We start from the raw sequence: 57671 nt of genomic DNA, 5'->3' as shown, positions 1-57671 counted from the left end.
GCGCGGCGAGTGGGAACCGGCGCCGGGCGCGGGTAGGGTCCTCAGTCCTCAGTCCTCAGTCCTCATGCCGAGTCCCAGTACGCGCTGCCGGGCGGTGCCTCGGAGTCGCGCCGGTCCGTGGAGGGCGCCTCGGGGGCGTGTCGGCCGGAGTCGAGCGGTTCGGTGTCCCCGGGGTCCGGGTGTCCTGAGGCCTCTTCGCCGGAGTCCGAGGCCGGCGGTTCTGCGGAGCTCCGGTCCGGTGCGGGCCAGCCCGGGTGTCCCCGGCCGCCGTCCGGTGGATCGTCGGCGCTGCGGCCCCGCCGCCCCGGTCGGCTCCGCCTGCGCGGAGTGAGGTGGTCTCGCAGCCGGGACTTCGGCGGCGCACCATCGGCGCGCAGGGCCAGGAGCGCCGACCGGATGGCCTCCATGGCGTCGGCGAGCCGGCTCCGTGCTTCCGGAGTGATCCGTGCCAGGACGAGCACCAGCCGCTCCTCGCGCAGAAATCGCAGCCGATCGAGGTGCGCCCGCCCCTGCGGGGTGAGGCGCAGCTCCACCTCGCGCCGGCTGGCGGCGCTGGAGGATCTCCGTACGAAACCGATGGCTTCCAGCCGGTCGCACAGCCGGCTCACCGACGAAGGGGCCGCGGCAAGTTCCGCGCCGAGCTGCCGCAGGTTGATGCCGTCACGCTGCTCCAGTACGTACAGCACGCGCAGCTGCGGGGCGGACACCGAAGCCGCGAACGACGCGTCGGGAACGCGTGTCCAGTAGACCTCCAGCAGCTCGATGACCCCACGCATGGCCCGCGCCACGTCATGGAGCTTCCTGTCGTGGCCGGAGTGCTCTGTGCCCATGCTGGAACACCCTTGGTCGAACTCGGTCTGCTTGCAACGCTCCCGAACCGCGTCGCCTCGTCCAGCACGGCGGCGGCGCAGCTCAGAGCACGTCTTTTCCTAGCGTTCACGCAAATCGCGCTCCGAAACCCCCGACTTTCCTTCAGCCCTCGAACGGCCCTCGAAGGTCTGCACCCAGGTCCGCGCCTCCGGGGCGCGCGGGCATATCGAATTCCCGCGAAACGACCCAAAAAACACCCCACTTCCTGGACATACGCCGAGCAGGCCAGGGCACGAGGCTGTCAGCGGTTGCTCAGGGAAAGGGCAGCTCGCCGGGATCACAGGTCACCCTGCCCAGCACGTAGCGCCCGGTCATCCGGAATTCCGAATGGGGCACGGTGGAATGCGCGCCTTCGGAGGCGAGCGGGCCGCACATAACGTCATTTGTCATGTTTGCCAGGTAACGAACCGAACGAAGGAGCTTTCCATGAGCGAGAACCTGTGGGGCTACCAGCCGACTGCCGGCCACACCGTTGGCACCGACCTGATCGGTTACAAGGTCGAGGCGACGGACGGCAGCATCGGCAAGGTCGACAAGCACTCCGACGACGTCACGTCCTCGTACCTGGTGGTCGACACCGGCGTATGGATCTTCGGCAAGCACGTCCTGCTCCCGGCGGGCACGGTGAGCCGGATCGACGCCGAGGACCAGAAGGTCTACATCGACCTCACGAAGGACCAGATCAAGGACGCCCCGGAGTTCGACAAGGACAAGCACGTCGGCGACGCGGACTTCCACCGCACGACGGGTGAGTACTACGGCCGTCACCGTCGGGTCTGATCCGACGGCATAAGCCGCACGGGCGGGGCGGGACGCGAACATCGCGTCCCGCCCCGCCCGTTGTTGAGCCGATCGAGAGGCAACCAGGACGCACCGAAGGATTTCTTACGGCTCGCGTTCCCTGAACGACTCGGAGACACGAGACGAAACCCACGCGGAGCAGAGCCCCCATGTACTGAGGGCCGCCGACCCGCTCCGTCCGTCCCGCTGGGCCCGGCTGCGGCCTTGCTCCTCGCCCTGACGAACTCGTGCACCGGTTCCGTATCGGGGAAAACGCCGCGACGGCCCCGAGGTGCGGCGCGGCCGAAGGGGGCGACCGGCTGTTCCCGGCGCTGGGCGACGGCGGCTACGACATGGCGCGCTACGGCCTGACCCTGCATGGCGTGCCCGAGGCCAACTACCTGAAGGGCGCGGCTGTCATCACCGCACGGGCCACCCAGGACCTGAGCCGCTTCGACCTCGACCTCTCAGGGCTATGGGCAACGTGAGCTGTACCGGACGAACGCCGGCAGTCACGTCCGGCAGATCCAATGAGGCGACCCGCCCGGCCCCCGTGAGTATCTGGAGACGAGCGCCGAGGTGATCGTCTCCGGCGCCTAGGCTCCTTTTTCCTCACTCAAGGCATGGGCCGGGTATCAGGCGCCGCCAATCAGATATGAAATGACGCGACTTCTGGTCATGTAGGAAACTCGCCCGGCCAATCCCGTTCCAGAAGGGCAATCGGAAGGTATTCGGACTCCACCTCCACAGGGAAAGAGGCGTCGTATGCCAGACATGCCACGGCCAGAGGCGGAAGGGCAACCAGGCCGGTTGCCTGGAGAGCATTGTCCTCTGTGCTCCAGTAATCCTTGTGCCATTGGACGGCATCAGTCATGGCCCTGTTGAAGCCGACGCGATCTTCACGGACAAGGCGGTGAAACATTTCCATGGGCGGATAGAGGAGTTTTGCCACCGTCTCAGGGGCGCCGATGCTGTCCCTTCGGGGATCCGTGCCATCGATCGCTGCCACCAACGTGGCACCCAGGTCAGGGCCCCCGAGCCAGTATGTTTGCAGCGTTTCCACCCAGGAGTAGACGAATTCGTCGTAGGGCGCCCCGGACTCCCTGAGCAGGGACACCGGCACCTGGCACAGCGCAGTCAGTCGCTCCTTCTCCCTGCAGACCACCGAGAGGTAGAAGGCCGTCAGCCATGTGCCTGCGTGTGCATAGGCTTGTGGCCCCGTGGCTTGTAGCGCCCGGTCCTTCTCCGCGATGCGGCAGCTGACTTCGCCATCCGTCGCCGTCGCGGTGGCAAAAACTGCAGAGCCGACCTGCATGGCGTTCACCCACGCCTTCCAGGTGGACAGCTGGGATGCCTCGGTGTCCAAGAGGCAGTGTGACTTCGCGAGGGTGAGCGACAGTTGAAAAGCGTCGCCCAGCCGGGTGGAGTCAGCCTCCAGTCCCTCGATCAATGATTCCGAGCTGTTCTCAAGCACGGAGAGTCCCGCTGCTGCATTTTCTGTTGGAAAGGGGTGGCGGGAAATGGTGGCCGTCACGTGCTTCTCCTCAGAAGATCTTGAAATATTTCATCTGGGCCCCAGCATACTTGCCCGGGTTTTCTGAGGCTTGAACGAGAACGTACTGCAAGGTCTTATTCTTGATTGCTGTGCGTATCTCCTGGGCGTACTTGGCGTCGACCGGTGAAGTCAGGGCGCGCGACTCCATGTCGGCGACGATGGTACGGACGTATTCCAGGGTGCCCTGCCTCACCATGGTGCCACTGTCGAGATCGCCGTTTCCTCGGCGCCAGTCCAGGTCGCCCTTCGGGCCCTTCGCCTCGACGACGACCAGTTTGCCGTCTTCGGTCCGCCAGAGTTGGTCGAACCTCTTGGAGCCGTTGGGGGTGCTGGGAAGGTCGGTGACCTCCCGAGCCCCTGGGAACTCCTGGAGCATCATGTGGCGGCGGGCTGCCTCCTCGCCCAGGGCTTCCCCGAGCTTGCTGTTGTTCGGCACTCCTTCCCCGACCGTCGCATCGAACCTCGCCTGTGCGTCGGAGAGTTCACGGGCGTTGTCCACGGAGGTGTCGACCTTGTAGTTCTCCTTGGCGGCGGTGAGCTCCATGCCTGCCCGGCGCTTCGCCGAAACGTCGTCCAAGTGGTTGAGGTCGTCGCGACCGACGGTGTCACGTCCTCGGTGGGCGGGCTCCAGTCGGTAGCTCTCCGGATTGGCGTACGGCAGGTCGTCCGCTGCCATCCAGCCGCCCCCTTGCCGTCGGGCGAGCTTGGGCAGAAGCTGCCCGTCGACCTCCCGACGAGAATTCTCTCGACGGCCTATCTCGTCGTAGTTCGCCTTGAACCAAGATCCGCCTTCGTTCGCCAGTCGTACGTGCTCGCGAGTGATCGCCGCACGCTGCTCAGGAGTTCGCTCACCGGGAGGTACGTCACGAGCCGCCTCGAACTCCGCGATCGCCGCACTCTCCTCAGGAGTTCGGGCGGGGATGTCGCTGCTACGTGCACCGGTATCCGCTCCCACTGCGCCGGGGGCCCAGCCATCGGCTGTGGAGCTGTCCGGCGAGCCATGGCTGTGCTCTGTCGAGGGGACTTCCGACCGGCTGCCGCCGGTACCAGTACCGTCCGGGCGGGGTGAACCGGGCGTTCCGTTGTCCAGGTTGTTCGTCGGAAGATGGTCGCCCGGGCCGCGCGGGAAGCCGCCAGGTGTGCTGTGGTCCAGGCTGTTGGCCGGCAGGTTGTCCGGGGCCGATCCGCCCGGAAGGTGGTTGCCTTTTCCGCCCGGAGTCTTGTCCGCGCCCATGGTCTCCCCGCCCGTACGGCCCGCGTCGTCGCCGAGCCGTCCCGCGTCGGCGAAGTCGGAGCCCAGGCGGATGCTGTCCCCGCCGCCGGTGTGGGCGCCCGCACCGACCAGCGCCGACTCCTCGGCGGGCGTGCGGGGCAGCGGGGTGTCCGTGTCGGTCCTGACGGGGGCGCCGTCGGTCGGGGTCCCGTCGGGAGCGGCGGAGTGGTGCTGTTTGAGGGTGCCGTCTTCCTTGAGGATGTTGCCCTCGCGGTCGAGGTGGACGAGGTTGCCGTCCTGGTCGGTGCCGCGGAGGGTGCCTTCCGGCAGCGCGGTGGTGCCCTCGGGGAGTTTGAGGGCGCCCTCGGGGATCGGCAGGGAGCCTGCGGGCGGGGCCATGCCGTCGGGGAGGCGGACCACGCCGTCGCCCAGGTCGACCGCTCCGGCGGGGACGTCCATACCGGCGGGAAGTTTGACCGCGCCCTTCGGGACCTCGAACGCGCCGTCCGGGACCGCCGCGCCCTCGGGCAGGTGCAGGGTGCCGTCGGCCAGCTTGAAGCCGCCGTCCGGGAGCGTGATCGAGCCGGGCGGAAGGGTGGGGATCTCGATGTTGCCCATGCCCTTGAGGCCGGCCATCACATCGCTGATCTTCGTCAGGCCTGCGCCCGCGCCCTTGAAGAGGTACGTCATCGGGTCGATGACCCGGCCCGCCTTGCCCGCGAAGGAGAGGGCCTTCGCCGCGAGCGCCGCCTTGCCGCCGCCCGCGACAGCGCCGCCCGTGCCGCCGGTGAAGACGGTGGTCACCACGTTGAACGTGACCGCGCCCGCCGCGCGCGAGGGGTTCTCGCTCCACTGGTCCCAGGCCAGCAGCGCCTTGCCGGTCTCCTTCATCGCGGTGCGCGAGTCCCTCAGCCACGAGGGCAGCTTGTCCTCAGGCGTCAGCCAGAACGCCCCAGCCAGAGGGGTGCTGGAGATCAGGAGGCCTGTGCCCAGCTTGGCCAGGCCCGTCCAGGCCTGCTTCATGGCGTCCCAGCCGTCGGTGCCGACCAGGGTGCCCAGGCCCTTGATCGTGCCCCAGACGCCGTCGACGACGAGGCCCTTGCCGAAGTCCCAGAGATGTTCGTGGATGTGATACCAGGGCGTCGACTCCTTGACCGGGTCGCCCCAGGGCAGACCCTTGGCGTGCTTCAGGGCCTCGGCGTCGTAGCCGTACATGCCCTTGCCGCCGGAGCCGTCGTCCACCTTGAGCTGCGTGCCGCCCGGCACCAAGGAGACGATCTTGTTGTGACAGGCGCGCTCCACCGCCTGGAACGCCGCCCAGGTCTCGGCGATCTCCGCGCGGCGGTTGTTGTTCTCCTCGACCAGGTCACCGTCCTCGCGCCACTTGTCGTCCGCGTTCACCTTGACGAGGAAGGCGCCCGCGTCCCGCTTGAGCTGCTTCAGCTTCTCGACCAAGGGGTGGGCGTCGTCCGAATAGGTACTCAGGGCGCTGGTGATGGTGGCCAGGTCCGACTTGAGCGAGGCACCGCGGTCGGCGACCGGTTTCGTCGTCGCGAACAGCTGGTCGGCCTCGGGCGCCTGGTAGAAGGCCTGTAGGCCACCGAAGCTGCTGTGGACGTCGGCCGCCGCCGAGGAGATCTTCTCCCCGTCCCGGGCCAGCTCGGTCACTTTCGTGTCCAGCAGCGCGAGATTCCCGGTGAAGACCGGTATGCCCTCCAGGTTGACCGGTTGGTTCTCGCTCACTTGCCGGCCCTCATGTCCTTGAGCAGGTCCAGACGGACCGATCTCGCCGCGTCCTGCGCCTGCTTGGCCGTGTCGAGGTCACCCTCGACGTACTCGTTGGTTGCTGTCGCCGCCCCGAGCACCGCCGCCTGGATCCGCTCCGCCATCGACTTCAACTGACCCTGCCGCGCTTGCGCGTACTGCCCCAGAGCGGCCGCCACCGGGCCCATCGCGGCCTGGGACAACGGCGCCTGCCCCGGTGCCACCGGACCCTGCAGCGGTGCACTCGCCGCGGTGCCCGGCACCGCCGTCCCCGCAGCCTGCGCCGCCTCGGACAGGTCCGTCATGAACGCGTTGAGCGCCTTCTCCAGGTCACCGGCGTGCGTGCCGACGACCTTCAACTGACCCTGCACACCCTGCGGCTTGATATCCCACGCCGTCACCGACGCCCCACCCCCGTACTTCCTGGTTCCCTGGAACAGGCTCCGGACCACCCGTCACCGGCTCACACCGGCTCAGCGTCAGCCGATGCCGTCGACCGCCGCCTTCGCGCGCGCCAGCGTCTGCGAGGCGGTGCCGTCGTTCTTCTCCAGCGTCGTACGCAGCAGCTGGATGATGTTCTTGACCTCCTGCGAGGTCGCGTTCCACCGCAGTTCCTTGCCGTGGTACTCATCGGCCACGCCGTCGGCTGCGAAGTCATTCATCGCCGCCTTCACCTGCGTGTCACGTGCCGTGATCACCTGCTCCAGCTGGGCGATCACCAGCTGGATGTTGCCCTGGACCTCCGTCGAGGCGCCCGTGTCGTACGAACGCCGGTCCGTGCTGCCCATCAACCATCACTCCCCGTGGTGAAATCCGAAATTCTGTGGTCCGGCAGGCTCAACGGCCGCCGAAACGCGCCGCGTCGAAATTGGCCGAAGCCATCTGCGTCTTGGCGTTCTCGCCCTGCTCCTGGTCGCCCGAGCCGAACGCCGCGTCCATCCCGGCCTGGCCGCCCAGGATCCCGGACAGCGAGGCGTTGAGCGCCGCGGTGATCTCGTCGGAGCGGTTCTTGAAGTCGTCGAACGCGACCTTCCCCGCTCCGTTGAACTTGCCCTCCAGCGGCTCAGCCGCCGCGATGAGCTGCCGGATCAGCGTCCCCAGGTCCGTGCTCGCGCCCTGTGAATGCGAGATCAGCGTGGAAAGGACCGAGGTCCCCATGTCGAACTTCATCGTCTTCCCCCAACACCTCGAACGAACGCATGAGTGTTCGGATTCATGTCTATCAATCCTTGCGTCACGACTGCAATCTGCAATCGGCCAGAGTGGAGTTATGGCCAACCCATGACATCGAACACCTCGTCCTACGCACCCTTGAGGTGGCGCATCAGCCGTTCGTACTCCTGCCAGCCCGACAGGTCCGAAGGGTCGCCCGGCAGCGGGTAGTACAGCGCCGGCCGGGTCCTCGGGCCCAGCGTCACCGGCTGTTCGGCCAGCGGTGTGCGGCGGGCCCGGTCTCCCGGCAGCGTGCGGACCTCCTCCGCGCCGAGCACGAAGGCCAGCGGAACCCCGGGTCCCTCGAAGCGCGGCGGAACGGCCACATCGCGTCGCGCTTTGCGAAGCTGTACGAGCATCGACTGGAGGTGGTGGCGGGTGGCGAGCGCCTCGGCGGCGGCGGGCAGGGCGTCCAGGGGCAGTTCCTCGCCGGAGCCGGAGCCGTAGCCGAACGCGAGCGTGACGTGTTCCTCCACCCCCGCCTCCGTACGCGTGATCCGCACGGTGGCGATGCCCGGCCGGTCCCGGTTGCCGACGACGACGAACCAGGTCGGCTCCGGTGCCCGCTCGTGCGCCATATCGGTCAGCCGACGGGGCGACCACGGAAGGGTCGCCGGCTCCGACGTGCCCCAGCCGGCCGGCGGTGCGCCCGTCAGCTCCCGCCACACCGTCTCCAGCCCGCCGCCCAGCACCAGCCGGTCGTCCGCCGGGTGCACCATGCGGAAGGTCAGGGCGAGTTGGCGTTCGCCGGTGTCGTGGACCTCCTGGAAGGTGGCCGCCACCGGAGTGCGCGGGTCGTCCTCCGTCGCGTCGGGCGAGGCGACCGGGGCGAACATGCCGTCCTGCCAGCGGAGCACGGCGCCGGTGAGGCCGTCGTAGTAACCGTCCCGCTCGTCCCGCACGATCCAGCGCGACGGCCAGCCGCCCAGAGTGTCCTGTACGGCGGGGGAGAGCGTGGCACCCGCCGGGCTGACGATCTGGAGCCCGAGGCCCGCCTCGGCCGCCGCCCGGAACGCGTCGGAGAGCCATGCCGTCATCGCCACCACCGGGCGGTCCTGGATGACGACCGCGACCCGCTCGGTGAGGACGTCGATCGCGGGCTGCGCGGCGGCGGGCTCCGGCGCGACGCCCACGCCGTCCGTCCTGACCACGGCGAGCGAGCCGGCCGCGTCCGGAGGCCAGGCGGAGCCGCCCACCAGTGAGGCGAGCCGGGCCGCGAACGTGCCCGCGAGCGCTTCCGCCTCCGCGACGCCCGTGGTCGCCCGTGCCTCCGTCCACCAGTACGGGACCGGGGGCGCCGTGGTCCCGAGCAGCCGCTCGGCCTCGCCCTCGACAGAGACCAGCAGCGGCGCCTCCACGGAGACGAGCGGCCGGCCCTCGGGGTCGCAGAGCTGGATCACCGCGCCCTCCCCGCGGGCGCCCACCAGCTTGTCCGAGCCGCCGGAGAGCAGGCCCGCCAGTACGGCCCACGGGTCGGGCATCTTGGAGGTGAGGGCGATGACGTCCTTGGTCATGGGGTGGTCGTCCGGTCCTTCGTGGTTCTGGGTCGGTGGTGGGCGGTCGTGGTCCCGGCGGCGGGGCACGTCATCTCGGCGCGTACACCGTCTGGATCAGGCGATTGGGCTGCCCTCTGCGGACGAACACACCTCGGCCCGGAGCCTGTTGGGAGGCGTAGACGCCCGGGAACAGCTGCCCCTCGCTGCGGTCGCCCGTCATCAGCAGCGCCGAGGCGCCCGACTCCCGCAGCCCCTGCACCAGTGGCTCGTACATACCCCGTGACGCACCGGCGACCCGGCGCGTCAGGACGAAGTGGAGGCCGATGTCGACCGCCGAGGGGATGTACGGGAGGAACGCTGCCAGCGGGGACTGTCCGGCGGTCGTGAGGACGTCGTAGTCGTCGACCAGCACGACGATCCGCGGCCCCTTGCCCCAGTTGCCGGGCTCCAGGTCCTCCAGGCGGGCGTTCTCGTCGGGCAGCCGCTTCTCCAGCTCGGTGGCGATGCCCGTCGAAAGGCCCATGCACAGCTTGGGGTTGTAGGCATATCCCCCGTTGAACTCCTCCGGGACCACGCCGCGCAGCGAGCGCCGCGGGTCCATCACCGCGAACACCAACTCGTCCTCGCCGTAACGGTCGACGAGGCCGTGCGCCACGGTCCGCAGCAGGTTCGTCTTGCCGCATTCACTGTCCCCCAGCACCAACAGGTGCTGGTCGTGCTGGAACAGGTCGAGCGTTACGGGCGCGAGCGCCGACTGGTCGAGCCCGATCGGTACGCGGGTGGGCTCTGCTGCCGGGCCCGGCAGCGAGTGGGGCTCCAGAATGTGCGGCAACACCCTGACGGGCTGTGCCACTTCGCCGCTCCAAGTGGCCCGCACCGAGCGAGCCGTGCGTTCCAGAACCGCCCCGAGATCCGCCGTGTCCGCGACCCCGTCCGTACGCGGGAGGGCCACCTGGGCGAAGAGCTTGCCGTCGGTGAGGACGCGGCCGGGCTCGTCGGGCGACAGGGTCTCGGCGAGCTTGCGGTCGATGCTGGACTCGCTGGGGTCGTTCAGCCGGAGCTCGACGCGGGTGCCGAAGTTCGACTGGGTGGCGATCCGTACGTCGTTCCAGCGCAGCATGCCCGCGACCACGTGGACGCCGTAACCGCCACCGCGCTTGAGGATGTCGGCGATCGCGTCGTCCAGCTCGTCGAAGTCGTCGCGCAGCGCGCCGAATCCGTCGATGACGAGCAGGATCTCGGCCGACGCCAGCTCGGGCAGCCGGCCGGCCGCGTGCAGGGTGCGCAGCTGCTCGACCGAGTCGATGCCGTGCTCCCGGAAGAGGTCTTCGCGAAGCGCGAGCATGGTGCGGACCTCCTCGACGGTGCGGGCCGCCCGCTCCCGGTCTGCGCGGCCCGCGATGCCGCCGACGTGCGGGAGCCCCGAGAGCGCCTGGAGACCGCCGCCGACGAGGTCGAGGCCGTAGACGCCGACCTCGCGCGGGGTGTGGGTCAGGGCGAGGGAGAGGACGAGGGAGCGCAGGAGCGTCGTCTTCCCGGACTGCGGGCCGCCGATCACGGCCGCGTGGCCGCCCGCCACCGTGAGGTCCAGGAACCACTGGCCCTGCCACTGCCTGGCCGGGTCGTCGAGGAGGCCGACCGGGACGCGCAGGGGCCTGCCCGATGATCCGGCCCCCGCGAGCCGCATGCCGCGCGGGCCGATGTCCAGCGGTCCCGCGACGGTGTCCAGGGCGGTGGCGGTCGGCAGCGGGGGCAGCCAGATGCTTCGTACGGGCGGTGCGGTGCCGGTCAACTGGTCTACCATGACGCCGAGTTCCGTCGGGCCCGTCTCGCGGCGGCGCGAGGCCGGTTCCGCGGTGTGCCGCACCTCGTCCGGTCCGGCCAGGGTGTTGAACGCCTCGTACGGCAGCGCGAGCGGGCCGGTCTCCTCGGCCGCGGTCCTGCGCACCGGACCGCGGTAACCCCCGGACACGTAACCGGCCTTGAAGCGGGCGTAGTGGCTCGTGTCGACCTTCAGATAGCCGAAGCCGGGCAGCGGAGGGAGGTGGAAGGCGTCCGTGGTGTCCAGCACCGTACGTGACTCGTCGGCGGAGAAGGTCCGCAGCCCGAGCCGGTACGAGAGGTAAGTGTCCAGCCCCTTGAGCTTGCCGCCCTCGATGCGCTGGCTGGAGAGGAGGAGGTGGACGCCGATGGACCGGCCGATGCGGCCGACCGAGAGGAACAGGTCGATGAAGTCCGGCTTGGCGGTGAGCAGTTCACCGAACTCGTCGATCACCACGAACAGGTGCGGCAACGGGTCGAGGTCCGGCCGCTTCTCGGCCCGCAGGGCCGCGTAGTCCCCGATGTCGGCGACGTTCCCCGCGTCCTTCAACGCCTGCTGTCGGCGCTTGACCTCACCTGCGAGGGAGGAGTGGACCCGCTCGACGAGCCCCGCCTGGTTCTCCAGGTTGGTGATGACCCCCGCCACGTGCGGCAGGTCGGCGAACGGTGCGAACGTCGCCCCGCCCTTGTAGTCGACCAGCACCAGCGCCAGGTCCTCCGGCGGATGCGTGGTCACCAGGGCGAGGACCAGGGTGCGCAGCAGCTCCGACTTTCCCGAACCGGTCGCGCCGACACAGAGACCGTGCGGGCCCATCCCCAGCTCGGAGGATTCCTTGAGGTCCAGGAGCACCGGCTCGTGGGAGTCGCTGATGCCGATCGGGACACGGAGGAAGGCACGTTCACCACGGGGCGCCCACAGCCGGTCCAGATCGAGGCGGGCCACGTCGTCGATGCCGAGCATCGCCGCGAACTCCACCGGCCCGGAGAGCGGCGCGTCGGCCAGTGACTCGGCGGAGAGCCGCAGCGGCGCGAGCATCCTGGCCAGCCCCTCGGCGAACGGGATCCCTGCCTCGTCCACCGTGCCATGCGCCTCCAGCGGTTCCGGCGCTCTGAGGTCCTCGATGGCCACGTCGGTGCCGTCGACGGTGATCCGTACGCTCACCTGCCCCGGCTCCTGCACCCGCTGCTCCAGCAGGTGCAGCACGGTGACGCCCATCTCGCTCAGGCCGACGGCGTCGTCCGGGCGCGGCAGGTCGACGGCGTCGTCCCCGTGCCCGTCGGTGACGACGACCAGCCGGGAGTTCAGGGAGAGCGCGTCCCGCCCCGCCAGGCCGCGGCGGACCTCGGCCGCGTAGGAGGCCCGACGGCGCAGCTCCGGGCCGAGCTGCCGGGCAAGCTGAGGGGCCGACGGGGCGATCCGGCGGGCGGCGACCGGGCCGTCGGACTGCTCGGTGTCGAGCAGATGCGGCAGCCACTTCGCCCACTCCCAGTCGCCCATCCGGTCGCCGGGCGCCGCCAGGGCGATGGCCACATCATCGGGGGCGTGCAGCGCGGCGGTCTGGACGATCAGCGCGCGGGCCACCCGCAGGCAGTCCTCGCGGGGCCCGATCACGCTGACGTTGCCGATCCGGTCCAGCGGGACGGTGAGCGGCAGTTCGGTGCCGTTGCGGAACCGCTTCACCAGCGCCGATGCTTCGTTGAGCATGAACAGGTCGGGCGGCGTGAGCACCGACGACCCCGGTTCGGCTATCTGCAGATCACGTACGGGCATCTCGCCCGTGCCGACCCGCACCCGCAGGAAGTCGTCGTCGACCCGCCGCCGCTCCCAGAGGCGCGCGGGGTCGCGCACGATGTCGTACAGGGCGTACGGCGGCGGGTTCAGCACGTCCGCCCGCTCGCGTCGCTCCCGCTCCTCCGCCGACAACTCCTCGCGCAGATCCTCCACATAGGAGAGATAGGCCTCGCGCTGCGTACGCCGGGTGCGCTGGGCCTTGCCCCGCTGCGAGAAGAGCAGGGCCACGGAACCGATGACGGTGACCACGAGGATGAGCGCGCCCAGCGCGGCGAACTGGCTGTTGCGGACGACCGTCATCATCACGACGGACGACATGACCCCGGCGACCGGCAGCAGCGACATCGCGATGTTGCCCGCCTTCCCCTCGGGGAGGTTCGGCGGGGCCTCGATGGTGCGGGGCGTGGACGCGGCCGGGGGGCGGGTGGTCCGGGCGGGGCGGTGGATCAGGCGGGTGCTCATCGGCCTCGTCCGGCGTTCGCGGTCGGCACGTGGTTCGTAGCGCGGTTCACGACGTGGTTCCTCGACGGCATCGGGGTCACCGGCGTTTCTGGGAGAGCTGGAAGACCTCGGCGGCGAGCCGGGTGGCGGCCAGCCGCGTCGGCCGGGCGAGCAGTTCGGTCCGCAGGACGCCACCGGCGGCCAAGTGCCGGTCGTACGGCAGGACATGGACGCCCGCGCCGGTGGACCGGAGCTTCTCGGCGGCCGCCTCGACGTCGATCCCCGGGCGTGCGACCGTGCTGGAGAGCACGACGACCGTTCCGTCGATCATGTGGCGGGGGAGCCCCTGCATCCATTGCAGTACGGCGTACGTGCTCGTGACGCCGTCGAGGGTCGCCGGCGCGGCCAGCACCCGGGCCTGGGAGGCGGAGAGCGCGACCCGGGCGACCTCGGCGGGCAGCGTCTCGCAGTCGACGACCGTCACCCCGAAGTAGCGGCGCAGCGCCACCATGACCCGTTCGTACGCCGACGTGTCCAGCATCGCCCCGATCTGTCCCTGGCTTCCCGGCAGGAGCCAGGCGTTCTCGGGGAGCTGGACCAGGTAGCCGGTGACGTCGAGCAGCGACATCTGAGGCTCCACGATGTCCGCCAGATCGGCCGTGGTCCAGCGCAGCGTCTCGGCGCCCAGCCGCAGCGGCAGTGAACCGAGCGCCGGGTCGGCCTCGACCAGGAGGACCGGGTCCTGCCGGTAGTGCGCGTACGCCGTGCCGAGCAGGGCCGCCACCGTGGTCTTGCCCGCGCCGCCCCGGATGGAGGTGACGGCGATCTGCCGCCCGGTCGTGACCGGCTGCTGGAGCGTCCCGGCGGTCCGGGTCAGCTCGGCGACCTCGCGCGCCGCCGAGGAGGAAACGATCCGGCGCACCGCCCGGGTGGCCCGTACGGCGACCGGCTCACCCCGCTGCGGGCGGCGTGCCGTACCGCTCAGCATGCTGTCCACCACGGCTCGCGAATCGGGAGCCGAGGGGCGGCGGGGGCGAGGCGGTGCGGGTTTCCGCCGGAGCACGGGTGCCTGCTGGGGCGTGGAGGCCGGCGCGGGTATGCGTTCCGCTCCGGAGGCCTCCGCCGTGGGTGGAGCGGGTGGTACGGGCGCCGATGGGCCGCCGGGGCCCGCCGCGGGCGGCCCGGACGCGCCCCTCAGGTCGCGCAGTACATCGCCCTGCCAGTTGTCCCCGTTCGGCATGTCTGCCTTTCTCCTCCGCCGCGCTGCCCCGAACCGGAGCACGCGCGCACCCGTCTCAGAACTTGTCGAGCAACTGGCCGTACACGCCGAACACCCCGACCGCGAGCGGGAACAGCCCCACCATGCCGATGGACTCGACCAGATCGGCGGTGCGCCGCAGCCGCACCCGTACATGCTCGGGCGGCTCCACGGAAAGGGCCAGCAGGGGCAGCAGCGCCGCCACCCCGAGGACGACCACCGGCCCCGCGCCCCCGGCGGCCTGCTCCATCCACAGCATCACAAGCCGGACGACGAGGACCGCCGCAGCGGCGAACAGGGCCACCACCTCGGCCACCAGAGGGAACGCGCGGGCCCTCGACAGGAGGACCACCGCGACCACCGAGGGCAGCAGCACCGTCCACACGGTCGGCCGCGCGGACAGGGTGAGCAGCCAGCCCGCCGCGGTCGCCGAGACCGCGGTGACCACGGTCGCGAGGGCGAGACCGCGGTGCGTGGCGGCCAGTGCGTTGGAGACGTCGTGGCGGCTGACCGACACCCCGCCCGACCGCCGGTCGTCGAGCGCGGTGAGCCCGGACGCCATCAGCGCGAGCCGGGGCAGCAGGCCGAGCAGCGCCACGGAGAGGACGGCCATCACCGCGCCCAGCCGGGCAGGATCCGACTCCACCGCGGCGACGGCCTCCCACACGGCGGTGACAACGCCCGTGGCCCCGGCCCCGATGAGGCCGCCGCGGCCCAGCGGGGAGAAGAGCCCCAGCAACAACAGCGCCAGGGCCACCGAGGCCGCCACCGCCGCCAGTCGGGCCGGGCCCGACCAGCCAAAGGCGTCGGCGGCGGTCCAGGCCGTGAGAATGCCGAGGCCACCGGAGACGAACAGCAGCGCGGTCGCCAGCCCGCGGTTGCCCGTGCCGATCCGGGCGCAGAGCGCGCCCCCCACGACAAGGACGGCGGTGACGGCCGCCAGCGCACCGGCCAAGGTGTCCAGCGGGAACTCGCGCCGGGCCAGCAGCGCGGCGACCACCGAGAACGTCACGGTCGACGCCCCCGCGGCGACCCTGCGCGCGGCCGGCCGCCAGCGCCAGGCCTGCAGATCGAGGGTGTCCGCCACCTGGTCCGTGACGTCGTGCACCACCGGGGCGGGCGGAGCGGCGTGGATCCTGACCAGCCGGAGCACGGCGCCGTCGCTGATGCCCGCCGAGGCCAGGGTGCTCTCCTGCGGCAGGGCTGAGCCGTCGGAGGTGATCAACTGCCTGGTCAGCGGCCGCGAGGCGGCCCGGTCGTCCAGCAACTGCAGGATGTCCGGCAGTAGTTGGCCGATGGGAGTGTCCGACGGCAGCACGATGTCGGCCCGGCGCCGCTCACCGACCAGGGTCACGCGGCTCAGTTCCGAGCGGGACGTCATTGCTGTGCTCACCACTTACGGAAACCTATCATCGCGATTTTCCGAGCTTTCGGGCCAATTGACCAATAAGGCACTGTGCGCTCTTTCCTATCCCTGATAGGGAATGCGGTGCGGTGCTCGCCGAAGGATCTTCCGGGCACGCCCTAATGCGGCGTCTGGCCGTACTGCTGAGCCTGTCGCTGCTGCTGTTTCTGCTGCTCGGCCTTCTGCTTGTCCAGGGTGTGCTGGAGGAAGGACCACCCCACGCACCCCGCACAGAGCACGGCCGTGATCGCGATCCCCGCGAATACCTTGCCGAGCCGCTCGTCCGCCGTCCGCCGCGCGCGCTCCACGCCGAACAGCAGGGCGTCCCGCATCCGGCGCCGGCGTACCCCCACGGACTCCAGCAGCTGGCTGTCGTAATCCCTTGCCATGCGATCCCCCTTTGCCACTGCAACATAAGGCATGGCCGAGCGAGCCGTACACCTCAGGGCCCCTTTCGGTGCGGCCCGCCGCGCCGCTACTCCCGCCGCAGTGCGAACCACAACTCCGCCCGCACATCCATGTCGTTCAGGTCCATGTCCAGCAACTCCGCGCACCGCCCGATGCGCTGGCGGACCGTGTTGCGGTGGACGGCCAGGGCCACCGCCGTGCGGTCCCAGCTGCCGTGCAGGGAGAGCCAGCAGCGCAGGGTGTCGGCCAGGGGTGGGGTGAGGGGGGCCAGGAGGGTGCGGGCGTGGGCGGCGGCCTGGTCGGGTGGGATCAGGGCGGCCAGGCCGGTGACGGGGGTGTCCATCTTCAGGGGGGTGCGGGTCGCCTCCGCGTGGGACAGGGCGCGGGCCGCTCCGAGGTCGGCGGTGGTGAGGGCCGACGGTGGGGTGGGGGTGGAGATGCCCAGGGTCCAGCCCGGTTGTGGGGGCACGGCGGGGGGCCGCGGGGATGCCGGGGGCTCCTCGCGGGGGGCCTTGCCGCCGGCGGCCGGGTCCCGGGGGTTCTGGGGCCCCTTGCCGCCGCCCGGTTGCCGGGGCGTCTCCCGGGTGGTTGCCGGGAGCAGCACCCGTACCGTGTCGTCGTCCTCCCGGCCCGCGTCCACCAGCGCCGAGCCCAGCGACGCTCCCAGCGCCGCCGCCGTCAGGGCGTCCGCCTTCGTGCCGTCCGTGCGGCGGGCGTGGATCACCGTCCAGGGGGCGCCGGTCCCTGGAGTGCCGGCCGTGCCGCCTCCGTCCAGCAGGGGGGTCACCTCGGCAGGCGTCGCGCCGAGCAGCAGTCGTACCAGCGCCGCCGAGCGGTCCGCCGCGTCCGCGCCCTGGTGCGGGGCGGTGAGCAGGGAGAGCAGGACCACCGCGATGCCCGCCACCGTGTGGTCGCCCGCCGCCCGGTGTGAGGTCGCCAGAGCCAGGGCGAGGCCCTCGCCGCCGCCCAGTGCGTACGCCGACAGGTGTGTGTCGCCGTGGGTGTCCGTGGCCGACGCGGGGGAGCCGGGGCGTTCGCGGGCCACCACGCGGGCCAGGCGTGCCAGTGCTGCCGCCGTCTCCGGGGGCGGGCGGCGGCCCGCCGCGTGGACCTCCTCGCCCCGTGCCGTCAGCAGCACCGCTCGGCCGCTCAGCTGCGTGGCGAGCTGGTGGAGGACCGCCGGTACGGGGTCGGGGCGGGCCGCCGCCGTCGCCAGGGCCTGCTGGGCGCGGGTCACCCGGCGCAGCTCCCGGTGGCGGGCCTCCGCCATCAGCCGCCACACCGCCCGCGCGATCGTCATGAACGGGGTCTGAGGCGGCACCTCCAGCAACGGCAGCCCGTGCCGGTCGCACGCCACGATCAGCGCTTCCGGCACCGTCTCGTGCACCGGCCGCACCCCGAAGCCCAGCGCCGCCGCCCCCGCCTCCACCAGCCGGCCGACGTAGTGGTCCGGGTCCGTCAGCAGCACCCCGGCACTCAGCAGCAGCTCACCGCCGAGGAGGTACGGGTAGGGGTCGGCCATCTCCGAGGTGTGCACCCAGAGCAGCTCGGCATCGGCCGGGCCCGCGATCCGGCGCAGGCCCAGGTCCTTGCTAGCCAGGAGTTCGGCGAGGGGGATCGGCGGGGCGGGAGGGCCGGGGGAGTGCGCGGGAGGCGTCGGCATGGATGGTTCGTCCGTTCTCGGTGGTGAGAGTGGAGGAAACGTACACTTCAATGCCGCCTTTCGGCCACCTACCGTCTTCCTCGCACCTGCACCACCCGCACTGCACCTGTTGCGCGAGACGGAGGGAAGCCCATGGCTGTCGACTACGCCGTGATCGTCGTCTACCTGGCCGGCATGCTCGCCATGGGCTGGTGGGGCATGCGCCGCGCCAAGTCCAAGAGTGAATTCCTGGTCGCGGGCCGCCGTCTCGGGCCGGGGATGTACTCCGGCACCATGGCCGCCATCGTCCTCGGCGGCGCGTCCACCATCGGCGGCGTCGGGCTCGGCTACAAGTACGGCCTCTCCGGGGCCTGGATGGTCCTCACCATCGGCCTCGGGCTCCTCGCGCTCTCCGTCTTCTTCTCCGCCCGCATCGCCCGGCTGAAGGTCTACACCGTCTCCGAGATGCTCGACCTGCGCTACGGCGGACGGGCCGGGATCATCTCCGGCGTCGTCATGTGGGCGTACACCCTCATGCTCGCGGTCACCTCGACCATCGCCTACGCCACCATCTTCGACGTCCTCTTCGACGTGAACCGCACGGTGGCCATCGTCCTCGGCGGCACCATCGTCGTCGCGTACTCGACGCTCGGCGGCATGTGGTCGATCACGCTGACGGACATGGTCCAGTTCGTCGTCAAGACCATCGGGGTGCTGCTGCTCCTGCTGCCCATCGCGGTGGTCAAGGCGGGCGGCTTCAGCGAGATGAAGGCGCAACTGCCCACCGAATACTTCGACCCGCTCGGCATCGGCGGCGAGACGATCTTCACGTACGTGCTCATCTACACGTTCGGCATGCTCATCGGGCAGGACATCTGGCAGCGCGTGTTCACCGCGCGCAGCGACCGCACGGCGCGGTGGGGCGGGACGGTGGCGGGGACGTACTGCCTCGTGTACGCCATCGCCGGAGCGGTCATCGGCACCGCGGCCAAGGTGATGTACCCGGACCTGGCGAGCTCGGACGCCGCCTTCGCGACCATCGTCAAGGACGAGCTGCCGATGGGGGTGCGGGGGCTGGTGCTGGCCGCGGCCCTGGCCGCCGTGATGTCGACGTCGTCCGGTGCGCTGATCGCCTGCGCGACCGTCGCCAACAACGACATCTGGTCGCGGCTGCGGGGGGCCGTGGTGCGGAGCGGGGGCGGTGATGAGCCGCATGACGAGGTCAAGGGGAACCGGGCGTTCATCCTCATCATGGGGATCGCGGTCATCCTCATCGCCATCGCCCTGAACGATGTGGTGGAGGCGTTGACCGTCGCGTACAACCTGCTGGTCGGCGGGCTGCTCGTGCCGATCCTGGGCGGGTTGCTGTGGCGTCGCGGTACGGCGGCGGGGGCGCTGTCGGCGGTGTGCGTGGGGGGTCTCACGGTGGTCGGGCTGATGGCGTACCACGGGATCCTCGCCAACCAGCCGATCTACTACGGGCTGCTGTCGTCGCTGGCCGTGTACGTGGTCGTGTCGCTGGCCACGCCGCCTACGGACGCGGCTGTGCTGGCCGCCTGGCGCGAGCGGTTGGCGGGGCGCGGATCCAGCCCGTCCGGCGCCTCCACCACCAGCTCGTCCGGCGGTTGAGGGCGGAACCCCCGCTCCGGGGCCGGCGGGCGCAGAAGATGTCCTCGACCGCCGGACGGACCGGGTTCGCCCACCGGACCCCGCACACTTGACACGTACGAAACCGAAGGAAAGGCACACCCTCCATGAGCAGCACCGAATCGCCGCGCGGCCCCGTCGACTCCTCCCGCGTCCCGCGGTACGCCGGGCCCGCGACGTTCGCCCGGCTGCCCCGGCTCGACGAGGTCGGGCGGGCCGACGTCGCCGTCGTCGGCGTGCCCTTCGACAGCGGGGTCTCCTACCGGCCCGGCGCCCGCTTCGGCGGCAACGCCATCCGTGAGGCCTCCCGGCTGCTGCGCCCCTACAACCCGGCCCAGGACGCCTCCCCGTTCGCCCTCGCGCAGGTCGCGGACGCCGGGGACATCGCGGCCAACCCGTTCAACATCAACGAGGCCGTCGAGACCGTCGAGGCCGCCGCCGACGACCTGCTGAACACCGGCGCCCGCCTGATGACCCTCGGCGGCGACCACACCATCGCCCTGCCCCTCCTGCGCTCCGTCGCCAAGAAGCACGGGCCCGTCGCCCTGCTCCACTTCGACGCGCACCTGGACACCTGGGACACCTACTTCGGCGCCGAGTACACCCACGGCACCCCCTTCCGCCGGGCCGTCGAGGAGGGCATCCTCGACACCTCCGCCCTCTCCCACGTCGGCACCCGCGGCCCGCTCTACGGCAAGCAGGACCTGACCGACGACGAGAAGATGGGCTTCGGCATCGTCACCTCCGCCGACGTCATGCGGCGCGGCGTCGACGAGATCGCCGACCAGCTCCGCCGGCGCATCGGGGACCGGCCGCTCTACATCTCCATCGACATCGACGTCCTGGACCCGGCGCACGCCCCCGGCACCGGCACCCCCGAGGCCGGCGGCCTCACCTCCCGCGAGCTGCTGGAGATCCTGCGCGGCCTCTCCTCCTGCCGCCTGGTCTCCGCCGACCTGGTCGAGGTGGCGCCCGCGTACGACCACGCCGAGATCACCTCCGTGGCCGCCTCGCACACCGCGTACGAGCTGACGACGATCATGTCCCGCCAGATCGCGGCGGAGAAGCAGACCGAGGACGCCAAGTGAGCCACGACCACGACGACCGGCCGCAGCTCACCGCCGCGCAGGCCGCCGCCGTACTGAACCCGCCGGCCGGACGCAACGGCGGTGACCTCGTCGTCGAGTCCCTCCAGGGGCTCGGCGCGACCACCGTCTTCGGCCTGCCCGGCCAGCACGCGCTCGGCATGTTCGACGCGCTGCGCCGCTCCTCGCTGCGGTACGTCGGACTCCGCGTCGAGAACAACGCCGGGTTCGCCGCCGACGCGTACGGCCGGATCACGGGGGAGGTGGCGCCGCTGCTCCTCTCCACCGGGCCCGGGGCGCTCACCTCGCTCGCCGCGCTCCAGGAGGCGGCCGCCGCCTCCGCGCCCGTCCTCGCGATCTCCAGCCAGATCCCCACGGCGGGCCTCGGCGGCGGGCGCCACGGGTATCTGCACGAGCTGCGCGACCAGCAGGCATCCGTCCGGGACATCGTGAAGTCCGTGCACACCGTGCGCGCGGCCTCGCAGATTCCGTCCGCGATCGCCGCCGCCTGGGAGTCCGCGCTGACCGCCCCGCACGGGCCGGTCTGGGTGGAGATCCCGCAGGACGTACTGCTCGCGGAGACGACCCTTCCCGTCGTCAGCGCCATGGACGCCACCCCGCGCGAGCTCTACCCGCGCCCCGAGCTGACCATCGCCGCCGCCCATCTGCTGTCGAACGCCGAGCGGCCCGTGATCATCGCGGGCGGCGGAGTCGTCCGCTCCGACGCGTCCGGCAAGCTGCGGGCGCTGGCCGAGAAGATCGAGGCGCCGGTCGTCACCACCTTCGGCGGCAAGGGCGCCTTCCCCTGGGAGCACCCGCTCTCGCTGCGCTCCTGGCTGGAGGACCGGCACACCACCGACTTCCTGGAGGACGCGGACGTCCTGCTCGTCGTCGGCTCGGGGCTCGGCGAGCTCTCCTCGAACTACCACACCTTCCGCCCGCGCGGCCGGGTCATCCAGATCGAGGCGGACGCCGGGAAGCTGGAGTCCAACCACCCCGCGCTCGGCATCCACTCCGACGCCCGCGAGGCGCTGTCCGACCTGCTGGAGGCCGTGGAGCGGCGCCAGGACGCGGGGGCGGCGGAGCGCGTCGGCACGGTGCTGGAGAAGGTACGGGCCCGGATCGACGCCCAGGAGCTGACCCTGGAGCGGCAGGTCCTCGACGCCGTACGCGAGGCGCTGCCCGACGGGTCGCCCAGCTTCTGGGACATGACGATCCTGGCCTACTGGGCCTGGTCCGCGTTCGACGCGCGGCGCCCCAACACCATGCACTCCGCCCAGGGCGCGGGCGGCCTCGGCTACGGCTTCCCGGCGGCCATCGGCGCCGCCTCCGCCGACCCGACGACGCCGGTGCTCGCGGTATCCGGGGACGGCGGCGCGATGTACTCCATCGCGGAGCTGGCCACCGCGCGCCAGTACGACCTGCCGCTGACGTGGCTGATCGTCGACGACGGGGGCTACGGCATCCTGCGCGAGTACATGACGGGCGCCTTCGGCGAGACGACCGGCACCGAGCTGTCCCGCCCGGACTTCGTCGCCCTGGCCGAGTCCTTCGGCGTACCGGCCCTCCGTACGACACCGGAGTCGCTCGCCGCGGACCTGGGCAAGGCGCTGGCGGCCCCGGGGCCGTCGGTCGTCGTGCTCCCGGCCCTGCTGCGGATGTTCGAGCCGACGCATCTGTAGGCCGCGCACCCGTGGGCCCGCGCATCGGCAGGCCGCGGGTCCGTGGGGGCCGGGGACGGACCCCCCGGCCGCGGGCGCGGCTGCCTCACCCCGTGGCCGCCGTCCTCTCCGCGCCCGCGTCCGCCCCGGGGGCGGACGCGGGCTCCGTGGCGGCGTCCTCCGGTGCGGTTCCGTCGAGGTCGGTGAACGTCGCGCGGATGCTGCTCCCGAACAGTTCCATCCGGAACACCGCGTCCATGGCACGGGCGAGCCGTGCCGGCAGCGGCGGGGTGGGAACCGTACCGCCGAGCTCCAGCTTCGAGAGCTGCGGCTGTGTCATACCGGCGCGCCGGGCCGGCTCGGTCTGCGAGAGGCCGAGGGCGACCCGCCGGTCGTGCACGGCCTGTCCGAGGTCGAACGCGAAGGAGACCTCCTCGCGCCGCCGCTCCACCTCGGGATCCTCGGCGATCCCCTGGGCGACCTCTTCGTCGCGGGCGGGCTTCCAGCGTGCGTGGCTGACCATTACCGCTTCTCCTTATCCTCGTCGGCTGTGCGGGTGTACGCATCGTGAGCCGGTGCGTGCTCGGTCTGGCAGACCACCTCGGCGCGCTTGGCACGGGCGACCTCGGCCGTCTCCCGCCGCCGGGTCTTGCGGAAGACGGTGAGCAGAACGATTCGGCGATCCGGTGCGAGCCAGTAGGGAATCCGGGTCGCGACTCCCCTCGGCGGTTGTCGTGGGTTCCGGGGGCGCCCCGTTTGTTGCGGAGGGATGAAATCCGCCTCCCGCCGTGTTGGTGCCTTCCGGAAGACCAGGTGCAACAGGCGGATCAGCGGACAGGCCGGGAGGCAATCGCGTGACGGGTGCGGAGCAGCAGGGGTGGGGCCGACGGCTGACCGGGTACGCGTGGCGGTACCGGCGCAACGTCGTGCTCGCGCTCGGCTCCTCGCTCGCCGGGATGGCCGTCATGGCGCTCGTCCCGCTGATCACCAAGGTGATCATCGACGACGTCGTCACCGACCACACCCGCTCGCTCGCCGTCTGGACCGGCCTCCTCCTCGGCGCCGCCGTCCTCGTCTACATCGCCACCTACATCCGCCGCTACTACGGCGGCCGGCTCGCCCTGGACGTCCAGCACGACCTGCGTACGGACATGTACACCACGATCACCGGGCTGGACGGCAAACGGCAGGACGAGCTCTCCACCGGGCAGGTCGTCGGCCGCGCCACCAGCGACCTCCAGCTCATCCAAGGGCTGCTGTTCATGCTCCCGATGACCATCGGGAACGTCCTGCTCTTCCTCATGTCCCTGGTGATCATGGCGTGGCTCTCCCTGCCGCTCACCCTCGTCGCCCTCGCCGTCGCTCCCGCCCTCTGGGCCATCGCCCGCCGCTCCCGCAAGCGCCTCTTCCCCTCCACCTGGTACGCCCAGGGCCAGGCCGCCGCCGTCGCCGGGGTCGTGGACGGGGCCGTCTCCGGGGTCCGGGTCGTCAAGGGGTTCGGGCAGGAGGACCAGGAGACCGGGAAGCTCCGCGAGGTCAGCCGCAGGCTCTTCGCCGGGCGGCTGCGCACCATCCGGCTGAACTCCCGCTACACCCCCGCCCTCCAGGCCGTGCCCGCCCTCGGCCAGGTCGCCATGCTCGCCCTCGGCGGCTGGCTGGCCACCCGGGGCGAGATCACGCTCGGCACGTTCGTCGCCTTCTCCACCTACCTCGCCCAGCTCGTCGGCCCGGTCCGGATGCTCGCCATGGTCCTCACCGTCGGCCAGCAGGCCCGTGCCGGTGTGGAGCGCGTCCTGGAGCTGATCGACACCGAGCCCTCCATGACGGACGGTACGAAGGTGCTGCCGGCCGACGCCCCGGCCGGGATCGAGTTCGACGACGTACGGTTCGGCTACGACGAGGAGCGGCCGGTCCTCGACGGGTTCTCGCTCACCGTCGAACCCGGGGAGACCCTCGCGATCGTCGGCGCCTCCGGCAGCGGCAAGTCCACCGTCTCGCTCCTGCTGCCCCGCTTCTACGACGTCTCCCACGGCGCCGTCCTCATCGGCGGCCACGACGTCCGCGAGCTGACCCAGGCGTCCCTGCGCTCCGCCATCGGGCTCGTCCCGAGGACAGCTTCCTCTTCTCCGACACCGTCCGCGCCAACATCGCCTACGGCTTCCCCGACGCCACCCAGGACCAGATCGAACAGGCCGCCCGCGCCGCCCAGGCGCACGGGTTCATCACCGAGCTGCCCCAGGGGTACGACACCACCGTCGGCGAGCACGGCCTCACCCTCTCCGGCGGCCAGCGCCAGCGCGTCGCCCTCGCCCGCGCCATCCTCACCGACCCCCGGCTCCTCCTCCTGGACGACGCCACCTCGGCCGTCGACGCCCGTGTGGAGCACGAGATCCACGAGGCCCTCAAGCAGGTGATGGAGGGCCGCACGACGCTCCTCATCGCCCACCGCCGCTCCACCCTCCAGCTCGCCGACCGCATCGCCGTGCTGGACGGCGGGAAGCTCGCCGCGCTCGGCACCCACGCCGAGCTGGAGCGCACCTCCCCGCTCTACCGCCGTCTGCTCACCGACCCCGACGAGCTCGGCGGCACGTCCCCGGGCCACCGCCCGGCGCGCGGCGAGGCCGACCCCGACGGCGACCGGGCCCTCCAGCGGGAGCTGGACGCCGAGTTCGACGCCGAGCGCGGCATCACGCCCGAGCTGTGGATCCGCAAGGAGGAGGAGCGGGACGCCTCCGTCGCCGGGATGCCCGCGAGCCCCGAGCTGCTCGCCCAGGTCGAGGCCCTGCCGCCCGCCACGGACACCCCGCAGGTCGACGAGGCGCGGGCCGTGCGGCCCGAGGACTCCTACGGGCTGCGCCGGCTGCTGCGCGGCTTCGGCGGAGCCCTGCTCATCAGCCTGGGGCTCGTCGCCGTCGACGCCGGGATGGGCCTGCTGCTGCCGGTCCTGATCCGGTACGGGATCGACGAGGGCGTCAACCAGGTGGCGATGAGCGCGGTGTGGGCGGCCTCCGGGATCGCCCTGGCCGTCGTGCTCGTCCAGTGGGTGGCCCAGACCGGCGAGATCCGGATGACCGGCCGCACCGGTGAACGGGCCCTCTACTCGCTCCGGCTGAAGATCTTCGCCCAGCTCCAGCGGCTCGGCCTCGACTACTACGAGCGCGAGCTGACCGGCCGGATCATGACCCGGATGACCACGGACGTGGACGCGCTCTCCTCGTTCCTCCAGACCGGCCTGGTCACCGCGTTCGTCTCCGTCGTCACCTTCTTCGGCATCATGGTCGCCCTGCTGGTCCTGGACATCCAGCTCGCCCTGGTCGTGTTCGCGACACTGCCCGTACTGATCGTCGGCACCTTCTTCTTCCGCCGCAGCAGCGTCAAGGCGTACGAACTGGCCCGTGAGCGCATCAGCGGGGTCAACGCCGACCTCCAGGAGTCCGTCTCCGGTCTCCGTATCGTCCAGGCCTTCGGCCGCGAGCACGACGGCGCCGCCCGCTACGCCGAGCGGAGCGACAGCTACCGCCAGGCCCGGGTACGCGGCCAGTGGCTGATCTCGGTCTACTTCCCGTTCGTCCAGCTGCTGGCCTCGGCCGCCGCGGCCGCCGTGATCATCGTCGGCGCGGGCCGGGTCGACAACGGCACGCTGACCGTCGGCGCCCTGGTCGCCTACCTCCTCTACATCGAGTTGTTCTTCGCCCCCGTCCAGCAGCTCTCCCAGGTCTTCGACGGCTACCAGCAGGCCACCGTCTCCCTCGGCCGCATCCAGGAGTTGCTGCGCGAGCCCACCTCCACCGCCGACCCGGACGAGCCGCTGGACGTGCTCTCCCTGCGCGGCGAGATCGCCTTCGAGGACGTCTCCTTCGCGTACGGGGACGAGGAGGAGGCCCTCACCGGCGTCGACCTGCGCATCCCGGCCGGCCAGACCGTCGCCTTCGTCGGCGAGACCGGCGCGGGCAAGTCCACCCTGGTCAAGCTGGTCGCCCGGTTCTACGACCCCACCAGCGGGCGCGTCACCGCCGACGGCACCGATCTGCGCCGCCTCGACATGACCGCCTACCGCCACCGCCTCGGCGTCGTCCCCCAGGAGGCGTACCTCTTCCCCGGTACGGTCCGCGACGCCATCGCCTACGGGCTGCCCGACGCCACCGACGCCCGGGTGGAGGCCGCCGCCCGCGCGGTCGGCGCGCACGACATGATCGCCACCCTGGAGGACGGCTACCTCCACGAGGTCGCCGAGCGCGGCCGCAACCTCTCCGCCGGGCAGCGTCAGCTCATCGCGCTCGCCCGCGCCGAGCTCGTCGACCCGGACATTCTGCTCCTCGACGAGGCCACCGCCGCCCTGGACCTCGCCAGCGAGGCCCTGGTCAACCAGGCCACCGACCGGCTCACCGGCCGCCGCACCACGCTGGTGGTCGCCCACCGGCTGACCACCGCCGCCCGCGCCGACCGGGTCGTGGTGATGGACCAGGGCCGCGTCGCCGAGGACGGCACGCACGAGGAGCTGCTGGCCAGGGACGGCCGGTACGCCCGGCTGTGGCGCACCTTCATCGGGGAGGACATCGGCGAGGGCATAGGGGAGGACGAGCCGGCGGGCGTCTGAACCGGCCCTTCGAGCCCGCCCGCGCAACCTTGCGGCGGTCTGCCGCGTCGTAGCCAGGGACGCTCAGGTGGGTACGGATGTCAGGTGGGGGCAAAAGTGTTCGACGCGGCGGCGGGGACCTGGACAGCACGGCGGCGGTCCCGGCGCGAGGGGGCGGCGGCGCGTCTCCTCGTCGTACCGTTGCTGGCCGGTCTCGTGCTCCTCATCGGCGCCCCGGCCACCGCGGCCCAGGCCGCGCCCGGCTGCTCCGGCCGCCCGGCGAAGACCGTCGCGTTCGCGACGGGGGAGCTGCGCGTCTACAAGAGCCGCGCCCACGCGTGTGCCGTCGCCGTCGCCAAGAAGCCGGGCAAACGGCGGGCGATGAGCGTCACGCTCCAGCCGCGCGGCGGACATGTGGTCCGGGACAGCGGCTCGTTCACGCAGATGGCCGGTCCGGTGACGGTGAACGCCCTCAACCGCTGCGTCCGGGCCACCGGGACGGTCGCCGGGAAGTCGGCCTCCACCGGCTGGATCCTGTGCTGAGCGCACCGTAGGACCCCGTAAGGGAAACGCGTGAGGAACAGGGACACGCGCAACGGGGTCTGGCGCTCGGCGCATCGCCCTCGCTAAGTTCACGGCGACTGTTGTGAATCAAGGGGAGGGTGCATGCGCAAGGCGCTCACAGGGGTTCTCTCGCTCGCGGTGCTGATCGGCACGGTGGGAGCGGCGGGAGCCTCGGCCGGTGCGGCCACCGCCGCGGAGCCGGACGCGAAGCAGGGGGGTGCCGCCGCCGTACGGGGCGGCGAGGCGGGCACCGAGGACATCAAGGACCGCATCCTGGCGATCCCGGGGATGAGCCTGATCGAGGAGAAGCCCTACGCCGGATACCGCTACTTCGTCCTCAACTACACCCAGCCGGTCGACCACCGGCGCCCGTCCAAGGGCACGTTCCAGCAGCGGATCACCGTACTGCACAAGGACACCGCCCGTCCCACGGTCTTCGCCACCAGCGGCTACCACGTCTCCACCAACCCCAGCCGCAGCGAGCCGACGCAGATCGTCGACGGGAACCAGGTCTCCCTGGAGTACCGGTACTTCACCCCGTCCCGCCCGGCGCCCGCCGACTGGACCAAGCTGGACATCTGGCAGGCGGCCAGTGACCAGCACCGGGTGTTCACGGCACTCAAGAAGATCTACCCGAAGAAGTGGCTGGCCACCGGCGGCTCCAAGGGCGGCATGACCGCCACGTACTTCGAGCGGTTCTACCCGAAGGACATGGACGGGGTCGTCGCGTACGTCGCGCCCAACGACGTCGTCGACCACGAGGACTCCGCGTACGACCGGTTCTTGCGGAACGTCGGAACCAAGGAGTGCCGTGACAAGCTCCAGACGGTGCAGCGCGAGGCGCTGATCCGCCGGGCCCCGCTCCAGAAGAAGTTCGAGGAGTACGCCGCCGCCAACGGCCTCACCTTCAACACCCTGGGCTCCCTCGACCGGGCCTACGAGGCCGCCGTCATGGACTACATCTGGGCGTTCTGGCAGTACAGCATGCTCGCGGACTGCGCGGAGATCCCGGCCGACGCCAAGAACGCCACCGACGAGGTGATCTGGGACGCCGTCGACGCGGTCTCCGGCTTCTCCTTCTACTCCGACCAGGACCTGGAGACGTACACCCCGTACTACTACCAGGCGGGCACCCAGCTCGGATCGCCGGACATCAAGCAGCCCTGGCTCGGCGATCTGAGCCGTTACGGCTACCAGGCCCCGCGCAACTTCGTGCCCCGCTCCATCCCGATGAAGTTCGACCGGGGCGCGATGCGGGACGTGGACAGCTGGGTCCGGAACAACGCCCACCAGATGCTGTACGTCTACGGGGAGAACGACCCCTGGCGCGCGGAACCCTTCCACCTGGGGCGCGGCGCCAAGGACAGCTACATCTACACCGTGCCGGGCGGCAACCACGGCGCCCGCATCTCCGGCCTGACCGACGACCAGAGGGCGAAGGCCACCGCCGCGGTCCAGCGCTGGGCGGGCGTCGCCCCGGCGGCCGTTCAGGCGGACCCGGGCAAGGCGAAGCCGCTGGCGAAGTTCGACACCCGGCTGGACCAGCTGAACGGCGAGGTGGAGCGCGGGGAGGGCATCCTGCGCCCGTAGCGGCCTGGAGACGCTTGTGCCCGCCGGCTCCCCTTCGTACGGAGGAGAGCCGGCGGGCACCGTGCTGTGCCGCGGGCGCGTTCCGCGCTCAGTACGACAGCCCGTGGCCCACCGGGTACAGCACCCGCGCCGGGTCGTCCGCCCGCTGGACCGGCACCGGCAGCCGGCCCTCCGGCCTGGCGCGGCCCGCGATCACCCGTGCGGCGGCGCGGAGTTCGACATCCGTCCAGGAGTAGGACGCCAGGACCGCGGCGACGCCCCGGCCGGTGAGGTGGGCGGCGTCGTACGGGTTGCGGATCGCGACCGCCACCACCGGGACGCCGGTCGCCACGAGGGCGTCGACGAGGGCCAGTTGGGCGCTGCCCGCCGTGATGTTGTACGTGGCCACGACCACCGCGTCCCTGCCCTGTGCGGCGGCGACGGCCTCGGCGATCCTCGCCCGGTTCGGGGCCGTGCCGGTGGACAACGCCGTGGTGCCGAAGCCCAGTTCGGTGAAGGCGCCCGCCAGAGTGGTGGTCGGCGGGCCCGTCGTACCGGACGGGGAGGCCGGGTCGGCACCCACCACGAGCAGTCGGCGCCGGCTGCGGCGGGAGAGCGGGAGGAGAGCGCCGGGGTCGGCGAGCAGGGTCGTCGTGCGCTCGGTGATCCGGTCGGCGTCCAGGAGGTGCTTGCGGATGCCGACCGTGCGGTCGACCCCCCGGCCGCTGACGAACGGGTCGCGGAACAGACCCAGTCGGGTCTTGAGCCGCAGGATGCGCAGCACGGACTCCTCGATCCGCGCCTCGCTGATCTCGCCGCCCCGGACCGCCTCCAGCACCGCGTTCCAGGCGACGGACAGATCCGGCGGGTTGAGCAGCTGGTCCACGCCCGCGAGCAGCGCGAGGACCGGGACGCGGTCGTCACCGTACTTCGTCCGCACCCCCTCCATGCCCAGCGAGTCGGTGACCACCACCCCGTCGTAGCCCAGCTCCTCGCGGAGGATGCCGGTGAGGATCGGCCGGGAGAGGGTGGCCGGGTCCCCGGACGGGTCGAGGGCCGGGACCACGATGTGCGCGGTCATGACCGAATCGATGCGGGCCCGGATCGCGGCCCGGAACGGCGGCGCGTCCAGCTCCTCCCACTCCCGCCGGGTGTGCTCGATGACCGGCAGCCCGGTGTGGCTGTCGGTGCTGGTGTCGCCGTGGCCAGGGAAGTGCTTGGCGGTGGCCGCGACCCCGGCGCTCTGATACCCCTTCACCTGCGCCGCGACCAGCTCGGCCACCGACTCGGGGTCGGAGCCGAAGGAGCGTACGCCGATGACCGGATTGGCCGGGTTCACATTGACGTCGGCGTCCGGCGCGTAGTTCTGGTTGATGCCGAGCGCGGCCAGCTCGGCGCCCGCGATCCAGGCCGCCCGCCGGGTGTCGGAGCGCGAGCCGCCCGCGCCGAGCGCCATCGCACCCGGCAGCAGCGTGGCGGGCGCGCCGACGCGGCAGACGATGCCGTGTTCCTGGTCGGTGGAGATGAGCAGCGGCACACGGGAGCGGGTGGTGAGGGCGGCCTGCTGGATGCCGTTGGAGAGGCTGGCGATCTGGTGCGGGTCGCGGGTGTTGTGGGCCCAGGAGAAGTAGATGATCCCGCCGACGTGGTACGCCGAGACCAGCTCGGCGGCGGTACGGACCCCGATCTCCTGGAGGTTCGCGTCGATGTCGGCCTGGTCGGGGTCGGTGGCGGAGTGCCCGTACACCCGCATCACGAAGAGCTGGCCGACCTTCTCCTCCAGGCTCATCCCGGCGATGATCCGCCGCAGCCGACGGTCGGTGGAGGGGTTCGTGGGGTGCGCGGCCGCGGTGCCGGCGGCGGAGAGGACGCCGGTGGCCGCGGCGGCCGTGGCGGCGGCGGTGGCGGTGAGGAGGGTGCGTCGTGAGGTGCGATGGGGCACGTGAGCTCCTTCCCTGACTGAAAGAAACTTCCAAGATGATACGGATATAGGGAAAGTAACTTTCGGTCAAGAGGGCGGGAGTGCACCGGGAACGACACGCGCGCGAAGGGGTGGTCCACCTGGGACGGGCCCCGGGGCTCGCTCCGGCCCGGCCGCCGCCCCATGGGCCTGGAGCGCGGAGACCGCCGCCGTGATCGCCGGGCGTGCTCGCCTTCACGGTCCGGGCCTCGACCGTGCCCGTCCTACCGCTGCTCGGCCTCTCGCTCCTCATCGAGGGCTGGGGCCGCGACGTGGCGGCTCTGGCCGCGCTGGACTGGAGCGGGGTGGCGATCATCCCGTTCATCGCCTGGGTCAGTACGGTGTTCGGCTTCGGCGCCTGGGGCTTCCCGCCCCGCCACCACCCGGCCTCGTCCGTCGCCCCGTTATGCCTGCCGGTCCCGGTCGTCGGGATGTCTTCGGCCGCCCTGTTCCTGGGCGAGCCGGTGAGCCCACTGCGGCGGCGCGCGGCGGTGCTGCTGGTCGGCGGGGTGGCGCTGACCAGGCCGACAGGCGGGCGCCGGGCCGTCACCCCTGCGGCGCCCGGCTCCGTACGCCCTACCGCTTCGCAGCCGCCGCTCGCGGCCCCTACCCCTTCGGTGCCCCCACCCGCAGCAGATGCTCCCGGCCCGCGCCCAGCAGCCCCGGGAGGTCCGCCGCGTCCGGGTGCCAGCGCTTCTCGTACTCCCAGCACACCCATGTCTCCGGGCCCAGCGGCTCCAGGCAGGCGGCCAGCGGCAGCACCCCCGCGCCCAGGGGCAGCGGGGTGAGGTCGTCCGCCGATGCGACGTCCTTCACCTGTACGTAGCCGAGGTGCGGGGCCAGCACCGCGTGGCTCGCGGTGGGGTCCTCGCCGGACAGCCAGGTGTGCAGGACATCCCAGATGGCGCCGATCCTGGGGTGGCCGACGGTGCCCACGATCCGGGCCACGTCGGCGCCCGCGCGGTGCGTGTCGTGGGTCTCCAGCAGGATGGTGACGCCTATGTCGGCGGCGGCCGGGGCGGCGGAACCCAGGCGGCGGGCGGCCGTCGCGTCGGCGTCCGCCGGGTCCTGGTCGCCGCCGCCGGGGAAGACGCGGACGTAGCGGGCGCCCAGGTCCCGGGCGAGCTTCACCAGCTCGGCCAGTTCGGCGGAGATCGCCTCGTCGTCGCCCTCGGAGGCCACCTGGACGTACCCGGCCACGGTCAGGATCTCCACCCCGGCCGCCTTGAACACCTCGACGACATCGGCCCGTTCGAGGGAGGAGAGGCCCAGGTGCACGGGCTCCTCGGGGTGGGCGCGCAGCTCCACGCCCCGGTAACCGTGCTCGGCGGCGAGCCGTACGACCTCGGCCACCGGCATCCCCGGCACCCCGAGAGTGGAGAAAGCGAGCTTCACGTGCCTGTCCTTCCATCGTGGCCGCGCGGGAGCGGGTCCGGCGCCTTCTCCCGGCTCCTGCCCACCGTGCGGGCCCCTATGCGGTGCCCCGCAGCACCTGCTCCAGGCTACCGAGCAGCCGCAGCGCGTCCTCGCGCTCCGCGCCGTCCAGCACCCGACCGGCGGAGACCGCCACCGGCTCCGGGGTGATCACCCGCAGGGCCGCCGCCGCCTGCCGGGCGAACATCGCCAGCAGGTCCAGCTCCCGCACGCTGCTCCGGGCCTGCGGTGACGCGTCCAGCACCTCCAGGACGCCGAGGACGCGCGCGTCGCTGATCAGCGGGGCCGCCATCAGGGAGTTCGGGACGTACGCCGTCGACTCCGCCAGTGAGCGGTCGAAGGACGGGTCGTCGGCCAGGTCGTCCACCACCATCGGCTCGCCGGAGGTCGCCACCCAGCCGGCGATGCCGCGCCCGGCCGGGAACCGGCGGCCCACCAGGAACTCCTGGCCCTCCCCGGACACCGCCTGGAACACCAGCTCGTCCGCCTCCTCGTCCAGCAGGAGGACCGAGCTGGCCGCAGCGCCGAAGATGGCCCGGGCCACGTCGACGACCGACTGGAGCAGTTCGCCGCGGGGCGCGTCGGCAGGAGTGAAGGGGGCGGGGGCGGATTCAGTCTTCGGAGTCATCGCGGGTATCTCCTGCCGCTGTTGAGGGACGCGGGTGTGCGGCGGCGGGCTCGTGCCGCACGTTGGCCGCCGACAGATAAAGGGCGTTCTTGAGCTGGAAGGCCGTCATCCGGGGGTGCGCCGAGAGGATGCGTGCGCAGAGCCCGGCGACGTACGGCGTGGCGAAGCTGTTCCCGGTGGTGCGGATCGTCCGGCCGCCCAGCCACGGCACGGTGACGTTCTGGCCCGGCCCGAAGAACTCCACGGGCGGCTGTGGGTTGTAGAGGTGGAGGTCGGGGTCGTCCTCCTGGTGGCTGCCGACGGAGATCACCGAGGCGAACCGCCACGGGAAGCTCTCCACCGGGGTGTTGTGGGCCGAGGCGACGATCACCGTACGGGCGAAGTAGGCGGAGTCCGCGAGGGAGTGCAGCTCCTGCGCGAACCGGGTGCGGGTCGTCGACAGGCTCAGGTTCACCACGTCGAACCGCTGCTCCACCGCCCACCGCAGCCCCGCCATCAGGATGTCCCCGGTCCCGGAGAACCGCTCACCCAGCACCCGTACGCTGTGGATCTCGCACTCCGGCGCGGTCCGGCGGATGATGCCCGCGCACGCGGTGCCGTGGCCGCAGGTATCGCCGGTGGTCGTCGGTTCCACCGTGATCTCGCCGCTCTCCGCGTCCTTGACGACCACCCAGGAGGCGGCCGGTTCGCCGACCAGCGGATGGTCGCGCTCCACCCCCGAGTCCACCACGCAGACGCGGACGCCGCGCCCCAGGGCGGGCCCGGCGGGCTGCCCGCCCGGCGGCCCCGGATCGCCCAGTACCGGCACGTCCTCGGGGCCGCGCCCGCGCAGACTCCAGGTGAGGCCCTGCCCGGGCGCGGCCCTCGTCCCGGCTGTCGCCGTCGCTTCCGTGGTGCCCATCGGTCAGCTCCCTTCCCTCGTCGTGCTCGTCGTGGCCATGGCCGGGGGTCCTGTCTGCGCTCCGAGGAAGGCCGCCACCCGGCGGGTCCCCGGCAGGTGGCCCTTGTGCGCGAAGTGCTCCCCGGCGCTCCGGGCCGCCGCCACCGCGTCGGCCGTGCGGTGCAGCGCGGCGAGCGTGCGGGCCCGGTCCAGTTCGGCGGAGGCCTGGACCAGCGGTGAGTCGGTGAGCAGGGATGCGCGTACGGCCCTGTCGGCGTGGTGCAGCGCCTCGTCCGGGCGGTCCGGGGCCGCCAGCCGGGCCCGCAACCCCTCCAGGTCGACGGCGTCCGCGCGGCTCAGCCCCGACGCGCCACCGATGCCCGCCAGCCACTCCACCGCCCGGTCGGCCCGGCCCGCGTCCAGCTCCAGCCGGGCCGCGTCCAGCGCGAGCGCCGTCCGCATCCCCGCGGCCCCCATGCGCCGGGCCGCCGTGTCCGCCCTGGCCAGCAGCTCCAGGGCCTCCGCGTCCCGGCCGAGCAGCGCCTCCACCGTCGCCCGGAACACCGGCAGGAAGACCTCCGCCTCCGCGAACCCCAGCTTCCCGGCCAGCCGTTCGGCCTCGGCCAGGCAGGCGTACGCCTCGTCGGGCCGGTCCTGGAGCCCGTACAGCACGGCCAGCGGGCAGTTGAGCGTCACCCGGACCGTCGGCCGGCCCGAACCGTGCGCCGCCAGCAGGGCGCGGCACCGCTCCACCGCCTCCGGCACCGGGACGGGCCCGCGCCAGAGTGAGATCCCGATCGCGCCCAGCGCCCCGGCCCGCTCCGGCTCCGCCCCGGCCGCCACCGCGTGCTCCAGGGCCCGCGCGTGGTCGCGCTCCGCCTCCTCGTGGCGGCCCGACTGCTGGAGCTGCTGGGCGAGGCGGAGATGGGCGCGGGCCCGGCCGATCGCGTCCCCGGCCGCCTCGAAGACCGGCAGCACCGCCCGGGCCGTGGCGGCGGGGCCAGGGCTCGCCGCCGGGTCCAGCACCGCCAGCGCCAGGCGGGCGTGCGCGGACTCCACGGGGGTGGTGGCCAAGTCCCTGACCGTGCGCAGCAGTTCGGCACCCTCCTCGGTCCGGCCGAGCGCCACCCGTACCTCACCGAGCCCCAGCACCGCCCGCGCCGCCTCCGGCCGCAGCTCCACCGCCCGCTCCAGCAGCCCGTGCGCCCAGTGCAGGTCGGACCGGGCGGCGGCCTGCGCCCCGGCCCGGCCGAGCGCGGCGGCGGCGCGGTCCCGCAGCGCCCGGGCCCGGTCGTCCAGCAGCCCCAGCTCGGCGCGGTAGCGGTAGGCGCGCTCCAGATGGCCGCCGACCGCGCCGTCCCCGGTCCGCTCCACGCTCGGCAGCTCGGCCGCCCACGCGTGGCGCTCCGCCTTGGCCCGCTTGGAGAGCGAGGCGTAGGCGACCTCGTGCACCAGACCACTGCTGAAGCGGTACGCCGACGACTCCCCGGCCCCGGAGGGCGCGGGCTCCACCAGCCGCCGCCGGGCCAGCGCGGCGAGCGCCTCGTCGACGCCGCCGAGATCCCGGGGGCCGGGGGCGTCCGGCCGCTCCGCCGTCCGTACCGCCAGCTCCAGCCGCACCAGCTCCGCCGCCGCGAACTCCCGGCCGATCACGGCGGCCAGGTCCACCACCCCGCGCTCGGCCCGGGCCAGCGCCCCGATCCGGGCCCCCAGCAGGGCCTGGAGGGTGGGCGGAAGCTCCCCTTCCGGAGTCGGGGCGGCGGCCCGGTCGCCGACGAGCAGCTGCTCCAGATAGAGCGGATTGCCCTCCGAGCGGGCCAGGAGCCGGTCGTCGGCGGGGACGGGACGGCCGTCGAGCTGTGCCAGACCGGCGGCGAGCCGGGCCGCCGCCTCGCGGGGGAGGCCGGTGAGCTGGAGGTGCCCCCGCCGCCCGCCCGCCGCGCCCGCACCCCGGTCCTCCTCCGGCCGGCCCGCGCAGATCACCAGGGTGCGCGCGGGCCCGGCCGCGCCCGTCAGCCGGTCCACCGTCCGGACCAGCAGGGGCGCCGCCGCATGCCAGTCGTCGAGGACCAGGACCACCGGCCGCTCCCGGCCCGTCCGGGTCAGGACGACGGTCAGCGCGGCGCACATGTCCTCGAAGGGCGCGTTGGGGGTGCCGTCGCGGAGCAGACCCCCGGTGAGCAGGGCCATCGCGTCGTCGACCGCCTCGTCCCCGGCGGCGAGGGCGGGCGGGAGCAGCGAGCGTACGGCGTCGGCGAGGGGCGCCAGCGTGCCGTGGTCCCCGTAGGTGCGGCAGCGGCCCGCCCCGTACGCGAAGGCGCCCGCGCCGCCGTGGCGCGTCAGCCACTCCCGTACCAGCCGGGTCTTGCCGATGCCCGCCTCGCCGGTCACCCGCAGCAGACCCGGGCGGTCCTCTTGTACGGTCTCGGCCAACGCCCTTCTCAGCGCGTCCAGTTCGGTGGTGCGGCCGACGAAGGGGGCGTCGAAGCGGCGCAGCAGCTCGGGGTCGTCCGCCCCGAGCGCCAGCAGCCGGTACGCCTGCACGCTCTCCCGCTTGCCCTTGAGCCGCAGCGGGCCGGTGGGCTCGGCCTGCACCGTGGGGCCGGCGGCGAGGAGGGTCTGCGGGCCGATGAGGATCTCGCCGGGACCCGCGTTCTGCTCAAGGCGGGCGGCGATGTTGACGACCTCCCCGGAGACCAGGGCCTGCCGGGCGGTGGCATCCGAACCCGCCACCACCTGACCGGTGTTGACCCCGACCCGGGTGGTGAGCCGGATGCCGAGCGAGGCGTCCAGCTCCTCGTTGAGGGCGTCCAGCGCCCGGCGCATCCCGAGCGCCGCCGCCAGGGCCCGCCGGGCGTCGTCCTCACGGACCACCGGCACGCCGAACACCGCCATGACCGCGTCCCCGATGAACTTCTCCGGGGTGCCGCCGCGCGCCACGATCTGCGCGCTCATCGCCTCGAAGTACCGCAGGGTCACCGTGCGCAGGGTCTCCGGGTCCAGCACCCCGGACAGGGCGGTGGAGCCCACCAGATCGCAGAACAGCACGGTCACCGGCTTGCGTTCGTCCTCGGCCGGAGGCGGGACGGGTGCGGGGGCGGCAGCGGCCGGACCGGCGCACGGCGTCCCGCAGGACGAGCAGAACCGGGCCGTGGAGGGAAGCTCCTGTCGGCACGAGGGGCAGGTCATGGCGGGTCCTCAACTCTCCTGGTCCAACTCGCCCCGGAAGAGGGGGCGGTGGCTGATCCGGTCCCGGGGGCGCCCGCGCCGGACCCCCGTCCTGGCGCGGGCGCCCCCGGCGCGGGCCGGGCCTCTCGTCCGGATCAGGCCGGGCTCGCGGGCCGATCCGGACGGAAGCCCCTAGAACAGCGCGCCACCCGCGATCTCGCCGTGGGCCTGGACCTCGGGGCCCACCGCGTCCAGCCGGCTCTTGACGTCCAGCAGCAGGGTCAGCTCCTGCGGTGACAGCTCGCCGAGCACCTGGCGCTGCTCCTCGGTGAGGAGGTCCACGGGGAACCCCGCCTCGTACAACACGGCTTCCGTGGGCAGCTGTTCGGGATCGGTGGGCGGTGGTTGCGGCGGTCCGGTCATGGGGTGACTCCCGTCGGTGAGGTGGGTCCGGCTCCCCGCAGCGACGGCGCCGGTGCGGAGCGCCCGAGCCGGACGAACAGCCGGGTGAGCGCGTCGAGGGAGTGCAGCGCGCTGACCGCGACGGCCGCTTCCTGGTCCCGGGTCAGCGGCAGCCGGTCCAGCAGCGCGTACAGCTCGTCCAGATGGTCCGTGTCGAGTGCCGCGTGCTCCCGTACGGTCCGCAGGGCGGCGGCGGGCAGCCCGGTCAGGGAAGCGATGCGGTCGGTCAGCCCGGGGGCGGGGGCGTACCCCTCCAGCACCGCGATATAGCCGAGCAGGGTCACCGGGTGGTGGTTCTCGATCCAGTAGAACTGGGGGCCGACGAGGGTGGCCACGTCCGGCGGTGGCAACGGGCCGGGCGCGTCCCCGGCTGTCGCGCCCGCCGCGACCAGATCCTCCAGCAGCCAGGCGTCGTGCCCGGCCTCCTCGCGGATGTGCTCCACCAGGTAGGCGGACAGCGGTTCCGACAGCGGGTCACCGGGGTCGTCGGAGGCGCGCCACAGGGCCAGTTCCATCAGCGGTACGGAGGCCCGGATCACGGCGTGCATGGTGGACAGGTAGGTCCGGTAGCGGTCCACCAGCCCCTCAGCGCGCCACATATGGGTGGTGGCGCCTCGGAACTCCGGTTCCAGGAGCAGGAGTTTGGTGCGCAGGCGCGTCGAGACGGTCGCGGTGGCGGTGTTCGCGGCTGTGGCGGTCGATGCGGAGGTGCTCGTCCAGGTGATGCTCACCGGGTGCTCCCCGCGCCCCGGGCTCCGACCAGCGGGGCGTACGCCGAGCAGCCGTGCCGCCGGACGACCCCCTCCGGCCCGCCCAGCGCACCGCGCTGCGCGGCGGCCAGGTCCAGCAGCGCGCCCGCCGGTCCGGCCGCCACCGCCCGGGCCCCGGCCGCCACCGCCTCGTCCCCGCCCAGCGCCCGGCAGCCGTCGCAGTAGGAGCCCGGCCGGGGTGCGGCGCCTGAGCGGGCGGCCAGATGGGCGGGCCCGACCGTGCGGATCATCCGCAACACCGGTGATTCCAGGGCCCGTCGGCGTACCGTCTCCCAGTCGTCGGAGCCGATGTGCCCGAGGTCCAGATGGGCGGGGGCGGGGCGCCGGTCCACCGTGTCCTGGTTGCAGCAGGCCAGCACCGTACCGTCGAAGGCGACCACCGGCCAGGCGGCCATGGAGCACGGCGCCGCCGCCGACGGGTCGGGGCCGCCGCGTGCGGGCCGGGCCCAGGAGGCGGCCCGGCCGAACGGCCGCACCTCGTTGACCAGCGACGGCACCCGGCCGCCGAACTCCTGGTCGATGGCGCGGGTGATGTCGGCCAGATACGGATCGTCCGCCCCGGTCCCCGTGAGGTGGAAGCTGACGGAGACACCCGACTCGCGGATGCGGTGCAGCGCCCGGAACACGTCGGCGCGCGCCACCTCCCGCTCATGGTGCACGTCCAGGCTCGCGGAGAAGTGGTCGACCTGGGCGATCGCGCGCAGGATCGCGGGCGGGATCTCCTTGGAGCGGGCGAAGAACATGCCGCTCAGCACCGCCGTACGCGATCCGGCGCGGCGCGCGAGGAAGCTCAGCTCGCCGGCGAGCGTCGGCAGGAGCAGCGGCTCCCCGCCCGTCAGCATGACGACGTCCGGGCGGTTCTCGGAGGTGAACGAGCCGACGAAACGCAGGAGCCGGTCCGCGTCCGGCTCCTCCCGCACGGTCAGGTCCGACCCGGTGGAGCAGTGCCCGCACCGCAGGGGGCAGCGGCGGGTGAGGCCGAGCAGCAGACCGGCGGCCGGGAAGGGCCGCAGTCCGACGAGTTCGGCGAGTTCCATACGGGCCGCCTCCTTCGGGGCCGGGGCGCGCCCGTACTCCAGGGGCCGGTGCGCGCCCGCCCAGGCTGCGACGTACCGGTTCACCGGCGGTCTGCGGATGCTTCGGCGACGGTATGGGCGCAGGTCAGGGAGGGGGCGGGGACCCGCCAGGCGGGCCCGGCGCACGGGTCCACGGCCGGCGAGCTGGCCCCATACCGCCGCCATACCGGCGCCGAAGCGTCTTCGAGGCCGGCGCTCCTAACTTTCTCGGCAACGGCAGGCACCGGCCCGCCGCACCGGAGACCGCGGTACGCATCCCACGGATTCCGGGTCCAGCAGTGACGAGTGGACGGAGACCACCATGTCCGAGAACACGAAGCCCGCCGCCGACGAGAACAACGAGAACGAGTCCGCCGAGGTCGAGGCGCACTCCGTGCTGGACCTCCAGGAGACGTCCGTCGACAAGGTCGTGGCGCCGGGCAGCTGCGTCAGCGTGCTCAGCGTCGTCATGGAGAACTGACCGGGCCGCACCGGGGCGGCGCCACGGAGGCTGAGACAGCTCTCCCCGCCGTGGCGCCCGGCCGGCCGGTGATGTGGGGCGGTTCCGTCACGACGGAGCCGCCCCGCCGTCGATTCCGGCCCGCGCCCGCCCACCCGAACGGCACCTCAGGAGAAGTCACCCCCCCCGGACACCACCCCCGGGAACCCCCGGACACCACCCCCCGGAACCCCCGGACACCACCCCCGGGACACCACCCCGCCGAACGGACCACCGACCGACCCCCCCGCCCACCACCGGGAGACCACGATGACCAAGCCGCTACGCGAAAACCGGGACTTCCGGCTGCTCTGGCTGAGCGGCCTCTTCGCGGTCCTCGGCGGGCAGATGAGTGCCCTGGCCCTTCCCCTGCTGGTCCTCAAGGAGACCGGCTCCCCGGTGCAGGCCGGTGCTGTCGGGACGGTGTCCGTGGGAGCCGTCCTGATCACCATGCTGCCCGGCGGGGTGATGGCGGACCGCATCGAACGCCGCCGGCTGATGAGGCTGTGCGACGTCGGCAGCCTGACCGTCGTCACCGCCCTGACCATCGCCGTCCTGTACGGGCACGCCCCCATGGCGCTCGTCCTGCTCGTCGCCGCGGCGGGTGCGGTGATCAGCAGCGTCTACGCGCCCGCCGTCTTCGGCCTGATGCGCGCGGTCGTCCCGGCCGACCAGATGGGCACCGCCACCGCACGGCTCCAGGCGCGCACCCAGACGGCCCGGCTGGTCGGGCCGCTCGTCGGGGGTGCGCTCTTCGGCCTCCACCCGGCGCTGCCGTTCGCCGTCGAGGCGCTCGGCCTGCTCGCGTCGACCGTCTGCGTGGCTCTCGTACGCACCCGCTCGCGGGCCAGGACGGCGGCGGGCTCCGCGTTCAGCAAGCGCGAACTCACGGCAGGCCTCACGTTCCTGTGGCAGATTCCCTACCTGCGGACGGTCCTGCTCATCTTCGGCCTGGGCATGAACTTCGCCTTCGGCTCCCTCACCTTCATCGCGCTGACCGCCTTCTCCGACGGAGGCCGCTCCGGGATCGGCGGCGGCTTCGTCATCAGCTGTGTCTCCGCCGGGGCCCTGGCCGGGGCGCTGTTCGCGCCGAGGATCAAACCCGCCCGGCACTCCCGGGTGCTGATCGTCGCCACCTGCTGGACCTGTGTGGCCGCCGCCGGCGTGATGGCGTGGCTCAGCCGGCCCCTGGTGGCCGGGCTGATGTGCGCGCTGTGCATGTTCCTGTCGACGGTCGCCAGCATCGGGTTCCTGTCGAAGCTGCTGGTGGTGACCCCGGAGGAGAAGGTGGGCCGGGTGCAGAGCGCGGCCGGGTTCCTGTCCTCCATGGTCCAGCCGTTCGGGCCGCTGGCCGGTGGTGCGCTGCTGATGGCGTTCGGCGCCCGCTGGGCCTTCACCCTGACCGGGTGCGTCCTGGCCGTGTCGGCGCTCGTGGTCACCTTCGCCGCCTCGGCCCGTACGGAACCGGCGCCTCCGGCCCACGAGCCGGAGCCGACCGAGCCGGTGGCGCCCGCGGCCAAGCACGCCACCCCCGGGACCTGACCCCTCCCGACCCCCTTCGAGAGGCCTTCGCCCCCTTCGAGAAGAGAGAGCCGAGCGTGCCAGCCGTCCAGGAAACCCAGCTCTACTGCCTCGCCGACCGCACGTACTACGACACCCCGGACCGGCTGCCCGACGCGGACTCCCGCTACCGCCTCGACACCGACCCGCCCCCCGCCGGCTGGCGCCGGTCGGCCGCGGGCCTGTGGACCTCCCTGGTGCCCGAGCACACCCGACTCGCCGAGCAGGGCTGGAAGATCCATGTCTCCACGGTCCCCGACGAGGCCGAGGCCACTCTGCGGGACACCGCCCGGATCTGTCTGCGCCACGGCGTACCGTTCAAATTCCTGCGCAGCGCGCGGGCGTTGTCGCTGATGGCGGACAAGCACATGAACCGCAGCGGCGCGGGCAAGTTCATCGCCGTCTACCCGCCCGACGAAGCGGCCTTCCTGGCCCTGGCCGACGAACTCTCCAGGGCCCTCGCCGGGCGCAGCGGCCCGTACATCCTCAGCGACCTGCGCATCGGCGACGCCCCGGTGTACACGCGCTACGGCGCCTATGTGCCCCGCTGGTGCGACGACGGCGAGGGCGGCCGGGTCCTCGCCCTGCGCGACCCCTCCGGGAACCTGGTTCCCGACGAACGCGGCGTCGTCTTCCGCACGCCCTCCTGGGTCGAGGTGCCGCCGTTCCTGCGCCCGCACCTCGCCGCGCGCGCCGCCGCCCGCGACGACACCTTCCCCTACACGGTCACCGAGGCCCTCCAGTTCTCCAACGCGGGCGGGATCTACCTGGCCGAGGACCGGGACACGGGCCGCCGCGTGGTGCTGCGGGAGGCCCGTCCGCACTGCGGCCTCGACGGCGCGGGCGACGACGCGGTCACCCGACTGCACCGCGAGCACCGGGCGCTGACGGCGCTGGCCGGGCTGGACTGCGTTCCGCGGGTGTACGGCGTACGGACGGTCTGGGAGCACCACTTCCTGATCGAGGAGCACATCGAGGGGCACACCCTCCTGGACGAGATCGTCGCCCGCTTCGCCCTCGTACGCGGGGCGGTGACCGCCGACGACCTCGCGCCCTACGTCGCCTGGACCGAGGCGATGACGGGCGAGCTCTCCCGGGCGCTGGACGCGATCCACGCGCGCGGGCTGCGCTTCGGCGATCTGCACCCCTCCAACATCATCGTCCGGCCCGACGGCCGTATCGCCCTCGTCGACTTCGAGTACGCCACCGGGCTGGACGACCAGGACACCCCGCTCGCCGGTGCCCAGGGCCTCCAGGCACCCCCCGGCACCCCCGGCGCCGAGGCCGACGCGTACGCGCTCTGGGCGACCTGGCTCACCATGCTGATGCCACTCACCGAGATGGCCGGCCTTGAGCGGGCCAAGGCACTCACGCTGGAGAGCTGGGCCCGCCGCAGGTACGGACTCTCCGCCGACGCGGGTCCGGCCAGGCCCGCCCTGCTGCACGGCCTGGACGCCTCACGGCGGCGCGAGGCCGAGGTGGCCGCCCTGTTCGAGCCGCACGTGGACTGGGCGGAGATCCGCGCCCGCCTGCTCGCCGGGATCCACGCCGGGGCCACCCCCGAGCGGACGGACCGCCTCTTCCCGGGCGCTCCCGGCCTCTTCGCCACCGGCGGGACCGACCTCGCCCACGGCGCGGCCGGTGTCCTGTACGCCCTCCACCGCACCGGCGCCCCCGTCCCCGTCGAGTGGACCGACTGGCTCGCCGACGCCGCGTACCGCAGGGACCCCGCCGAGGCGGGCGGTCTCTTCGACGGGCTGCCCGGCACGGCCCTGGTGCTCACGCTGCTCGGCCGCGCCGAGGCGGGCCGGGAGCTGTGGGACCGGGCGATGTCCGCCGCGCCGCCGCCCGCGTCGGCCGACCTGTTCGACGGGCGCGCGGGCCTCGCCCTCGCCGCGCTGCGCCTGGCCCGGGCCGGCGGCCCCACGGCCCCCGGCACCGGACTGGTCGACGCCGCCCTGCGCACCGCCCGGGACCTGGACCGGCTGGCGCGGGGCGGATCGGTGGACGGGATGCGCCTGCCGGAGTCGGCGGGGCTGTTGCGCGGGCTGAGCGGAGCCGCCCTGCTCCACCTGGAACTGCACGCGCTGACCGGTGAGTCGTGGCTGCGCGAGGCGGCACGGACCGCCCTGGAGCGGGAGGCCGGACATCTGGTCACCATGGACGACGGCACGATCCAGGTGCGGGACGGCCGACGCCATCTGCTCTATCTGAACCAGGGCAGCTCGGGCGTCGCGCTGGTGGCCCAGGCGTACACGGCCCGGCACGAACACCCCGCCCTGAGCGCCCTGATCCCCGGGGTACGGGCGGGCTGCGCCATGGAGTTCGTCCGCGAGCCGGGGTTGTTCACCGGGCGCGCGGGACTGGCCGCCGCGGCGGGCCAGCTGTCACCGGACGGCCGTACGGGGCCCGAAGTCCTGGCCTCCGTGACCAACTTGACCTGGCACCTGATCGCCGACGAGGACCGGCTGCTCGTCCCGGGCGCCACCCTGCGGCGCTGCTCCGCCGACCTGGCGACGGGCGCGGCCGGACTGCTGCTGTCCCTGGACTTCCTGTCGAGCGGAACAGACGGAACAGGCGGAACAGGCGGAACAGGCGGGGCGGGCCGGACGGGCGAGGTGGCCGGAATCGGCGGCTCGGGACTGCTGGAGCTCCTCACTCTGGGATGAGCGCCCCCTCGCGCTCGCGCGCGTACAGACAGAGCAGCCGCGGCACCTCGTAGAGCGCGGCATGGGCGGTGACCTCGCCGGTCGGCGAGGTCACCGCCCCCGCGTCGATCAGCGACTCGACGGTGCGGATCGCGGCCCGCTCCCCGCACCCCAGCGCCTCTATCGCCCCGTGCAGGGTGAAGCCGCCCTCCTGCGCGGGCCCGGCCAGCCGCCCCAGCGCCCGCCGGCCGTCCGGCGACAGGTCCTCCCAGCCGGACGCCATCCGCAGCCGTACGGAGACGTCCCCGGCGACCAGTTCGTCCAGGGCCGCCGACGGATCGCCGAGCCGGTCCGCGTACTCCGCGAGCGGCAGATGGCGCAGCACCGCCAGCCGCATCCCGCTCACCCCGACCGCCAACGGCAGCGCCCCGCAGGCCCGGACGATCCGCAGGGCCGCCGCCGGGTCGGTCCGCAGCCGCCCGGGGCCGATCAGCTTGCCCAGCAGCTCCAGCGCCTCGCCGTCCGCCAGGGCCGCCAGGGCGATCCGGTGCACGGGAGCCAGGCCCGCCAGCTGACCGCGTGCCGTGAGCACCACCGAGGACGGCCCGGACCGGGGCAGCAGCCCCCGTACGAAAGCCTCGTCCGGTACGTCGTCGAGGACGACCAGCGCCCGGTGCAGCGACAGCCAGAGCTGCCAGGCGTCCTCCGCGCCCTGCGACACCGCCGCCGGGCCGCTCTCCGGACCGGCCGGCACCGCCGGAACCGTCGGGACCCGCACCCCGCACGACCGGCCCAGCTCGCCCAGGACTTCGGCCGGGGTGCGGGCCGAGCCGTCCTCGCGCCGGACCCGGACGTGGAAGCGCCCGTCGGGGAAGCCGTCACCGAGCAGATGGGCCGCCCGGAGCGCCAGCGCCGACTTACCGGACCCGGCGGGCCCCGAGACGACCACCACCCGCTCGTCCGGGGAGCCCAACAGGGTCAGCAGTTCCCGCAGTTCCTCGCGGCGGCCGGTGAAGTGCCGGGGCGCGGCGGGCAGTGCCGTGCCGTGCGCGGTGTCCCGGCCGGCCGCCTGGGGCCGGGCGGTGCGGCCCCGGCCCAGCATCGCCCGGTACAGGGCCGCCATCGCCGGACTCGGCTCCAGGCCTAACTCCCGTGCCAGCAGCTGCCGGTAGTCGTCGTAGACCGCCAGCGCCTCGGCCTGCCGCCCCGACTGGTGCAGCGAGTTCATCCAGGCCACCCGCAGCCGCTCCCGCAGCGGGTGGCGCTCCACCAGATCGCGCAGGCCGTCCACCGCGACGCCGGCCCGGCCGAGTTCGATCTCGGTCTCGGCCCAGTCCTCGTACACGGTCAGACAGCGGGCCTCCAGCCGCTCGGCCTCCTCCGCCACCCCGGTGGAGTCCCGCAGGTCGTTCAGGGGCGGCCCCTCCCACAGGTCCAGCGCCTCCCGCAGCAGCCGGGCGGCGCTCCGCAGGTCGCCGCGTTCACCGGCGGCCCGCCCGGCCCGGGCCAGCGAGCGGAAGCGCAGGGTGTCCAGCTCGCCCTCGTCGATGGTGAGCCGGTAGCCGCCGCAGCCGTGGACGACCCGGTCCCGTCCGTCGCCGCCGAGCAGGGCGCGGGCGGCGCTCACGTACACCTGGAGGTTCTTGCGCGCGGTGCGCGGCGGGTCGTCGGGCCACACCGCGTCGGTCAACACGTCGACGGGCACAGGGGTGTTGGGGCGCGCGAGCAAGGTGGCGAGGACGAGGCGCTGTTTGCGCGGCCCGAGCGGGAGCGGACGGCCGTCCCGTACGGCGGTGAGCGGACCGAGGAGCGAGAAGTACACCGCACCGGGGGCCGGGCGGGCGGGAGGTCGGATCATCAGCGGGCCTCCGGAAGCGGGGACGGGCGGCAGACTGCCGTACGTACCCTTCGATCCTGGAGCCGTACGCAGACCGGCACATCGGGGGACAGCCCGCATGTTCCGCCGGTAGACCCGACCGAAAGCGCCCCGAGCCCCCATGTTGTGGGGGCACGGGTGCGGCCTCAGGCCGGCTCCACCGCGCACTCCGCCGCGAACTCGCACAGCGCCGAGCGGTCCGCGCGCCCGGTCTTGCTGAGCAGGCTGGCCATGTGCTTCTCCACCGTGCGCGGCGAGATGGAGAGCCGCCGGGCGATCTGCTGGTTGCCGGGCCGCTCCGGGAGCAGCACGAACACCTCGTACTCGCGCGGAGTCACCCCGCTGGTCCGCAGCGACAGCGGGATGCGGTCCCAGCCGCCCCGGTGCTGGGTGACGCTCGCCCCGGCCTGCCGCAGCGCCGCCCGGCACGCGGAGGCGACCACCTGCGCCCCGACCCCGTAGAAGAACTCCTCGGCCCGCCGCAGCCAGGCGACCGGCTCGCCCCACCCGTCGGCTTGGGCCGCGTCCGCGACCAGCCGCAGGCCGAGGTGGCGGGCGACCGGGAAGGGGGTGGAGCGGGTGTCGAAGGCGTCCACCAGGCGGGCCGCCCCGGCCCGGTCGCCGGAGCGGCCCAGCAGCACCGCGTCGGCCAGCTCCAGGAACTGCCCGTTCCAGGCCAGCCCGGCCCCCGGCGAGGCACGTACGGCCTCGTACTCCTCCCGGTCCGCCGCCCCGGCCAGCACCCGCAGGAAGGGGCGCAGCCCGTAACTCCCGCTCAGGTAGAAGTAGCTGGGGTGGTCCCGCTCCCAGGCCTGCACCGCGTCCAGCCCCTCCAGCGCCCGCCCGCGGTCCTCCTCCAGCAGCGCGCCGATCGCCTTGCACAGCCCCAACTGGTGCGGCACGAGAAGCGATTGCTCGCCGCCTGCCCGCCGGAACGCGGCCAGTGCGCGGTCCATGTCCCGCCGCCGTCCCCGGTGCGCGGCCATCGTGGCGGCGGAGAGCAGCAGATAGCGGTGGGCGGAGAGGTTGCCGACCCGGGCGCTGGCCTCCAGCGAACGGTCGATGATCTCCTGCGCCTCGTCCCAACGGGCGCACAGCACCGTGTTCATGGCGAGCAGCCCGTCCACCGTCTGGGTCAGCAGCAGCGCGCCCAGCTCGGTGGCCGCCGCCCGCGCCGAGCGCAGCCGGGAGGCGTCCCCGGTCCGCATGAAGGCGTTGGCCCCGAGCCGCACCAGGGCCTCCACCCGCCAGACGGGCAGATCGTGATCGGTGGAGAGCGCGAGCATCCGCTCCAGACAGGCGTCCGCCTCGTCGAACCCCTTCTCGCGCAGCAGCAGCGCCAGCAGCTGCCAGGCCTGGCAGGCCACCACGGGCAGCCCTTCGGCCTCGGCGATCTCCGCAGCCTCGCGGGCGGCCCGCTCGGTCTCCGAGGGGCATCGGTGCTCCTGCCCGGGGAGCAGGGCCAGGTGGGCGTCGGCGACGGCGAGCGCGGCCCGGCGGCCGGGCGCCGGCTCATGGCCGAGCAGGGTGCGGGCGGCGTCGATCTGACGGGCCGCGTCGGCCGCCCGCTCGGCCATCACCGCCACCCAGGCGATCTTGACGTGGACCTCGCCGCGCCGGTCGGCGGCCTCGGTGCGCGCGGGCACCGGAGGCAGCGTCTCGGCCAGCTCCAGCGCGGCGTCCAGGTCGCCGCCCTCGGCCCGGGCGACCGCCAGGGACTCGGCGATGGCGGCCCGGTCGGCGTCGGCGGCCAGGGGGCAGGCCCGCTCCAGCAGCACCACGGCCGAACCGTGGGCCCCTGAGGCGAGCATCCGTCTCCCGGCCTCCGCGAACCGCAGGGCCGCGCCCGAGCGGTTGCCCGCGGCCAGATGGAGGGAGGCGACGAGCTGCTGCCCGTCCTCGTCGAGCGGGTGCCCGGAGTGCTCCACCGCCACGGCGGCGCGGCGGGCGAGCGAGGCGCGCTCGGCCGGGGCGAGCGAGGAGATCAGGGCCTCGGCGGTCAGCGAGTGGCGGAAGGCGTACCGGTCGGGGGCGGCGCCGTCGGGGGCGATCACACCCGCCTCGACGGCGGACCGCAGATGGGTGAAGAGCGCCCGGTCCTCGAAACCGGTGACGGTCTGGAGCACGGAGACCGAGAACTGGCCGCCCAGGGTGGCCGCCGCGAGTAACAGCTCCCGGACCGGCTCGTCCAGCCGGTCGAGTCTGCGCGTCCAGCTCCGTACGATCCCTGAGGGGACCGGCCCGCCGGGATCGTCGGCCGCCTCCCAGCCGCCGTCCGCCCGGCGCAACTGATCGGTGTCCAGCAGGTCGGCCAGCAGGACTTCCACCAAGTACGGGTTGCCCCCCGCGCGTTCGGCCAACCGCTGGTGCACCACCGGGGGTATCTCCTCGGGCGCCGCCTCCAGGCACGCACCGGTCAGCGCCCGCATCTGATCCTCGGCGAGCGGCTTCAGCTCCTTGACGGTGGCGGCCTGGCGGCGCTCCGCGGACCGTACGAGATCGAGTGCGGCCCCCGGCTCCGGGCGCAGCGTCCCCAGGAGCAGGATCGGCAGGTCGGCCAGGTTGTCGATGACGTACTCGACCACCGCGACGGTCTCCGTGTCGCTGTCGTGCAGGTCCTCCAGCAGGATCGCGCAGCCGGACTCCCGGCCCAGCACGGACAGCAGCCGCAGCAACGCCTCCGCCAGCTCCACGACGGTCTCCGGATAGCCGGGGGAGGCCTCCTGGCGCCATTCGGGGACCAGCCGGGCCAGCGCCGGGTGGTACGGGGCCAGCTCGGGGTCGGTCGGGGTGCCGGCGGCCCGGAAGCGGGAGGAGAGGGCTTCCACGAGTGGCCGGAAAGGGACCACGAGCCCGGTCGACGTGGCACGGCCGCGCAGCACCGGCATGTTCAGCCCGTAGGCCCGGTAGGCGCACTCACCCACCAGCCGGGATTTGCCGATCCCCGCCTCGCCGAGGAAGAACAAGGCGCGCCCTGAACGCCGTTGCACGGCGTCCAGGGCGCTGCTCAGCAGGCCGATCTCCTCGTCCCGCCCGACGATGACCGGCGAAGTGGCACGCATGGCCGCAGGCTACTTGAGTCGTAACTCATCCGGCAGTGGCTCAATACGTCACAATGCGGCCCAGAACAGTGGTTAAAGGGGAATCATGGTGGTCCACGGAAGGTCGATGGTGTTGCCGGCCTCGCCCTCCGAGGCGCTGAGGAGTCTGCTGCGCATCCCCAGCCCGCCGCCGATACCCAGGGATATCTGCCCGGCCGGGTGGTCGTAAGCGCCCTCGTGGGCGGACGTGCCGGATCCCTGCATCGCCGATTCGCTGATGTGCGTCATCTCTGCCTCATTCTCTGCCGAGTAGTGAATTCTGAACCGAATGAACGCTGAAAGAAGGGTTTCTGACAGTAGGTCGACAACGGGTTGGGTAAAGGTGCCGGTCCGCGGTGAAGAGCCGGAACGGCTGATAACAGTCGCAGGGTGCCGGTCTAGGCGACCCCCGCGGACGGGTGGAGGAGCAGTGCGGAGCCGATCCGGTCGGGGAACCCCGCCCGCAGCAGTCCGTGCCCGATGCCCGAGAGGCCGGTGAGCAGCCCCGGGTGCGGTACGTGTCCGGGGGTCCCGCAGCGCGGCCCCTCCCGGTCGGCGGCGGCCAGCAGCGTCCCGGCCCGGCGCACCCACGGGGCGCGGTCACCGGTCAGCGCCGGGTGGCCGAGCAGCTCCAGCAGGCCGAGCTCGCCGTGGCAGAGGCTGTCGTCGGCGAGCGGCGCGCAGTCCGCCAGCTCTCCGGCCCGCTCCGCCAGCCAGCCGGACAGGTCCGGGTCGGCGAGCGCGTCCGGGCTGTCCGCGACGGCGAGGGCCACTCCCGCGGCCCCCTCGCACCAGGCCCGGCCCCCCGTCACCTCGACGGTCGCCCGGCGCAGGGCCCGCAGTCCCGCCGTACGGTACTGCTCACCGCCGCCCGCCGCGGAGAAGCGCAGCAGCGCCCAGCCGATGCCCGCGGCCCCCTCCGCGAAGCCCCCGGAGGCCGGGAGCGGTGCGACGGCGAGCCGTTCGGCGCAGCGCTCGGCGCCCCGCCAGGCCTCGGCCCGGCCGGTGGTGCGGTGCACCGCGAGCAGCGAGACCAGCCCGCCGGCCGCGCCGCCGCGCACCCCGTACCCGTTCTCGGCGGCGCCCGCCGCGCAGGCCAGCCGGGTCGCCGGACCCGCCAGCTCCAGGACCGTGAGGTCGTCGAGGAGCGAGCCCACCTCGGCCAGGGCGTACGCGATGCCGCCGAGGCCCGCGAAGGCCCCCGAACCCAGCACCGCGAGGTCGTCCACCCGGCCGTGCAGCGCGTCCAGCAGCCCGGGCACCGGGGCCAGCGCCTCGCGGGCCGCCTCGGCGTACCGCTCGGCGCCGGAGAGGGCGGCCAGCTGGGCGAGGAAGAGCGCGGGACCGGTGTAGCCGCCGGCGAGGTCGGCCGCCATCGGTGCGAGCCGCCAGTAGCGCTCGCCCAGCAGCTCCAGGCCGATCCAGTTGGTGCGGGTCTCGTGCCGGTAGGCGAGCGAGACGAGCTGGTCACCCACCGAGCGTGCGGCGGAGAGGAGTTGCTCCGGCTCGGGGGCCGTCGCGGCCGTACGGGCCCGCGTGCCGTCCTCCGCCCGGTGCGGCGGTTCGGGGGAGGTGGACACCATGGCGGCCCGGATGATCCGCTCCTGGTCCTGGCGGTCCACCGAGTCCATGGCCCGCACCTTCTCTTCGACCCGGGCGAGCCCGGTGGGGCCGGGTGCGACGGGCACCCCGCGCCCGGTGCCGCTCCACAGATCGCTGGAGCCGGGCCGGGTGAGGAAGACCGGCACATCGCCGTTCCACAGCTCCTCGATCTCCTCGTCCTCCAGCCCGGGCAGCGCCGGCACGCCCAGGGCGGGGGTGCGCAACAGGGAGAGGACCTGGTCGCGTTCGGTGGCGTCCCGCATCAGGTCGGGGTGGGTCGACTCGTCCAGCAGCGTGGTGTAGGCCCAGGTCGGCCGGGGCACGACCCGTACCTCGTCGCCCGCGAAGTCCGTCAACAGGCCGCGCTTGCCGAGCAGTTCGTCGCGGTAGTCGCTGATGGCGGTGTAGCCGACGCGGAACCCCTCGCAGAGGGAGTCGGTGTACGCCGACGGGTCGGCGGGAACCCCGTCCAGCCGGGGCCGGTTGGCGGACTCGGTGAACCGCGCGGAGCGCCGTACCAGCCGCATCGTGTCCGTGCCCGCGTCCGCCCAGTCGGCGGTTTCGATCGGGGAGGAGGCGGCCCGGCCACCGCCGATCGCGGAGACGTCGAGAGCCGCCGAGTCCCCGACCAGCAGCTGCGGCAGCAGCCCGACCCGGTGGACCGAGTCGTGCAGGGCGCGGGCGGCGGGGTCGGCCGAGTGCGCCTGGGTGAGCGGCGGGTGGAAGAGGGTCTCCACATCGACCAGGACCGGGTGCGACCCGCAGGCGATCAGGTTCTCCTGGTGCAGATCGGTGCCGTCCAGCAGATGGAGCAGGGCCAGCAGCGCGCCCTGGCGCCGGTAGAAGAGATGGGTCTCGGCGGTCGAGGTGCAGGGCCGCTCCTCGACGAACTCCACCCACCCGTAGTCACCCCGGTCCAGCACCCGCAGCGCCCGCAGGCCGGGTGTGCCGGGCAGCGAACCGAACCATTCCACCAGGGAGTTGAAGTGCCGGTGCGCCGCGAGCGGGCGCGGCTTGTAGACCAGCCGGGTGCCGTCGGTGAACCGCAGCAGCATCACCGAGCGGCCCCCGCGGTGGCTGTCGCCCGCACCGGCCTCGACCCCGGTCAGCGCCACCGGCCCGCGACCGGCGCCCTCCGCCCCCCGGTCGCCCAGCACACCGGAGGCGGCCAGCAGCTCCCGGTCGTCGGCGAGCCGGCCGAGCATCTCGGTGAAGGCGTCGGCGGCGGCCAGGCTCGTCCGGGCCAGGATGCGGGCCAGCACGGGATAGGAGGTGAGGAAGGCCGCGAGCCCGTCCCGCCCCGCCGTCCGCCGCAGGAAGTCGCGGAACCGCTCCTCGGGCGCCTCCCCGGCCAGCCGTCCCGCCCGCCGCGCCTTGTGCAGTTCCAGCACGAGTGTCCGGGCCGCGAGCCGGGCCAGCCGCCGGACCAGGTGGGAGCGGAAGTCCTCCAGTACGGGGGCGAGCCCGACGGCGTTCCCGGCCCGTACGGCGTTGTTCGACGGTGAGGTCAGCAGCCGCCCGGCGGCCCGCTCGGCGAACGGGGCCACGACGAGGGCGAATCCGGTGAGGCCGGGGTAGTCCCGCTCGGCGACGACGGCCCGGGGCGGCGCGTCGGCGATGACGGCCCGCACGAAGGCGACCCAGTCGGGCTCGCACAGGGGCGGTTCCCCGACGACGCCGGGGAGCCACCAGGGGCCGGTGCCGGGCGTGGTGCTGCCAGCGCCGGTGCCTGCGCCGGTGGCGTTCGGCTTGCTCGCCGCGTTCGTGGGGAGGTGGTTCGTACGTGCGGCTTCCGCCGCCGTGACGGCCGCTGCGGCCGACGGAGAGGAGGCGAGGGACCCGGCAGCGGCGGACCGGGCGGACACGACGGACCCGTTCGTGCCCGGGAGGGCGGGACGGGCAGCGGCCCCCGTACCGCCGCTGCCGATCAGTTCCTTCTCCATCGCACCTCCCAGGTCGGGAGCGGCCCACCGGACCGCTCACGAACCATCCTGGAGGGGGGACTCCTCTGGCGCATGGGGGAGTTGCCCCCATCTTTCGCTCCCGGCCCGTGGGCCAGCTGGGTGCGCTCAGTGCCCTGCCTGGTTCAGCGGTCCGGGGACAGCCCTGCCCCGGCCGACTCTGCGCCGCAGATCCCGGCCGTAGGAGAGGCCGCCGGGGCCGAAGACCCGGGCAAGAGCCTCCCCCCGCGCCGCGAGCGTGACGCAGACCCGGGCCAGGGCCGGGCACGTGGCGACTTCTGCGAAGGCCATGAGGTGTCTGGTGTTCATTCCGACCGGCCCGCTCCTGAGCTGGGTCCCCGACTGGCACGTGTGTGACGGCCAGGTGAAGGTACCGACGGGGGAAGGCGTGGCGGTAGCGTGAAGGCGGACAACCGGCCTCGCGGCGAAGCGGATTGAGCCCGACCGGAGGCCTCGCCCCAGGGGGACTCACCCCGGGGGCCTCACCCCACCCGGGGCGGGGCCGTCGACCCCCGGATCATCAACTCGGCGGCGATGGTGGCGATTCCGCCAGGCGGCGGGTTCTCCTTGCCCATGGCGAGCCGCCCGGCCCGCGCCCCCGCCTCGAAGAGCGGCAGCCGTACGGTCGTCAGCGCCGGGACCGCGTCCACCGAGAACGGCAGGTCGTCGAAGCCCGCCACCGAGATGTCCTGCGGGATGCGCAGCCCCTGGTCCCGTACGGCGGCGCAAGCGCCCAGCGCCACGGTGTCGTTGGCGGCGACGATCGCCGTCACGCCCGGTTCGCGGCGCAGTATCTCGAGGGTGGCCTCGTACCCGGAGCGCCGGTCGTAGGGCCCGTGCACGGTGAGCCGCTCCTCGTCCTCGGGCACCGTGTCGAGTCCGGCGCCCCGCAGGGCCTCGCGGTGGCCCTCCAGCCGGTGCCGGGTGGTGGTCCGTTCGGGCGGCCCGGCGACGTAGCCGATCCTGCGGTGGCCCAGCGAGATCAGGTGCTCGGTCAACCGCCGCCCGCCGCCCCGGTTGTCGAAGGCGAGCGCGGCGACGAGCGCGTCCCCGTCGGGGAGCGGGGGCCGCCCGCAGAAGACGATCCGGGTGCCCGCGTCCGCCATCTTGGCCAGCTTCACGGACATGGCGGCCTGGTGGTCCGGGCTCTCCACCGCGCCGCCGGTGAGGACGACCGCGGCGGCGCGCTGGCGCTGGAGGAGCGTGAGGTAGGTGAGCTCGCGCTCGGGGGAGCCGCCGGTGTTGCAGATGACGGCCAGCTTCTCGCCGCCCGCCCGCCCGGAGCCGTCCCCGGGTCCGCCGATCTGGGTCTGCGCGGCCCCCGCCATGATCCCGAAGAAGGGGTCGGCGATGTCGTTGACCAGGATGCCGACCAGGTCGGACGTGGCGGCGGCCAGCGAGCTGGCGGGCCCGTTGAGCACGTAGTCCAGATCGTCCACCGCGCGCAGGACCCGCTCCCGGGTCGACGCGGCGACCGGGTAGTTGCCGTTCAGCACACGCGAGACGGTGGCCGGGGACACCCGGGCGCGGGCCGCCACGTCCGCCAGGGTGACTGTCATCGCTTTCCTCCGTGAGTCACGTGCGGCGCCCCTCTTGTCCGGCCGCTGTCCGCAGGCTAGCGTCATCTCGTATAGAAAGCGCTTGCTACGGCTGTATGGAGGGAACTTCGTGACACGCAGGACAGTGCGCATCGCCATGAACGGCGTGACGGGTCGCATGGGATACCGGCAGCATCTGGTGCGTTCGATCCTCGCGATCCGCGAGCAGGGCGGCCTGGACCTGGGCGACGGCGAGGTGCTCTGGCCGGAGCCCGTCCTCGTCGGCCGCCGCGCCCACGCCCTGGAGGAGCTGGCGGCCCGGCACGGGCTCACCGAGTGGTCGACGGACCTGGACGCGGTGCTCGCGGACGACACGGTCGACATCTACTTCGACGCCCAGGTCACCTCGGCCCGCGTCGAGGCGATCAAGAAGGCCGTAGCGGCGGGCAAGCACATCTACACCGAGAAGCCCACGGCCACGGACGTCGAGGGCGCCCTCGACCTGGCCCGGCTCGCCCGGGACGCGGGCATCAAGCACGGCGTGGTCCAGGACAAGATCTTCCTGCCGGGCCTGCTGAAGCTGAAGCGCCTGATCGACGGCGGATTCTTCGGCGAGATCCTCTCCATCCGGGGGGAGTTCGGCTACTGGGTCTTCGAGGGCGACTGGCAGGAGGCCCAGCGCCCCTCGTGGAACTACCGCGCGGAGGACGGCGGGGGCATCGTCGTGGACATGTTCCCGCACTGGGAGTACGTGCTCCACGAGCTCTTCGGCCAGGTCACCTCCGTGACGGCCCATGTGCAGACGCATGTCCCGCGGCGCTGGGACGAGCACGGCAAGCCGTACGAGGCGACCGCCGACGACGCCGCGTACGGCATCTTCCAGCTGGCGGGCGGGGCGGTCGCGCAGATCAACTCCTCCTGGACGGTGCGGGTCAACCGCGACGAGCTGGTGGAGTTCCAGGTCGACGGTACGCACGGCTCCGCCGTGGCGGGCCTGCGCAACTGCCGCGTGCAGCACCGCTCTTCGACCCCCAAGCCGGTCTGGAACCCGGACCTGCCGGTGACGGAGTCGTTCCGCGACCAGTGGCAGGAGATTCCGGACAACCAGGAGTTCGACAACGGCTTCAAGGCGCAGTGGGAGCTGTTCCTGCGCCATGTGGCTCTCGACGAGCCGTACACCTGGGACCTGCTGGCGGGCGCGCGGGGCGTCCAACTCGCCGAGCTGGGGCTGAAGTCGTCGGCGGAGGGCCGTCGCTTCGAGGTCCCGGAGCTGACGCTGTGACGGCTCCTGTCCCGCTGCCCCAGGGCCCGTACACGCCGCGTACGACCCCTCTCGCCCTCGCGCCGGGAGGGGCGCCGCTCACCTCCCGTACGGTCTTCTCGGCGGCCCACGTCGTCGCGGACCCGTACGCGGACATCAGCCCCGACGACCCGGCGGCCGTCGACTGGGAGTCCACGCTCGCCTTCCGCCGCCACCTCTGGTCGCACGGCCTGGGCGTGGCGGAGGCGATGGACACGGCGCAGCGCGGGATGGGCCTGGACTGGGCGGGCGCGGCCGAACTGATCCGCCGGTCGGCGGCGGAGGCGAAGGCGGTGGGCGGGAGGATCGCCTGCGGCGTGGGCACGGACCAGTTGCCGGCGTCCGGTGAGCCGGCCCTCGCCGAGGTCAGGTCGGCGTACGAGGAGCAACTGGCCCTCGCCGAGGAGAACGGCGTACAGCCGATCCTGATGGCGTCGCGCGCACTGGCCCGGGCGGCAAGGGGCCCGGAGGACTACCTGTCCACGTACGCGCACCTCCTGCGCCAGGCCTCCGAGCCGGTGATCCTGCACTGGCTGGGCCCGATGTTCGACCCGGCGCTCGACGGTTACTGGGGCAGCACGGACCTGGACGAGGCGACGGACACGTTCCTGAAGGTCATCGCCGAACACCCGGACAAGGTCGACGGCATCAAGATCTCCCTCCTGGACGCGGCCCGCGAGATCGACGTACGCCGACGGCTCCCGGGCGGGGTGCGCTGCTACACGGGCGACGACTTCAACTACCCGGAACTGATCGCGGGTGACGAACAGGGCTTCAGTCACGCGCTGTTGGGCATCTTCGACCCGTTGGGCCCGCTGGCGGCGCACGCGGTACGGGTGCTGGACACGGGGGACGTGGCAGGCTTCCGGGCCCTTCTCGACCCGACGGTCGGACTCTCCCGTCACCTCTTCCAGCCGCCGACCCGCTTCTACAAGACGGGCGTGGTCCTCCTGGCCTGGCTGGCCGGCCACCAGGACCACTTCACGATGGTGGGCGGAGCGCAGTCGGCGCGCTCGCTGCCGCACCTGGCGAAGGCGTACGAGCTGGCGGACGGCTTGGGCCTGTTCCCCGATCCGGAGCTGGCGGCCCACCGGATGCGGGCGCTGCTGGCGGTCAACGGAGGCACACGATGAACGACGAACACCTGTCCCGCCTCTCGCTCAACCAGGAGACCATCAAGCAGTGGTCGCTCCCCGAGCTGGCGGAGGGCTGCGCCAAGGCTGGCATCGGCAAGGTCGGCCTGTGGCGGGCGCCGGTGCAGGCGTACGGCGTGGAGCGCACGGCACGGCTCATCGCGGACGCGGGCCTCTCCGTCACCAGCCTCTGCCGCGGCGGCTTCTTCACCGCCCTGGACCCGGAGGAGCGGGCCCGCGCCCTGGACGACAACCGCCGGGCGGTGGACGAGGCGGCGGCCCTGTCCACGGACACCCTGGTGCTGGTCTCCGGCGGCCTCCCGCCCGGCAGCCGCGACCTGTACGGCGCTCGCGAACGGGTGGCGGACGCGCTGGCCGAACTCGCCCCGTACGCGGCGGAGCGCGGCGTCCGCCTGGCGATCGAACCGCTGCACCCGATGTTCGCCTCGGACCGCTGTGTGGTCTCGACTCTGGGCCAGGCTTTGGACATCGCGGAACGCTTCCCGGCCGAGCAGGTGGGGGTGGTCGTCGACACGTACCACGTCTGGTGGGACGACCGGGCCCCCGCCGAGATCGCCCGCGCGGGAGCGGCCGGCCGCATCCACTCCTTCCAGCTGGCCGACTGGATCACCCCGCTCCCGGCGGGCGTGCTGCTGGGGCGGGGCCAACTGGGCGACGGGAGCGTGGACTTCCGGGCGTTCCGTCGGGAGGTCGAGGCGGCGGGCTTCGACGGCCCGATCGAGGTGGAGATCTTCAACGAGGCGCTGTGGGCCCGCGACGGGGCGGACGTGCTGGCCGAGGTGGCGGAGCGCTATGGGCAACATGCCTGCTGAGGACCGCGATCGAGGCCGAAGGTAAAGAGATCGTAAAGGGCTGCAACCTTTGCGTACCCTCCCGGGTCACACATGGCGTCGGGACTTCCGGGGAGGGGTCCGGGGGGAACGGGAAGGCCCGACGGGGGAAAGCGAGGGGGGTCCGGCCGCGAGGCCGGGCCCCATTCTTGCTTCTCGGCCTCTCCTCGCTCTTCGGGGAGCGGGCCGGGGCTGTGGGCCGGGGGCCGCCCGGCGAACACCGGACGGCCCCCGATCACAGCACGGCCCCCCGATCACAGCGCGAGCATGACCCGCGCGGGGATACCGGCATCGGCGAGCGGCCGCAGCGCCAGCCGTATCAGCGCCAGAGGGTTGTCATCGCCCGCGATGCGGTTGGCGCTGAGCTCGCCGCAGGTCAGGCAGAGGTGGATGAGCATCCACTCCCCGTCCGCCCGTACGGACAGGCTCAGAGCCGTCATCCGCCCACCGCACCCCGCCGCCCGGTCGCCCGGTACCCGCCGGTCCACATGCAGGCTGACCAGACAG

Annotated in this window: 42 protein-coding genes and 2 pseudogenes (1 of these 44 cut by a window edge); 16 read left to right on the top strand and 28 right to left on the bottom strand. The window is 72.9% G+C overall.

The features are described 5' to 3' along the window. Positions 1–62: 62 nt before the first annotated feature. The gene (locus D6270_RS33960; RefSeq protein WP_391039462.1) at positions 63–830 is read right to left on the bottom strand and encodes a MarR family winged helix-turn-helix transcriptional regulator; all 768 of its coding nucleotides are present in this window, start codon (positions 828–830) and stop codon (positions 63–65) included. A 466-nt stretch (positions 831–1296) separates the two neighbouring features. Here D6270_RS33960 and D6270_RS11000 point away from each other — a divergent pair, with 466 nt between their 5' ends. Further along, entirely contained in the window at positions 1297–1650 is a 354-nt protein-coding gene (locus D6270_RS11000) for a PRC-barrel domain-containing protein (protein ID WP_109165574.1), read from the top strand. A 248-nt stretch (positions 1651–1898) separates the two neighbouring features. Beyond that, positions 1899–2138, top strand: coding sequence for a hypothetical protein (locus D6270_RS10995; protein WP_109165575.1), 240 nt, complete (start codon positions 1899–1901; stop codon positions 2136–2138). A gap of 188 nt (positions 2139–2326) precedes the next feature. On the opposite strand, the gene D6270_RS10990 is transcribed toward D6270_RS10995, so the two are convergent. From D6270_RS10990 to D6270_RS10940, 11 genes are all read right to left on the bottom strand, one after another. Beyond that, positions 2327–3184: an immunity 49 family protein gene (locus D6270_RS10990; RefSeq protein ID WP_225976822.1), complete on the bottom strand. Its 858-nt coding sequence runs from the start codon at positions 3182–3184 to the stop codon at positions 2327–2329. Between the two features lie 10 nt (positions 3185–3194). Then, a complete protein-coding gene (locus tag D6270_RS10985; RefSeq protein WP_109165577.1) occupies positions 3195–6161 on the bottom strand; it encodes a hypothetical protein in 2967 nt (988 codons plus the stop codon). Then, the gene (locus D6270_RS10980) at positions 6158–6583 is read right to left on the bottom strand and encodes a DUF6507 family protein (RefSeq protein WP_109167496.1); all 426 of its coding nucleotides are present in this window, start codon (positions 6581–6583) and stop codon (positions 6158–6160) included. The genes D6270_RS10985 and D6270_RS10980 overlap by 4 nt, the downstream gene beginning before the upstream one ends. Positions 6584–6661: 78 nt before the next feature. After that, on the bottom strand, positions 6662–6970 hold the full coding sequence (locus D6270_RS10975) for a pore-forming ESAT-6 family protein (protein ID WP_370671774.1): 309 nt from the start codon (positions 6968–6970) through the stop codon (positions 6662–6664). Between the two features lie 49 nt (positions 6971–7019). After that, positions 7020–7352, bottom strand: coding sequence for a hypothetical protein (locus D6270_RS10970; RefSeq protein WP_109165578.1), 333 nt, complete (start codon positions 7350–7352; stop codon positions 7020–7022). 131 nt (positions 7353–7483) lie between these two features. Further along, the gene (locus D6270_RS10965; protein ID WP_109167497.1) at positions 7484–8908 is read right to left on the bottom strand and encodes a DUF6177 family protein; all 1425 of its coding nucleotides are present in this window, start codon (positions 8906–8908) and stop codon (positions 7484–7486) included. A gap of 70 nt (positions 8909–8978) precedes the next feature. Continuing rightward, positions 8979–12965: a type VII secretion protein EccCa gene (eccCa, locus tag D6270_RS10960; RefSeq protein ID WP_109165579.1), complete on the bottom strand. Its 3987-nt coding sequence runs from the start codon at positions 12963–12965 to the stop codon at positions 8979–8981. Between the two features lie 76 nt (positions 12966–13041). Continuing rightward, positions 13042–14184, bottom strand: a complete 1143-nt coding sequence (locus D6270_RS10955; protein WP_109165580.1) for a MinD/ParA family ATP-binding protein — start codon at positions 14182–14184, stop codon at positions 13042–13044. 55 nt (positions 14185–14239) lie between these two features. Next, positions 14240–15583 (bottom strand): type VII secretion integral membrane protein EccD, encoded by a 1344-nt coding sequence (gene eccD / locus D6270_RS10950; protein WP_109165581.1) that lies wholly within the window; start codon positions 15581–15583, stop codon positions 14240–14242. 143 nt (positions 15584–15726) lie between these two features. After that, on the bottom strand, positions 15727–15996 hold the full coding sequence (locus D6270_RS10945; RefSeq protein WP_109165582.1) for a hypothetical protein: 270 nt from the start codon (positions 15994–15996) through the stop codon (positions 15727–15729). Between the two features lie 86 nt (positions 15997–16082). Beyond that, on the bottom strand, positions 16083–17678 hold the full coding sequence (locus D6270_RS10940) for a PucR family transcriptional regulator (protein WP_109165583.1): 1596 nt from the start codon (positions 17676–17678) through the stop codon (positions 16083–16085). A 132-nt stretch (positions 17679–17810) separates the two neighbouring features. Here D6270_RS10940 and D6270_RS10935 point away from each other — a divergent pair, with 132 nt between their 5' ends. From D6270_RS10935 to D6270_RS10925, 3 genes are all read left to right on the top strand, one after another. Continuing rightward, complete coding sequence (locus tag D6270_RS10935; RefSeq protein ID WP_109165584.1) at positions 17811–19286, top strand: sodium:solute symporter family protein; 1476 nt, start codon at positions 17811–17813, stop codon at positions 19284–19286. 125 nt (positions 19287–19411) lie between these two features. Continuing rightward, complete coding sequence (speB, locus tag D6270_RS10930) at positions 19412–20392, top strand: agmatinase (RefSeq protein ID WP_109165585.1); 981 nt, start codon at positions 19412–19414, stop codon at positions 20390–20392. Continuing rightward, positions 20389–22071 carry a thiamine pyrophosphate-binding protein gene (locus tag D6270_RS10925; RefSeq protein WP_109165586.1) on the top strand — a complete coding sequence of 561 codons (1683 nt, stop codon included), beginning with the start codon at positions 20389–20391 and terminating at the stop codon, positions 22069–22071. The genes speB and D6270_RS10925 overlap by 4 nt, the downstream gene beginning before the upstream one ends. 85 nt (positions 22072–22156) lie before the next feature. Here D6270_RS10925 and D6270_RS10920 read toward each other — a convergent pair whose 3' ends face one another. After that, a complete protein-coding gene (locus tag D6270_RS10920; RefSeq protein ID WP_109165587.1) occupies positions 22157–22573 on the bottom strand; it encodes a helix-turn-helix domain-containing protein in 417 nt (138 codons plus the stop codon). Positions 22574–23006: 433 nt separating this feature from the next. On the opposite strand from D6270_RS10920, the pseudogene D6270_RS33955 reads away from it, so the two are divergent. From D6270_RS33955 to D6270_RS10900, 4 genes and pseudogenes are all read left to right on the top strand, one after another. Then, a pseudogene (locus D6270_RS33955) lies at positions 23007–24352 on the top strand (ABC transporter ATP-binding protein); the annotation flags it as partial. Positions 24353–24427: 75 nt separating this feature from the next. Beyond that, positions 24428–26647, top strand: coding sequence for an ABC transporter ATP-binding protein (locus D6270_RS33950; protein ID WP_413251963.1), 2220 nt, complete (start codon positions 24428–24430; stop codon positions 26645–26647). A 96-nt stretch (positions 26648–26743) separates the two neighbouring features. Continuing rightward, positions 26744–27169 (top strand): hypothetical protein, encoded by a 426-nt coding sequence (locus tag D6270_RS10905; RefSeq protein ID WP_376201784.1) that lies wholly within the window; start codon positions 26744–26746, stop codon positions 27167–27169. 123 nt (positions 27170–27292) lie between these two features. Continuing rightward, complete coding sequence (locus tag D6270_RS10900) at positions 27293–28780, top strand: S28 family serine protease (protein WP_109165589.1); 1488 nt, start codon at positions 27293–27295, stop codon at positions 28778–28780. Between the two features lie 88 nt (positions 28781–28868). Here D6270_RS10900 and D6270_RS10895 read toward each other — a convergent pair whose 3' ends face one another. After that, positions 28869–30701, bottom strand: coding sequence for a glycoside hydrolase family 3 protein (locus D6270_RS10895; RefSeq protein WP_109165590.1), 1833 nt, complete (start codon positions 30699–30701; stop codon positions 28869–28871). A 197-nt stretch (positions 30702–30898) separates the two neighbouring features. Between D6270_RS10895 and D6270_RS32945 the strand changes: the two are divergent. Then, positions 30899–31372: pseudogene (locus D6270_RS32945) on the top strand (EamA family transporter); the annotation flags it as partial. Here D6270_RS32945 and D6270_RS10885 read toward each other — a convergent pair. From D6270_RS10885 to D6270_RS10855, 7 genes are all read right to left on the bottom strand, one after another. After that, entirely contained in the window at positions 31326–32114 is a 789-nt protein-coding gene (locus tag D6270_RS10885; protein WP_109165591.1) for a sugar phosphate isomerase/epimerase family protein, read from the bottom strand. The pseudogene D6270_RS32945 and the gene D6270_RS10885 sit on opposite strands and share 47 nt — an antisense overlap. A 76-nt stretch (positions 32115–32190) precedes the next feature. Next, positions 32191–32781, bottom strand: a complete 591-nt coding sequence (locus tag D6270_RS10880; protein ID WP_109165592.1) for a GAF domain-containing protein — start codon at positions 32779–32781, stop codon at positions 32191–32193. Next, positions 32765–33682, bottom strand: coding sequence for a S8 family peptidase (locus tag D6270_RS10875; protein WP_109165593.1), 918 nt, complete (start codon positions 33680–33682; stop codon positions 32765–32767). Before D6270_RS10875 ends, D6270_RS10880 begins: the two co-directional genes overlap by 17 nt. 3 nt (positions 33683–33685) lie before the next feature. Then, positions 33686–36850 (bottom strand): adenylate/guanylate cyclase domain-containing protein, encoded by a 3165-nt coding sequence (locus tag D6270_RS10870; protein ID WP_109165594.1) that lies wholly within the window; start codon positions 36848–36850, stop codon positions 33686–33688. A 171-nt stretch (positions 36851–37021) separates the two neighbouring features. After that, a complete protein-coding gene (locus D6270_RS10865) occupies positions 37022–37252 on the bottom strand; it encodes an aroma-sacti cluster domain-containing protein (protein WP_109165595.1) in 231 nt (76 codons plus the stop codon). Further along, entirely contained in the window at positions 37249–38022 is a 774-nt protein-coding gene (locus D6270_RS10860) for an iron-containing redox enzyme family protein (RefSeq protein WP_382772373.1), read from the bottom strand. Before D6270_RS10860 ends, D6270_RS10865 begins: the two co-directional genes overlap by 4 nt. Further along, on the bottom strand, positions 38019–39098 hold the full coding sequence (locus D6270_RS10855; RefSeq protein WP_109167500.1) for a radical SAM protein: 1080 nt from the start codon (positions 39096–39098) through the stop codon (positions 38019–38021). The genes D6270_RS10860 and D6270_RS10855 overlap by 4 nt, the downstream gene beginning before the upstream one ends. Positions 39099–39438: 340 nt before the next feature. On the opposite strand from D6270_RS10855, the gene D6270_RS32940 reads away from it, so the two are divergent. From D6270_RS32940 to lanKC, 3 genes are all read left to right on the top strand, one after another. Further along, positions 39439–39597: a hypothetical protein gene (locus D6270_RS32940; protein WP_202418325.1), complete on the top strand. Its 159-nt coding sequence runs from the start codon at positions 39439–39441 to the stop codon at positions 39595–39597. 288 nt (positions 39598–39885) lie between these two features. Then, positions 39886–41157, top strand: coding sequence for an MFS transporter (locus D6270_RS10850; RefSeq protein ID WP_109165596.1), 1272 nt, complete (start codon positions 39886–39888; stop codon positions 41155–41157). Positions 41158–41213: 56 nt separating this feature from the next. After that, a complete protein-coding gene (gene lanKC / locus D6270_RS10845; RefSeq protein ID WP_109165597.1) occupies positions 41214–43844 on the top strand; it encodes a class III lanthionine synthetase LanKC in 2631 nt (876 codons plus the stop codon). Here lanKC and D6270_RS10840 read toward each other — a convergent pair. The 6 genes from D6270_RS10840 to D6270_RS10815 form a co-directional block, all read right to left on the bottom strand. Then, entirely contained in the window at positions 43831–45681 is a 1851-nt protein-coding gene (locus D6270_RS10840; RefSeq protein WP_109165598.1) for an AfsR/SARP family transcriptional regulator, read from the bottom strand. The two genes, lanKC and D6270_RS10840, sit on opposite strands and share 14 nt — an antisense overlap. Positions 45682–45845: 164 nt before the next feature. Further along, positions 45846–48761, bottom strand: coding sequence for a helix-turn-helix transcriptional regulator (locus D6270_RS10835; protein ID WP_109165599.1), 2916 nt, complete (start codon positions 48759–48761; stop codon positions 45846–45848). A gap of 72 nt (positions 48762–48833) precedes the next feature. After that, entirely contained in the window at positions 48834–49028 is a 195-nt protein-coding gene (locus D6270_RS10830) for a hypothetical protein (protein WP_109165600.1), read from the bottom strand. Between the two features lie 149 nt (positions 49029–49177). Beyond that, positions 49178–52324, bottom strand: coding sequence for a type 2 lanthipeptide synthetase LanM family protein (locus D6270_RS10825; protein WP_109165601.1), 3147 nt, complete (start codon positions 52322–52324; stop codon positions 49178–49180). 126 nt (positions 52325–52450) lie between these two features. After that, a complete protein-coding gene (locus tag D6270_RS10820) occupies positions 52451–52633 on the bottom strand; it encodes a hypothetical protein (RefSeq protein ID WP_158650499.1) in 183 nt (60 codons plus the stop codon). Between the two features lie 191 nt (positions 52634–52824). Further along, on the bottom strand, positions 52825–53901 hold the full coding sequence (locus D6270_RS10815; protein WP_109165603.1) for a LacI family DNA-binding transcriptional regulator: 1077 nt from the start codon (positions 53899–53901) through the stop codon (positions 52825–52827). Between the two features lie 109 nt (positions 53902–54010). Between D6270_RS10815 and D6270_RS10810 the strand changes: the two genes are divergently transcribed. The 3 genes from D6270_RS10810 to D6270_RS10800 are packed head-to-tail and all read left to right on the top strand — an operon-like array spanning position 54011 to position 57146. Continuing rightward, complete coding sequence (locus D6270_RS10810; RefSeq protein ID WP_109165604.1) at positions 54011–55162, top strand: Gfo/Idh/MocA family protein; 1152 nt, start codon at positions 54011–54013, stop codon at positions 55160–55162. Then, a complete protein-coding gene (locus tag D6270_RS10805; protein WP_109165605.1) occupies positions 55159–56313 on the top strand; it encodes a dihydrodipicolinate synthase family protein in 1155 nt (384 codons plus the stop codon). Before D6270_RS10810 ends, D6270_RS10805 begins: the two co-directional genes overlap by 4 nt. After that, positions 56310–57146: a sugar phosphate isomerase/epimerase family protein gene (locus tag D6270_RS10800; protein ID WP_109165606.1), complete on the top strand. Its 837-nt coding sequence runs from the start codon at positions 56310–56312 to the stop codon at positions 57144–57146. The genes D6270_RS10805 and D6270_RS10800 overlap by 4 nt, the downstream gene beginning before the upstream one ends. Before the next feature lie 272 nt (positions 57147–57418). Here the strand turns inward: D6270_RS10800 and D6270_RS10795 are convergent, their stop codons facing one another. Next, on the bottom strand, positions 57419–57671 hold the 3' portion of the coding sequence (locus tag D6270_RS10795; RefSeq protein ID WP_109165607.1) for an RNHCP domain-containing protein. It continues 167 nt past the right edge of the window; only the last 253 of its 420 coding nucleotides appear in the window; its start codon lies beyond the right edge, outside the window; it ends in the stop codon at positions 57419–57421.

Source organism: Streptomyces griseus subsp. griseus (genome assembly GCF_003610995.1).
In the GTDB taxonomy this organism is placed as follows: domain Bacteria; phylum Actinomycetota; class Actinomycetes; order Streptomycetales; family Streptomycetaceae; genus Streptomyces.
The sequence above is the reverse complement of the archived record's forward strand: the minus strand, read 5'-3'. Positions and strand labels throughout refer to the sequence as shown.

Excerpts from the sequence above, each read along its gene's own strand:
- D6270_RS33960 (WP_391039462.1), bottom strand. The coding sequence starts at position 830 with ATGGGCACAGAGCACTCCGGCCACGACAGGAAGCTCCATGACGTGGCG.
- D6270_RS11000 (WP_109165574.1), top strand. The coding sequence starts at position 1,297 with ATGAGCGAGAACCTGTGGGGCTACCAGCCGACTGCCGGCCACACCGTT.
- D6270_RS10975 (WP_370671774.1), bottom strand. The coding sequence starts at position 6,970 with ATGGGCAGCACGGACCGGCGTTCGTACGACACGGGCGCCTCGACGGAG.
- D6270_RS10970 (WP_109165578.1), bottom strand. The coding sequence starts at position 7,352 with ATGAAGTTCGACATGGGGACCTCGGTCCTTTCCACGCTGATCTCGCAT.
- D6270_RS10965 (WP_109167497.1), bottom strand. The coding sequence starts at position 8,908 with ATGACCAAGGACGTCATCGCCCTCACCTCCAAGATGCCCGACCCGTGG.
- eccCa (WP_109165579.1), bottom strand. The coding sequence starts at position 12,965 with ATGAGCACCCGCCTGATCCACCGCCCCGCCCGGACCACCCGCCCCCCG.
- D6270_RS10955 (WP_109165580.1), bottom strand. The coding sequence starts at position 14,184 with ATGCCGAACGGGGACAACTGGCAGGGCGATGTACTGCGCGACCTGAGG.
- eccD (WP_109165581.1), bottom strand. The coding sequence starts at position 15,583 with ATGACGTCCCGCTCGGAACTGAGCCGCGTGACCCTGGTCGGTGAGCGG.
- D6270_RS10945 (WP_109165582.1), bottom strand. The coding sequence starts at position 15,996 with ATGGCAAGGGATTACGACAGCCAGCTGCTGGAGTCCGTGGGGGTACGC.
- D6270_RS10940 (WP_109165583.1), bottom strand. The coding sequence starts at position 17,678 with ATGCCGACGCCTCCCGCGCACTCCCCCGGCCCTCCCGCCCCGCCGATC.
- D6270_RS10935 (WP_109165584.1), top strand. The coding sequence starts at position 17,811 with ATGGCTGTCGACTACGCCGTGATCGTCGTCTACCTGGCCGGCATGCTC.
- speB (WP_109165585.1), top strand. The coding sequence starts at position 19,412 with ATGAGCAGCACCGAATCGCCGCGCGGCCCCGTCGACTCCTCCCGCGTC.
- D6270_RS10920 (WP_109165587.1), bottom strand. The coding sequence starts at position 22,573 with ATGGTCAGCCACGCACGCTGGAAGCCCGCCCGCGACGAAGAGGTCGCC.
- D6270_RS10900 (WP_109165589.1), top strand. The coding sequence starts at position 27,293 with ATGCGCAAGGCGCTCACAGGGGTTCTCTCGCTCGCGGTGCTGATCGGC.
- D6270_RS10880 (WP_109165592.1), bottom strand. The coding sequence starts at position 32,781 with ATGACTCCGAAGACTGAATCCGCCCCCGCCCCCTTCACTCCTGCCGAC.
- D6270_RS10875 (WP_109165593.1), bottom strand. The coding sequence starts at position 33,682 with ATGGGCACCACGGAAGCGACGGCGACAGCCGGGACGAGGGCCGCGCCC.
- D6270_RS10870 (WP_109165594.1), bottom strand. The coding sequence starts at position 36,850 with ATGACCTGCCCCTCGTGCCGACAGGAGCTTCCCTCCACGGCCCGGTTC.
- D6270_RS10865 (WP_109165595.1), bottom strand. The coding sequence starts at position 37,252 with ATGACCGGACCGCCGCAACCACCGCCCACCGATCCCGAACAGCTGCCC.
- D6270_RS10855 (WP_109167500.1), bottom strand. The coding sequence starts at position 39,098 with ATGGAACTCGCCGAACTCGTCGGACTGCGGCCCTTCCCGGCCGCCGGT.
- D6270_RS32940 (WP_202418325.1), top strand. The coding sequence starts at position 39,439 with ATGTCCGAGAACACGAAGCCCGCCGCCGACGAGAACAACGAGAACGAG.
- D6270_RS10850 (WP_109165596.1), top strand. The coding sequence starts at position 39,886 with ATGACCAAGCCGCTACGCGAAAACCGGGACTTCCGGCTGCTCTGGCTG.
- D6270_RS10840 (WP_109165598.1), bottom strand. The coding sequence starts at position 45,681 with ATGATCCGACCTCCCGCCCGCCCGGCCCCCGGTGCGGTGTACTTCTCG.
- D6270_RS10835 (WP_109165599.1), bottom strand. The coding sequence starts at position 48,761 with ATGCGTGCCACTTCGCCGGTCATCGTCGGGCGGGACGAGGAGATCGGC.
- D6270_RS10830 (WP_109165600.1), bottom strand. The coding sequence starts at position 49,028 with ATGACGCACATCAGCGAATCGGCGATGCAGGGATCCGGCACGTCCGCC.
- D6270_RS10825 (WP_109165601.1), bottom strand. The coding sequence starts at position 52,324 with ATGGAGAAGGAACTGATCGGCAGCGGCGGTACGGGGGCCGCTGCCCGT.
- D6270_RS10820 (WP_158650499.1), bottom strand. The coding sequence starts at position 52,633 with ATGGCCTTCGCAGAAGTCGCCACGTGCCCGGCCCTGGCCCGGGTCTGC.
- D6270_RS10815 (WP_109165603.1), bottom strand. The coding sequence starts at position 53,901 with ATGACAGTCACCCTGGCGGACGTGGCGGCCCGCGCCCGGGTGTCCCCG.
- D6270_RS10800 (WP_109165606.1), top strand. The coding sequence starts at position 56,310 with ATGAACGACGAACACCTGTCCCGCCTCTCGCTCAACCAGGAGACCATC.